This window comes from Tersicoccus sp. Bi-70 (assembly GCF_001968825.1).
In the GTDB taxonomy this organism is placed as follows: domain Bacteria; phylum Actinomycetota; class Actinomycetes; order Actinomycetales; family Micrococcaceae; genus Tersicoccus.
This window is the reverse complement of the sequence record NZ_MIEU01000002.1, coordinates 687,980-742,912: the sequence shown is the minus strand read 5'-3', so window position 1 is coordinate 742,912 and position 54,933 is coordinate 687,980. Positions and strand designations below refer to the sequence as shown.

The 54,933-nt window shown below is 71.3% G+C and carries 57 protein-coding genes (1 of these 57 running past the window's edge); 20 read left to right on the top strand and 37 right to left on the bottom strand.

All coding sequences use genetic code 11. From position 1 onward, the window contains the following. Positions 1-35 precede the first annotated feature (35 nt). The 6 genes from BGP79_RS03575 to BGP79_RS03550 all read right to left on the bottom strand — a co-directional run bounded on the left by BGP79_RS03575 (position 36) and on the right by BGP79_RS03550 (position 4,907). Positions 36-626, bottom strand: a complete 591-nt coding sequence (locus BGP79_RS03575) for a hypothetical protein (protein ID WP_076693214.1) — start codon at positions 624-626, stop codon at positions 36-38. A gap of 94 nt (positions 627-720) precedes the next feature. After that, a complete protein-coding gene (locus BGP79_RS03570) occupies positions 721-1,473 on the bottom strand; it encodes an SDR family NAD(P)-dependent oxidoreductase (RefSeq protein ID WP_076693213.1) in 753 nt (250 codons plus the stop codon). Between the two features lie 10 nt (positions 1,474-1,483). Then, positions 1,484-2,731, bottom strand: coding sequence for a serine hydrolase (locus BGP79_RS03565; RefSeq protein WP_083701517.1), 1,248 nt, complete (start codon positions 2,729-2,731; stop codon positions 1,484-1,486). Beyond that, positions 2,728-3,570 (bottom strand): SDR family NAD(P)-dependent oxidoreductase, encoded by an 843-nt coding sequence (locus tag BGP79_RS03560; RefSeq protein ID WP_076693212.1) that lies wholly within the window; start codon positions 3,568-3,570, stop codon positions 2,728-2,730. The genes BGP79_RS03565 and BGP79_RS03560 overlap by 4 nt, the downstream gene beginning before the upstream one ends. Before the next feature lie 49 nt (positions 3,571-3,619). Continuing rightward, positions 3,620-4,516 carry an NAD(P)-dependent oxidoreductase gene (locus tag BGP79_RS03555; protein WP_076693211.1) on the bottom strand — a complete coding sequence of 299 codons (897 nt, stop codon included), beginning with the start codon at positions 4,514-4,516 and terminating at the stop codon, positions 3,620-3,622. Next, the gene (locus BGP79_RS03550; RefSeq protein ID WP_076693210.1) at positions 4,509-4,907 is read right to left on the bottom strand and encodes a carboxymuconolactone decarboxylase family protein; all 399 of its coding nucleotides are present in this window, start codon (positions 4,905-4,907) and stop codon (positions 4,509-4,511) included. The genes BGP79_RS03555 and BGP79_RS03550 overlap by 8 nt, the downstream gene beginning before the upstream one ends. 161 nt (positions 4,908-5,068) lie before the next feature. Between BGP79_RS03550 and BGP79_RS03545 the strand changes: the two genes are divergently transcribed. Then, entirely contained in the window at positions 5,069-5,767 is a 699-nt protein-coding gene (locus BGP79_RS03545; RefSeq protein WP_076693209.1) for a GntR family transcriptional regulator, read from the top strand. 39 nt (positions 5,768-5,806) lie between these two features. Here the strand turns inward: BGP79_RS03545 and BGP79_RS03540 are convergent, their stop codons facing one another. The 4 genes from BGP79_RS03540 to BGP79_RS03525 all read right to left on the bottom strand — a co-directional run bounded on the left by BGP79_RS03540 (position 5,807) and on the right by BGP79_RS03525 (position 10,653). Next, entirely contained in the window at positions 5,807-6,607 is an 801-nt protein-coding gene (locus tag BGP79_RS03540; RefSeq protein ID WP_076693208.1) for an N-acyl homoserine lactonase family protein, read from the bottom strand. Between the two features lie 82 nt (positions 6,608-6,689). Further along, positions 6,690-8,087 carry an MFS transporter gene (locus BGP79_RS03535; RefSeq protein WP_076693207.1) on the bottom strand — a complete coding sequence of 466 codons (1,398 nt, stop codon included), beginning with the start codon at positions 8,085-8,087 and terminating at the stop codon, positions 6,690-6,692. Positions 8,088-8,147: 60 nt separating this feature from the next. Beyond that, positions 8,148-9,452, bottom strand: coding sequence for an MFS transporter (locus BGP79_RS03530; RefSeq protein WP_076693206.1), 1,305 nt, complete (start codon positions 9,450-9,452; stop codon positions 8,148-8,150). Between the two features lie 43 nt (positions 9,453-9,495). After that, on the bottom strand, positions 9,496-10,653 hold the full coding sequence (locus BGP79_RS03525) for a serine hydrolase (RefSeq protein WP_076693205.1): 1,158 nt from the start codon (positions 10,651-10,653) through the stop codon (positions 9,496-9,498). Positions 10,654-10,803: 150 nt separating this feature from the next. Here BGP79_RS03525 and BGP79_RS03520 point away from each other — a divergent pair, with 150 nt between their 5' ends. From BGP79_RS03520 to BGP79_RS03510, 3 genes are all read left to right on the top strand, one after another. Next, complete coding sequence (locus BGP79_RS03520) at positions 10,804-11,652, top strand: tryptophan 2,3-dioxygenase (RefSeq protein ID WP_076693204.1); 849 nt, start codon at positions 10,804-10,806, stop codon at positions 11,650-11,652. A 108-nt stretch (positions 11,653-11,760) separates the two neighbouring features. Further along, positions 11,761-13,284, top strand: coding sequence for an L-arabinose isomerase (araA, locus tag BGP79_RS03515; RefSeq protein ID WP_076693203.1), 1,524 nt, complete (start codon positions 11,761-11,763; stop codon positions 13,282-13,284). A gap of 46 nt (positions 13,285-13,330) precedes the next feature. After that, the gene (locus BGP79_RS03510; RefSeq protein WP_076693202.1) at positions 13,331-14,380 is read left to right on the top strand and encodes a LacI family DNA-binding transcriptional regulator; all 1,050 of its coding nucleotides are present in this window, start codon (positions 13,331-13,333) and stop codon (positions 14,378-14,380) included. 15 nt (positions 14,381-14,395) lie between these two features. Here the strand turns inward: BGP79_RS03510 and BGP79_RS03505 are convergent, their stop codons facing one another. Further along, on the bottom strand, positions 14,396-16,018 hold the full coding sequence (locus BGP79_RS03505) for a xylulokinase (RefSeq protein WP_076693201.1): 1,623 nt from the start codon (positions 16,016-16,018) through the stop codon (positions 14,396-14,398). A 155-nt stretch (positions 16,019-16,173) separates the two neighbouring features. On the opposite strand from BGP79_RS03505, the gene BGP79_RS03500 reads away from it, so the two are divergent. Continuing rightward, positions 16,174-16,851: an L-ribulose-5-phosphate 4-epimerase gene (locus BGP79_RS03500; protein WP_076693200.1), complete on the top strand. Its 678-nt coding sequence runs from the start codon at positions 16,174-16,176 to the stop codon at positions 16,849-16,851. 68 nt (positions 16,852-16,919) lie between these two features. Beyond that, the gene (locus tag BGP79_RS03495; RefSeq protein ID WP_233121038.1) at positions 16,920-17,516 is read left to right on the top strand and encodes a cation transporter; all 597 of its coding nucleotides are present in this window, start codon (positions 16,920-16,922) and stop codon (positions 17,514-17,516) included. Positions 17,517-17,549: 33 nt separating this feature from the next. Here BGP79_RS03495 and BGP79_RS03490 read toward each other — a convergent pair whose 3' ends face one another. The 5 genes from BGP79_RS03490 to BGP79_RS03470 form a co-directional block, all read right to left on the bottom strand. Beyond that, on the bottom strand, positions 17,550-18,302 hold the full coding sequence (locus BGP79_RS03490; protein ID WP_076693198.1) for an MOSC domain-containing protein: 753 nt from the start codon (positions 18,300-18,302) through the stop codon (positions 17,550-17,552). A 140-nt stretch (positions 18,303-18,442) separates the two neighbouring features. Continuing rightward, entirely contained in the window at positions 18,443-20,140 is a 1,698-nt protein-coding gene (locus tag BGP79_RS03485; protein WP_076693197.1) for a phospholipase C, read from the bottom strand. A gap of 202 nt (positions 20,141-20,342) precedes the next feature. Continuing rightward, positions 20,343-22,019, bottom strand: a complete 1,677-nt coding sequence (locus tag BGP79_RS03480; protein ID WP_076693344.1) for a phospholipase C — start codon at positions 22,017-22,019, stop codon at positions 20,343-20,345. 215 nt (positions 22,020-22,234) lie between these two features. Next, a complete protein-coding gene (locus tag BGP79_RS03475; RefSeq protein WP_076693196.1) occupies positions 22,235-23,125 on the bottom strand; it encodes a class I SAM-dependent methyltransferase in 891 nt (296 codons plus the stop codon). A gap of 109 nt (positions 23,126-23,234) precedes the next feature. Then, complete coding sequence (locus tag BGP79_RS03470) at positions 23,235-23,816, bottom strand: helix-turn-helix domain-containing protein (protein ID WP_076693343.1); 582 nt, start codon at positions 23,814-23,816, stop codon at positions 23,235-23,237. An 88-nt stretch (positions 23,817-23,904) separates the two neighbouring features. Between BGP79_RS03470 and BGP79_RS03465 the strand changes: the two genes are divergently transcribed. Continuing rightward, positions 23,905-24,969 (top strand): NAD(P)/FAD-dependent oxidoreductase, encoded by a 1,065-nt coding sequence (locus BGP79_RS03465; RefSeq protein ID WP_083701515.1) that lies wholly within the window; start codon positions 23,905-23,907, stop codon positions 24,967-24,969. 30 nt (positions 24,970-24,999) lie between these two features. Here BGP79_RS03465 and BGP79_RS03460 read toward each other — a convergent pair whose 3' ends face one another. Then, positions 25,000-25,737, bottom strand: coding sequence for an MBL fold metallo-hydrolase (locus BGP79_RS03460; RefSeq protein ID WP_076693341.1), 738 nt, complete (start codon positions 25,735-25,737; stop codon positions 25,000-25,002). A gap of 136 nt (positions 25,738-25,873) precedes the next feature. Here BGP79_RS03460 and BGP79_RS03455 point away from each other — a divergent pair, with 136 nt between their 5' ends. Continuing rightward, positions 25,874-26,149 (top strand): hypothetical protein, encoded by a 276-nt coding sequence (locus BGP79_RS03455; protein ID WP_076693195.1) that lies wholly within the window; start codon positions 25,874-25,876, stop codon positions 26,147-26,149. Positions 26,150-26,185: 36 nt separating this feature from the next. Here the strand turns inward: BGP79_RS03455 and BGP79_RS03450 are convergent, their stop codons facing one another. Further along, entirely contained in the window at positions 26,186-26,983 is a 798-nt protein-coding gene (locus BGP79_RS03450; protein ID WP_076693194.1) for an SDR family NAD(P)-dependent oxidoreductase, read from the bottom strand. A 120-nt stretch (positions 26,984-27,103) separates the two neighbouring features. Here BGP79_RS03450 and BGP79_RS03445 point away from each other — a divergent pair, with 120 nt between their 5' ends. Then, a complete protein-coding gene (locus tag BGP79_RS03445) occupies positions 27,104-27,670 on the top strand; it encodes a GNAT family N-acetyltransferase (RefSeq protein ID WP_076693193.1) in 567 nt (188 codons plus the stop codon). A gap of 30 nt (positions 27,671-27,700) precedes the next feature. Here BGP79_RS03445 and BGP79_RS03440 read toward each other — a convergent pair whose 3' ends face one another. Further along, positions 27,701-28,450 carry a PIG-L deacetylase family protein gene (locus tag BGP79_RS03440; protein ID WP_233121034.1) on the bottom strand — a complete coding sequence of 250 codons (750 nt, stop codon included), beginning with the start codon at positions 28,448-28,450 and terminating at the stop codon, positions 27,701-27,703. A 163-nt stretch (positions 28,451-28,613) separates the two neighbouring features. Here BGP79_RS03440 and BGP79_RS03435 point away from each other — a divergent pair, with 163 nt between their 5' ends. Continuing rightward, positions 28,614-29,444, top strand: coding sequence for an SDR family NAD(P)-dependent oxidoreductase (locus BGP79_RS03435; RefSeq protein WP_076693338.1), 831 nt, complete (start codon positions 28,614-28,616; stop codon positions 29,442-29,444). Positions 29,445-29,491: 47 nt separating this feature from the next. On the opposite strand, the gene BGP79_RS03430 is transcribed toward BGP79_RS03435, so the two are convergent. From BGP79_RS03430 to BGP79_RS03405, 6 genes are all read right to left on the bottom strand, one after another. Beyond that, positions 29,492-30,082 (bottom strand): TetR family transcriptional regulator, encoded by a 591-nt coding sequence (locus tag BGP79_RS03430; RefSeq protein ID WP_198928408.1) that lies wholly within the window; start codon positions 30,080-30,082, stop codon positions 29,492-29,494. Between the two features lie 31 nt (positions 30,083-30,113). Then, a complete protein-coding gene (locus tag BGP79_RS03425) occupies positions 30,114-30,497 on the bottom strand; it encodes an MmcQ/YjbR family DNA-binding protein (protein ID WP_076693192.1) in 384 nt (127 codons plus the stop codon). A gap of 6 nt (positions 30,498-30,503) precedes the next feature. Continuing rightward, the gene (locus BGP79_RS03420) at positions 30,504-31,616 is read right to left on the bottom strand and encodes a Gfo/Idh/MocA family protein (RefSeq protein ID WP_076693191.1); all 1,113 of its coding nucleotides are present in this window, start codon (positions 31,614-31,616) and stop codon (positions 30,504-30,506) included. Next, complete coding sequence (locus BGP79_RS03415) at positions 31,616-31,888, bottom strand: DUF2277 domain-containing protein (protein ID WP_076693337.1); 273 nt, start codon at positions 31,886-31,888, stop codon at positions 31,616-31,618. The genes BGP79_RS03420 and BGP79_RS03415 overlap by 1 nt, the downstream gene beginning before the upstream one ends. Positions 31,889-31,920: 32 nt before the next feature. Beyond that, a complete protein-coding gene (locus tag BGP79_RS03410) occupies positions 31,921-32,565 on the bottom strand; it encodes a dihydrofolate reductase family protein (protein ID WP_076693190.1) in 645 nt (214 codons plus the stop codon). Positions 32,566-32,725: 160 nt separating this feature from the next. Further along, on the bottom strand, positions 32,726-33,766 hold the full coding sequence (locus BGP79_RS03405) for a GNAT family N-acetyltransferase (protein ID WP_076693189.1): 1,041 nt from the start codon (positions 33,764-33,766) through the stop codon (positions 32,726-32,728). Positions 33,767-33,884: 118 nt separating this feature from the next. Here BGP79_RS03405 and BGP79_RS03400 point away from each other — a divergent pair, with 118 nt between their 5' ends. Both BGP79_RS03400 and BGP79_RS03395 read left to right on the top strand, forming a co-directional pair. After that, positions 33,885-34,442 (top strand): DUF3054 domain-containing protein, encoded by a 558-nt coding sequence (locus BGP79_RS03400; RefSeq protein ID WP_369800152.1) that lies wholly within the window; start codon positions 33,885-33,887, stop codon positions 34,440-34,442. Beyond that, complete coding sequence (locus tag BGP79_RS03395; protein WP_076693188.1) at positions 34,439-34,717, top strand: Lrp/AsnC family transcriptional regulator; 279 nt, start codon at positions 34,439-34,441, stop codon at positions 34,715-34,717. Before BGP79_RS03400 ends, BGP79_RS03395 begins: the two co-directional genes overlap by 4 nt. Before the next feature lie 4 nt (positions 34,718-34,721). Here BGP79_RS03395 and trpD read toward each other — a convergent pair whose 3' ends face one another. Beyond that, positions 34,722-35,819: an anthranilate phosphoribosyltransferase gene (gene trpD, locus BGP79_RS03390; RefSeq protein ID WP_233121032.1), complete on the bottom strand. Its 1,098-nt coding sequence runs from the start codon at positions 35,817-35,819 to the stop codon at positions 34,722-34,724. A 190-nt stretch (positions 35,820-36,009) separates the two neighbouring features. Here trpD and BGP79_RS03385 point away from each other — a divergent pair, with 190 nt between their 5' ends. The 4 genes from BGP79_RS03385 to BGP79_RS03370 all read left to right on the top strand — a co-directional run bounded on the left by BGP79_RS03385 (position 36,010) and on the right by BGP79_RS03370 (position 40,393). Next, positions 36,010-36,648, top strand: a complete 639-nt coding sequence (locus tag BGP79_RS03385) for a heme-copper oxidase subunit III (RefSeq protein WP_076693186.1) — start codon at positions 36,010-36,012, stop codon at positions 36,646-36,648. Between the two features lie 149 nt (positions 36,649-36,797). Further along, a complete protein-coding gene (locus tag BGP79_RS03380; protein WP_076693185.1) occupies positions 36,798-37,595 on the top strand; it encodes a c-type cytochrome in 798 nt (265 codons plus the stop codon). Between the two features lie 90 nt (positions 37,596-37,685). Then, positions 37,686-38,714, top strand: coding sequence for a ubiquinol-cytochrome c reductase iron-sulfur subunit (locus tag BGP79_RS03375; RefSeq protein WP_076693184.1), 1,029 nt, complete (start codon positions 37,686-37,688; stop codon positions 38,712-38,714). After that, complete coding sequence (locus BGP79_RS03370) at positions 38,714-40,393, top strand: cytochrome bc complex cytochrome b subunit (protein WP_076693183.1); 1,680 nt, start codon at positions 38,714-38,716, stop codon at positions 40,391-40,393. The genes BGP79_RS03375 and BGP79_RS03370 overlap by 1 nt, the downstream gene beginning before the upstream one ends. A gap of 131 nt (positions 40,394-40,524) precedes the next feature. Here the strand turns inward: BGP79_RS03370 and BGP79_RS03365 are convergent, their stop codons facing one another. After that, positions 40,525-40,986, bottom strand: coding sequence for a MarR family winged helix-turn-helix transcriptional regulator (locus BGP79_RS03365; protein ID WP_076693182.1), 462 nt, complete (start codon positions 40,984-40,986; stop codon positions 40,525-40,527). A 62-nt stretch (positions 40,987-41,048) separates the two neighbouring features. Here BGP79_RS03365 and BGP79_RS03360 point away from each other — a divergent pair, with 62 nt between their 5' ends. Continuing rightward, a complete protein-coding gene (locus BGP79_RS03360; protein WP_076693181.1) occupies positions 41,049-41,417 on the top strand; it encodes a VOC family protein in 369 nt (122 codons plus the stop codon). An 85-nt stretch (positions 41,418-41,502) separates the two neighbouring features. Here BGP79_RS03360 and BGP79_RS03355 read toward each other — a convergent pair whose 3' ends face one another. From BGP79_RS03355 to BGP79_RS03330, 6 genes are all read right to left on the bottom strand, one after another. Beyond that, the gene (locus BGP79_RS03355) at positions 41,503-42,237 is read right to left on the bottom strand and encodes a GntR family transcriptional regulator (protein ID WP_076693180.1); all 735 of its coding nucleotides are present in this window, start codon (positions 42,235-42,237) and stop codon (positions 41,503-41,505) included. Positions 42,238-42,367: 130 nt separating this feature from the next. Then, positions 42,368-42,769 carry a cytochrome c oxidase subunit 4 gene (locus BGP79_RS03350; protein ID WP_076693179.1) on the bottom strand — a complete coding sequence of 134 codons (402 nt, stop codon included), beginning with the start codon at positions 42,767-42,769 and terminating at the stop codon, positions 42,368-42,370. Positions 42,770-42,772: 3 nt separating this feature from the next. Next, a complete protein-coding gene (ctaD, locus tag BGP79_RS03345) occupies positions 42,773-44,494 on the bottom strand; it encodes a cytochrome c oxidase subunit I (protein ID WP_076693178.1) in 1,722 nt (573 codons plus the stop codon). 6 nt (positions 44,495-44,500) lie between these two features. Next, a complete protein-coding gene (gene coxB, locus BGP79_RS03340; protein ID WP_076693177.1) occupies positions 44,501-45,370 on the bottom strand; it encodes a cytochrome c oxidase subunit II in 870 nt (289 codons plus the stop codon). Between the two features lie 216 nt (positions 45,371-45,586). Further along, the gene (locus tag BGP79_RS03335) at positions 45,587-45,958 is read right to left on the bottom strand and encodes an iron-sulfur cluster assembly accessory protein (protein ID WP_076693176.1); all 372 of its coding nucleotides are present in this window, start codon (positions 45,956-45,958) and stop codon (positions 45,587-45,589) included. 167 nt (positions 45,959-46,125) lie between these two features. Next, on the bottom strand, positions 46,126-47,526 hold the full coding sequence (locus BGP79_RS03330; RefSeq protein WP_076693175.1) for a dipeptidase: 1,401 nt from the start codon (positions 47,524-47,526) through the stop codon (positions 46,126-46,128). Between the two features lie 130 nt (positions 47,527-47,656). Here BGP79_RS03330 and BGP79_RS03325 point away from each other — a divergent pair, with 130 nt between their 5' ends. Both BGP79_RS03325 and BGP79_RS03320 read left to right on the top strand, forming a co-directional pair. Then, positions 47,657-48,244: a DUF3043 domain-containing protein gene (locus BGP79_RS03325; RefSeq protein ID WP_076693174.1), complete on the top strand. Its 588-nt coding sequence runs from the start codon at positions 47,657-47,659 to the stop codon at positions 48,242-48,244. A gap of 65 nt (positions 48,245-48,309) precedes the next feature. Next, positions 48,310-49,314 carry an aldo/keto reductase family protein gene (locus BGP79_RS03320; protein ID WP_076693173.1) on the top strand — a complete coding sequence of 335 codons (1,005 nt, stop codon included), beginning with the start codon at positions 48,310-48,312 and terminating at the stop codon, positions 49,312-49,314. 201 nt (positions 49,315-49,515) lie between these two features. Here the strand turns inward: BGP79_RS03320 and BGP79_RS03315 are convergent, their stop codons facing one another. Beyond that, positions 49,516-50,598 (bottom strand): quinone-dependent dihydroorotate dehydrogenase, encoded by a 1,083-nt coding sequence (locus BGP79_RS03315; protein ID WP_076693172.1) that lies wholly within the window; start codon positions 50,596-50,598, stop codon positions 49,516-49,518. 163 nt (positions 50,599-50,761) lie between these two features. Here BGP79_RS03315 and BGP79_RS03310 point away from each other — a divergent pair, with 163 nt between their 5' ends. Beyond that, the gene (locus BGP79_RS03310) at positions 50,762-51,874 is read left to right on the top strand and encodes an alpha/beta hydrolase (RefSeq protein ID WP_233121030.1); all 1,113 of its coding nucleotides are present in this window, start codon (positions 50,762-50,764) and stop codon (positions 51,872-51,874) included. Positions 51,875-51,914: 40 nt separating this feature from the next. Here the strand turns inward: BGP79_RS03310 and BGP79_RS03305 are convergent, their stop codons facing one another. The 3 genes from BGP79_RS03305 to recO form a co-directional block, all read right to left on the bottom strand. Then, a complete protein-coding gene (locus BGP79_RS03305; RefSeq protein WP_076693170.1) occupies positions 51,915-53,552 on the bottom strand; it encodes an ABC-F family ATP-binding cassette domain-containing protein in 1,638 nt (545 codons plus the stop codon). A gap of 107 nt (positions 53,553-53,659) precedes the next feature. Further along, complete coding sequence (locus tag BGP79_RS03300; RefSeq protein ID WP_076693169.1) at positions 53,660-54,481, bottom strand: isoprenyl transferase; 822 nt, start codon at positions 54,479-54,481, stop codon at positions 53,660-53,662. A gap of 7 nt (positions 54,482-54,488) precedes the next feature. Further along, a protein-coding gene (recO, locus tag BGP79_RS03295) for a DNA repair protein RecO (protein WP_076693168.1) crosses the window boundary here: on the bottom strand, positions 54,489-54,933 show its 3' portion. The gene runs 311 nt beyond the window's last position; 445 of the gene's 756 nt are visible here — the last part of the coding sequence; its start codon lies off the right edge, out of view; the stop codon is at positions 54,489-54,491.

The window sequence follows — 54,933 nt, the reverse complement described above, 5'->3', positions numbered from 1 at the left end:
TCCCGTCGCCGCACTCCCCTGCGTCGTGATCCGTCTCAGCCGAAGACCAGGTACGTGCCGGTCTTCCCGGGTTCACGCAGTTCGAACCACACCGTCAGATCGGTGCGGAGCAGCAGCTCCGCCTGCTGCACGAACTGCTCGTTCGTCACGTACACGGTCGTGTCGAGTTCCCACTCGTCGAACCACGCCCGCAGCGCGGCCAGGAGGCGTCCGTCCATCCCGGTCGCCATCCGGGACGCGCGCACCCAGAAGTAGACCACCGCGTCCACGTCCGCCCAGGCCCGGTCCGCCACGGCCGTGACCGTGGACCGCGCGAGGAACGTCGCATCGGTCGGGAAGACGTAAACACAGCCCAGACACGAGGTGCCGGTCGGATCGAGCACGGTGTAGGTGAAGGCCCGGCGCGCGGCGTGCCGCTCCTCGATGTCGACGAGATCGGCGCGGTTCGCCTCCACGGTGAACCCGTCCTCCGGCCACGACGACTGCTCCCACAACCGGAGGTGCTCGCGCGTCTCCACCACGGCGGCGTGATCCATCTCCGCGTCCGCGGCCGTGATCGGCCGCAGCACGAATTCGTCGGTGGTCAGCCCGGCGGGCAGGGCCGCGTTCGCTGCGCCGAACGTCATGACTTCCTCCTGCTGCCCTCCCGCCGCGCAACCCGCCCGGCCATGCGTCCGACCGTACCGTGCCGGAGAGGACCGGCAGGCGCGACGGGCGCCGTCAGGAGACGATCAGTCCGCCGTCGATCGCCAGCAGCTGGCCGTTGACGAACGACGCGTCCGCGGAGGCCAGGAAGGAGACGGCGCCGGCGATGTCCTCGGGGGCGCCGAGCCTGCCGAGTGGGGTCTTCGATCGACGCAGCTCGTAGCCCTCCTCGTCCACCAGCTGTCGCGCGCCCTCCGTGGGCACGGCACCGGGCACGACGGCGTTGACCCGGATCCCGCTGCGACCCAGTTCGCTCGACATCTGCCACGTCAGGCTGGAGACCGCGCCCTTGACGGCCGCGTAGATGCCGGCGTCGCGGGTGGCCCTCACGGCGGCCGGCGAGGAGACGTTGATGATGCAGCCCGAGCCCTGGGCGATCATGGGGCCGGTCGCCGCCTGGATCATCCAGATGACGCCCTTGAGCCCGACGTCGAGCATGCGATCGATGTCCCCCTCGGCCATGTCCGCCAGTTCGCCGTACCTGATCCACATCGCGTTGTTCACGACGACGTCGAGGCGGCCGAGGCGGCCGGCGGTCTCCGCGACCACCTGCTGGACGGCCGCACGACTCGCGACGTCGAAGCAGGCCGGCTCGGCCGAGCCGCCATGCTGGGCGATCTCCTCGGCCACCGCCGCGGCCGTGTCCCCGTCGACGTCGGCGACGACGACGTGGAACCCGTCGCTCGCCAGCCGGCGTGCGACCGCCGCCCCGATCCCCCGGCCGGCACCGGTGACGACGGCGACCCTGGTCTGACCTTCTGCTGCCACGTCCTTCTCCTTACAGTGCCGCGTACACGGCGTCGATGAGTCGCTTCGCCCGGGGCCCGTTGGTGCCGACCTCGTGCATCCTGTTCACGGCGTACCCGAAGGAGAGGTGCTCGACCGGGTCGGCGAAGCCGGCGGACCCTCCGATGCCGTGGTGCCCGAACGCCTCCTCGTGCGGCCCCATGTAGACGGCGCCCGGGGAATTCAGCAGGACACCTAGGCCCTGCCGGTAGTGCCGCTCCTGGACGAGCTCGATCTGGTTGTGCTGCATCGTGCTGATCAGCCCGACCGACTCCGGGGACATCAGGCGCACGCCGTCGACCGCACCACCGTTCGCCATGGCCGCGTAGATCCGCGCCACCGACCGGCCGTTGCCGTGGCCGCCGGCGCTGGCGATCTCGGAGGTGCGCCATTCGGTCGAGTTGACCATGGTGCGCCACGGCCAGTCCGGATTCTGCGCCAGGGCGAGGACGCGCAGGGAGTCGGCGGCCTCGGCCTCGCGAGCGGCGATGAGCCGTGAGCGGCCGTTCGGCAGGAGGTCGGCGGTGCGGCCGAACTCCGACGCGGGCAGGCCCATCCAGTAGTCCGCGCCGAGCGGTCCGGTGATCTCGCGGTGCACGAACTGACCGATGGGCGTCCCGGTGACCCGCCGCACCAGTTCGCCGAGCAGGTAACCCTGCGTCTGTACGTGGTAGGCCGCCACCGTCCCCGGCTCCCAGAGAGGCGCGGCGCGCTCCAGCGCCCCGACCATCGCGTCACGGTCGAAGGTCGCCCCGGGCCAGAGCGGCTCGTCGACGAGGGCGGGCAGCCCGGCGCGATGGTCGAGGATCCAGCGCACCAGCAGCGACTCCTTGCCCTGCTGCGCGAATGCGGACCAGTACGTGGCGACCGGTTCGTCCGGATCGAGCAGGCCACGGTCGATCAGGATGCCGACCGCGATCGCGCTGACCCCCTTGGCGACCGACATCATGCACACGAGCGTGTCCTCGGCCCAGGGCGTCGTGCGCCCCTCGTCGACCCACCCACCCCACAGATCCACCACCGGGATGCCGTCGATCGTGACGTGCACGGACGAACCGAGTTCGTCCTCCTCCTGCCGGAAGTTCTCGAGGTAGGCCTCCAGGACGCCGCGGAAGCGATCGTCCACCCACCCCTGCACGGGCGGATTGCCGCTCCCCTGCGCCACCTGCATCACCTGCATCACCGTGGTGCCCTCTCCGTCGTGCTGCGTCGTGGTCCTGTCGTCGTCCGGCGGGGTCATCGCAGGACGCGGGGTAGCGGCTGACGGTCCTCGGTCATCCACGCCAGGCGCTGGGACACGGCGTCCAGGGCTGCCTCGCGATGCGTGAGGACGTAGAAACGACGCTCTCGGACCGCGTCGAGAACCAGGTCGGCGACGTCCAGCGGCTCCAGACCGTCACGGTCGGTGGCCGAGCGGATGCCCGCGACCACCTCGGCGCGGACAGGGTCCTCACTGAGTTCGACGCCGGCGGGCCGGTTGCGTTCCGAGTCGGTCATCCGGGTCTTGACCCCGCCGGGCAACAGCGCCGATACCCCGATCTGCGGGTCCGTCGCGGCAAGCTCGACGGCCAGGTTCTCGGTGAAGCCGAGGACGGCGAACTTGGAGGCGATGTACGGGGCCATGGTCCGCATGCCGGCGTTGACCGCGGCCATGGAGCCCGTGTTGACGATGTGCCCCTCCCCCGCCGCGCGGAGCGCCGGGAGGAACGCTTGGCACCCGTTGACCACACCGAAGAAGTTGACGTCCATCACCCAGCGCCAGGACGCTTCCGGAATCTGGTCGAAGGGACCGCCGGTGTCCACCCCGGCGTTGTTGCACAGCAGGTGCACCCCGCCGAAGCGGTCGACCGCCAGGGCCGCCAGGGCCTCCAGGTCGGCCGGCTCGCGCACGTCGACGCACAATCCGGCGGCCTCGGCGCCGCGGTTCTGAAGGTCGGCGACCGTCTGCTGCAGGGACACGTCCTCGACGTCGGCCAGCACCACCGCCATGCCCGCGTCGGCGCAGCGCTCGGCGATCGCGCGGCCGATGCCGCTCGCGGCCCCGGTGACCACGGCCACCCGTCCCGTCAGATCCTTCATCACGGCTCCGTTCTGCTCTGTCGCGTGGACTCCCGGCGCGGGTGAGGCGTCAGTCGGTCGCGCGGACCTCGCGCCCGAGGTCCTGTTCTACCGGGCGAATGATGGCGGTGTGGTCGGCTCCGGGTTCCAGCCGCGCCGTCAGCTCCGACCATCGCTGCCCGACGGCCTCACTCACCGGCGCCGGTACGCCCATCGCCTGTTCCACCCCGATCGCGATCCTCACGTCCTTGTCCAGCAGGGCGGCGGAGAAACCGGAATCGAAGCGGCCGGACAACACGAAGCGCGGAAGCTTCAACTCGCTGGACCCACTGCGGCCGCTGGAGGTGTTGACGACATCGAGGAACACGGCGGGGTCGATCCCGAAGGTCTGGGCGGCGAGCACCGCTTCGTTCGTCGCCAGAAGATGAGTGGCGGACAGCAGATTGTTCAGCGCCTTCGTCGCGTGTCCGGTCCCGACGGCACCCACGTGCACCACGCTGCCGCCGAGGACGTCCAGCACGTCCTGGACCCGGGCGACGTCCTGGTCCGATCCCCCGACCATGATGGTGAGGTCGCCCGTCCGGGCGCGGAGCACCCCACCGGACACCGGTGCGTCGACCACAGCGACACCGCTCGGCGCGCAGCGTTCGGCCAGGGCAACCGTCCGGTCCGGAATCGACGAGCTCATGTCCAGCAGCAGCGTCATGCACCGGTCCGGCGCGTCGAGCAGGTCCTGGGCGATGGCGTCGACGATGTCGCTCGACGGCAGCATCAGGATCACGATGTCGCAGGTGGCCGCCAGCTCCACCACGCTCGCGGCGATCGGGATACCCGCGTCCCCCGCGGCCTGCCGCGCCGACGGCGCGACGTCGAAGCCGACGACGTCGTGACCCGCGTCCACGAGCAGGGTCGCCATGGGGCGCCCCATGTTGCCGAGGCCGATCAGACCGATCCGCTGCTCACTCATCGATCTGGATCCCCATCTCGTCGAGCACGCGCTGGGCGGTGCGCGTGGCCTCGAGTGCTGCGGGCACACCGCAGTAGATCGCCGTCTGCACCAGGGCTTCGCGGATCTCCACCGGCGTCAGGCCGTTGTTGATGGCCCCCCGGACGTGCAGCGCGAGTTCGTCGAGCTTGCCCAGCGCGGCGATCATGCCGAGATTGATCAGGCTGCGCTCGCGCAGGCCGAGCTCGGGACGGTTCCACACGTACCCCCAGCAGTACTCGGTGACGAGTTCCTGCAGCGGTCGGCCGAACTCCGTCGCGTTCGTCAGCGAGCGGTCCACGTGCTCGTCCCCAAGAACGCGCCGCCGCATCGCCTCGCCGCTTCGTGCCAGGTCGGTCCGCTCGTCTTCCATCGTGCACTCCTTCACCGTCTCGATTGTCTGACAGCTACTATATGACGATCGTCTCAGTGACGTGCAACTCACCACGCCTGCGAACGGCTCCTGTCTGTTGTCTGCTAGGTTGAGCGCGTCGGCACCGGCAGTTCAGCGAGGGCGAGAGGAAGCGCGCGCGAATGAGCACGAACGAGATGCAGGTCCAGCGGCACGCTCCGATCCGCGAGCAGGTGGCTTCCATCCTGCGGAACGCCATCGTCGAGATGCGCCTGCTGCCCGGCCAGCTCCTGGTCGAACGCCAGCTGTGCGAGATGACGTCGGCGAGTCGCCCGTCCGTCCGGGAAGCCCTGCGTCAGCTCGAGGCCGAGGGCCTCGTCGAGTCGCAGAACGGTCGGGGTACCTACGTCAGCGTCGCCAGCCCCGAGCTCGCACGCCAGGTCTACGCCGTGCGCGCCGAGCTCGAAGGACTCGCTGCCGAATTGTTCACCCAGAACGCGGATGACGAGGAGCGCACGAGATTCTCGGCCGCCGTGGACGAACTGGACGTCGCCGTCCAGACGTTCTCCGGCGCCGAGCAGAGCATGGAGATCCTGCGCCGCAAGAACGACGTGTACGAGATCCTCTTCGCGGGCGCCCACAATCCGATCCTCCAGCAGCTCGTCGAGACCCTGCAGCGCCGGGTCAACCAGCTCCGCGCGCTCACCCTCGCCCAGCCCGGACGCCCCGAGTCCAGCCTGCACGAGATCCGGGATCTCCGCGACGCCATCGACGCGCGCGATGCCGCCCTGGCGCGAGCTCGCGCCACGTCGCACGTCACCCGGGCGGGTGAGATCGTGCTGGCCGTCCTCGACGACGCGCCCGCGCCGACCACGCACTGACCGGCACCGGAGCGGTCCGCCGGACACGCGGACGACCGCTCAGGCCAGACGCACCGCGTGGCCGGCGAGCGCGCCGCCCAGCCCGGGGAATCGCTGCAGCACCGTCGGCTCGTGACCGGGGATGACGAGGTCGCCGGACTGCTGCCAGTCCCTCAACCGCGCGAGCCCGCGATAGAGGCCGATCAGATCCGTGTTGTGCTTGAACGGCATGTCCTCCTCGAGTTCCTCGTCCAGGTGGCAGGCGTCCGACGCGAGCACGATCCGGCCGCGCGGCGTCTCCACCACGACGGCGAGCTGACCCGGCGTGTGCCCGGGGAGAGGGACGAGGCTCACGCCCGCAGCGATCTCCCGCTGCTCATCGATCCGCACCGCACGCCCACTCGCGACGACGCGCTCCAGCGCGGACAGATCCGCCTCATCGACGACACCGCGGAACTGGCGGTGCTGCGCATCCGGGCCGAGCCAGAACGCCGTCTCGGCCGCGTGCAGGTACACCGGCTGCGTGGGGAACAGATCCAGATTGCCGGCGTGGTCGTAGTGCGCGTGCGTGATCACCACCTGCACGTCCGTCCCGGCATCGATGCCGAGCGCCGCCAGCGCCGTCGCGGGTTCGAGGGTCACCTCGCGCCCCCGGCTCCGGGCGCCCCCGGCCGAGAAGCCGGTGTCGACGACGATGGTGTGGGTGCCGTTGCGGACGATCCAGAACCAGTAGCCCAGTTCCAGGGGCGCATCCGGCTGTCCGTACTCGCCGTAGTTCAGGAAGAAGTCGGCGCGGGTCGTCAGCAGCCGGCCGTGGCGGACGGCCAACACCTCCCACGGGTCGGCCCTGGTCTCGCTCATCCTGGTCGTCTCCTCACTCAGGTCTCATGATGACGGGCGGTGCCCGGGCCGCACCCGGACACCGCCGACCACGTTCTCACGGTCAGGGGCGTGGCAGAGACGTCGAACCGTCCGTCGCGTCGTCGCTGACGACGACGGCACCCTCGTCGGATCCGGGCGCACCGACCTCCGCGCCGGTCCCCCGCCGCCGCAGTCCGACCGCACCGACGGCGAGCGCGGCCACCGCTGCGGGGATCGCGAGCAGGGACAGGATGGTCACCGCCCCGAAGCTCGCGGCCATGAGGAGGCCGCCGACGAGCGGTCCGACGATCGAGCCCACCCGGCCGGCACCGAAGCCCCAGCCCAGCCCGGTGGCCCGGATACTGGTCGGGTACAGGCCGCCGACGAAGGCGGCCAGGCTCGCCTGCCCCGCCTGCACGAAGAACCCGGCCACGCAGAGCGCGACGAGCAGGAGCACCGGCATACCGCCGAACAACGGCAGGATCGCGAACACGACGAACGCACCAGCGAATGCAGCACTGACGAGGATGGCCGGACGGCGCAGCCGGTCCGCGGTGAGCCCGGACAGCAGTGCGCCGATCATCATCGCGATGTTGAAGATCGACGTGCCGATGAGGGCGTTCGTCGGGGTGAAGCCCGCTCCGGCGAGGATGGTGGGCAGCCAGTTGGCACCGAAGTAGAGCACGAGCAGGCTCATGAAGAACGTGAGCCAGATCAGGCCGGTGACGACGCCGCGGCCGTGCTGGAACAGGGCCCCGACCGAGGCACGCGCGGTCTTCTCCTCCAGGAGGGTGAAGGTGCCCTCCTGGGCCGGGCGGAGCGGGTCGATGCGTGCCATGATGCGGCCCACCGCCGCCTGTCGGCCGGCCATCGTGAGGAAGCGGACGGACTCGGGCACGCCGACCAGCATCGCGATGGCCACGATCAGCGTCAGGATGCCGCCGGCGACGAACACCCCACGCCAGTGGGTGGCCGGGATCAGCCACGCGGCGAGGAACCCGCCGATCACGCCTCCGAGCGAGAACCCGGAGATGGCGATGGCCACGGTGAACATGCGGCGGCGCTGCGGGGAGTACTCCGAGACCAGGGCGATGAGGTTGGGGGTCAACGCCCCCACGGCCACCGAGGTGAAGAAGCGCAGGACGATCAGCCACCCCATCGTGGTCACGCCGGCCGTGAGGAACATCGTCAGGACGATGACCCCGAGGCCGACGAGCGTGACCGGACGCCGGCCCCACCGATCGCTCAGGGCGCCGACGAGCAGGCTGCCGACCAGCAGACCGGCGACGCCGACGGTGGCGGCGGTCGTGAACGCGCTCGGGGACACCGTCCAGTCCTTCGACATCGACGGGATCGCGAAGCCGAGCGCCTGGGCGTCGAACCCGTCGACGATCAGGACCGCGGCGCAGATGGCCACGATCCGGATCTGGACGGCGGACATGCGAGATCGATCGATGATCTCGACCACGTTGACAGCCATGGGAGTTTCCCTTCTTCGGTGATGGCAGCGGGACCGGGGTGATTCGGGGGATGCGTCGGCTCAGTCGACCCGAACCCGGCGGCTGGCCAGGGCCGCGACGATGCCGATGACGGCGAGGACGCTGATGAACCCGGTCAGCAGCGCGGTGCCGCCGCCGGCGGAGGCGATCAGGGACGTCGCGATCAGCGGGGCGAACCCGGCTGCCACCGTGGCGGCGAGCTGGTAAGAGACACCGACGCCAGTGAAGCGATTGCGCACTGGGAAGAGTTCGGCCATGTAGGCGGCCAGCGGCGCGGCGACCATGGCGTTGCCGATGCCCAGCAGCAGGACGAAGGCCAGCAGCACCGCCCACACGCTGGTCACGCCGAGCAGCGCGAAGGCCACCCAGACGAGCACCGCAGAGGCGATGAAGCCGATGACCATGACCCGGACACGTCCGACACGGTCGGAGAGGCTCGCGAAGCCCAGGGTGGCGAAGATGGAGATGAAGTTGGCCAGCGAGAGCATCCACAGGGTGGCGGCCTGCGGGTTGCCGTTCTTGATCGCCAGCTGCAGGCCGAAGGTCGAGGTGACCGACTGGAGGAAGAACGGCGAGAGAGCAGTGAGCACGATGATGAGCACGCTCTTGCCGTTCTGCGCGAAGGTGCTGAACAGGGGCACGTCGGCCAGCCCTGCGGAGCGCTCCGCGGCGACGAACTCGGGTGATTCCTTGACGCCGAGGCGCACGACGATCGCGGCGATCACGACCAGCGCCGAGAGGAGGAACGGGAGCCGCCATCCCCAGGCCAGCAGCTGGTCGCGGGGCAGGAGGGAGACCAACCCGAACGCGAGGGTCGCCAGCACACTGCCGCTGGGGCCGCCGCTCTGCACCAGCGCCCCGGCGAAACCGCGTCGCCCCTCGCGGGCGTGCTCGATGGACATCAGGCTGGCACCGGCCCACTCGCCACCGACGGCGATGCCCTGGAGCAACCGCAGGGCGACGAGGATGACGGCGGCCGCGGCCCCGATGGACGACGACCCGGGAATGATGCCGATCCCGACGGAGGCGACCCCCATCAGGATCATCGTGATCACCAGCATGCGCTTGCGGCCGATCCGGTCGCCGAAATGGCCGAAGATGATCGCGCCGAGCGGTCGGACGACGTAGCCCCCGGCGAGGGTGGCGTACGAGAGCGCGGCGCCGAGGGCCGGATCGATCCCGCTGAAGAAGACGGCCGGGAAGATCAGCGCCGCCGCGGTCGAGTAGAGGATGAAGTCGTACCACTCGAGCGTGGCGCCCAGGTAGCTCCCGAGCGACGCCCGGCGGGCATCCCTCGGGGTCTTCTCCGTGCCCGGCGCCGTCGTGGTCGAGGGGGTGGGGGTCATCGCGCAATCCTTACTGTCTACGTGTCGGTGGTGTGGGCCGCGGTCACAGCGCCGCGGCGGCGACGACGTCCGAGATGCGCTGGAAGCGCGCGATGTTCTCGGACTGGGAGAGCAGGCCGGCGGTCAGGCAGACGAACGAGAGGTCGAGTTCGGGGTCGACCCACATCAGCGCGCTGCCGGCGCCGTAGTTGCCGAAGGTGGACGGACTCGTCAGGGTGCCCAGCTGGGTCACGACGATGCCGTCGCCGCGGATGTTGAACCCGAGCCCGAGCGCGGCGGGTGGCACGGCGTAGCCCGACCGCAGGGCGACGGTGCGGTAGAGCTCGTTCGGCAGGTCGCCGGTCCACACCGTGGTGGCGAGCCGGACCGTGCGCGGGGAGAGGATGCGGGCTCCGTCGAGGGTCCCGCCCTGTCGCAGCATCTCCATGAAGCGCTGCAGGTCCGACGTCGTGGAGGCAGCGCCCGCCCACGTCGCGCCGTTGCGCTCCGCCGTGTACATGCCCTGGTCCCCGGGGCTCGTCCGCGAGGGGGCCTTGATGGGAATGATGCCCCGCATGTCGGGCACCACGTGGCGTTCGCGCATGTGCGCACGGATTCCCAGCGAGGTGTCCGGCATCCGGAGGGGCTCGGCGAGGTCCTCGAGCAGGATCTCCTGGATGGCTCGGTGCTCCGGGTCGGTGCGCACGAGCGCCTCCGCCAGGAGGACGTGGTTGGCCATCGGGGCGTAGTCGCAGCGCGTGCCGGGCTCGACGACCCCGTGCACGTGCTCGACCACCGCCGCGACCGCGTCCGAGAGGTCCTCCATCACGATGCCGGGCGTGGGCTCCCAGACACCGGGCATGCCCGTGGTGTGCGTGAGGAAGTGGAAGACGGTGGCACGGTCCCGCGGCGCGCCGGTGAATTCCGGGATCAGCTCGGACATCCTCGTCGTGAGGCCGAACCGCCCGAGTTCGACGGCGCGCAGCACGAGCACGTTGATGAAGGCCTTGGTGATCGAGAAGACGCTGAACACGCTGTCCGTGGCGATGGCCCGCGTCCTGGCGGTGTCGGCGTGCCCGATGGCCAGGTCGAGGACCGGCTCGCCGTGCCTGGCCACCTTGATGGCAGCGCCGTGATAGAGCCCCCGCTCCGTGTCCGCCCGGATCATCTCCGCCAGGGCGGTCAGCCGGTCATCCGCCATCGTGGCGCCAGGGGTCGACATGGATCGGGCTCCTCTCGAGATCGATTGCGGTCCACGTCACATCGGACCGTTCAGAGAGAAGCTATCAGACAGCAGACAGCAGCGGAACATGCGACGCGATGCGAGCCGGAGGATACGATCGATCGACGCTCGTCCCGCCAGGAGGCACCCATGACCGAGGGCACGCGCCCCCTCGAGGACTCGATCCGGACCGACTTCCACGACGCGATGTCCTACGGGCGGTATCTCGACCTCGACCGCATCCTCGGCGCCCAGCACCCGCAGAGCGATCCCGAGCACCACGACGAGCTGCTGTTCATCATCCAGCACCAGACCAGCGAGCTCTGGCTCAAGCTGATCCTCCACGAGCTGCGCGAATCCCGCCGGCTGCTCGACGTCGACGACCTCGGCAAGGCGCTCAAGGGCCTCGCCCGCGTCAAGACGGCGCTGCGCACGCTGATCGAGCAGTGGTCGGTGCTCAGCACGCTCACGCCCCGGGAGTACGCCGAGTTCCGCGGGTCGCTGGGCAGCTCCTCGGGCTTCCAGTCCTTCCAGTACCGGGCCGTCGAGTTCATCCTCGGCAACAAGAACGCCCGCCTGCTCGACGTGTTCACCTCGGAGCCGGCGGCTCACGCCATGCTCACCGACCTGCTAGCGGAGCCCACGCTCTACGACGCCTTCCTGCACGCCCTCGCCCGCGCCGGTTACGCCATCCCGGACGACGTCCTCGAGCGGGACGTCGCCACCCCGTGGGTGTTCCGGCAGGACCTCGTACCGGTGTTCACCCGGATCTACGAGTCGCCGGATACGCCGTGGGTCCTCTATCAGGCCTGCGAGGACCTCGTGGATGTCGAGGACAGCGTGCAGATGTGGCGCTTCCGCCACCTGCGCACCGTGCAGCGCACCATCGGCTTCAAGACCGGCACCGGCGGCTCCTCCGGCGTCGGCTTCCTGCAGCGCGCCCTGGACCTGACGTTCTTTCCCGAGCTGTACGCGGTGCGCACCGAGATCGGCCGCTGACGCCGGCGACACTCCGATCCGCTCCACCCTTGGTCCAGCGTGCGTGTTACCGGTAACATCGGCGACGGAAAGCTGAGACGTGCGCCACATGCGAAGGAGTGGTCAACGATGACCGAGAACAGCATCGTCCCCGATCTGTCCCGCTACCAGGTCTGGTTCCTGGTGGGAAGCCAGAGCCTCTACGGCGAGGAGGTGCTGCGTCAGGTCGTGGACCAGTCGCAGCAGGTCGCCGAGCTGCTCGCCGGCGCGGAGGACATCCCCGTCGAGGTGGTGCTGAAGCCGGTGCTGACCACCCCGGACGACATCGTCACGACCATCCGTGAGGCGAACGCCGACCCGGCCGTCGCCGGCGTCATCACCTGGATGCACACCTTCTCCCCCGCCAAGATGTGGATCCGCGGGCTCGAGGCGCTGCAGAAGCCGCTCCTGCACCTGCACACGCAGGCGAACCGGGAACTGCCGTACGGCAGCATCGATTTCGACTTCATGAACCTGAACCAGTCCGCCCACGGCGACCGGGAGTTCGGCTACATCCTCACCCGGCTGGGCGTGCGCCGGAAGTCCGTGATCGGGCACGCGAGCGACCCGCGGGTGCAGCGCGAGGTGGGTGTGTGGACCCGTGCCGCCGCCGGCTGGGCCTCCCTGCAGGGGGCGCGCGTCGCCCGCTTCGGGGACAACATGCGCCAGGTCGCCGTCACCGAGGGCGACAAGACCGAGGCCGAGAAGGTCTTCGGCGTCTCCGTCAACACGTGGGGTGTCAACGACCTGGTGGAGCGCGTGGACGCCGTCGACGACGCCCGCGTGGAAGAACTCGCCGCCGAGTACGACGCCACCTACGACGTCGCCGAGGAGTTGCGGCCCGGGGGTGCCCGGCGTGCGTCCCTGCTGGACGCGGCGCGCCAGGAGCTCGGCCTGCGGGACATCCTCACCGAACTCGGCGCGGTCGCCTTCACGGACACCTTCGAGGACCTCGGCGGGCTGCGGCAGCTGCCGGGCATCGCCGTGCAGCGGCTGATGGCCGACGGTTACGGGTTCGGTGCCGAGGGCGACTGGAAGACCGCCGTCCTCGTCCGCCTCGCCAGTGTCCTCGGCGCCGGCCTGCCGGGCGGGGCCACCCTGATGGAGGACTACACCTACGAGCTGACCCCGGGGCAGGAACTCATCCTCGGGGCCCACATGCTCGAGGTCTCCCCCACCATCGCGACCGAGCGCGCGCGGCTGGAGATCCACCCGCTCGGCATCGGCGGCAAGGAGGACCCGTGCCGCCTCGTCTTCACCGCCGCGGCCGGTCCCGCCGTCGTCGTCGCGATGGCCGACGTGCAGAACCGGTTCCGTCTGGTCGCCAACGCGGTGGACGTCGTCGAGCCCCGCGAGCCGCTGCCGAACCTGCCGGTGGGCCGCGCCCTGTGGCGGCCGCAGCCGGACCTCGTCACCAGCGCGCAGTCCTGGCTGGCCGCCGGCGCGGCGCACCACACCGTGATGAGCACCGCGGTTGGGACCGACGTCTTCGTAGACTTTGCTCGGATCACCGGTGTCGAACTGGCGCTGATCGACGAGCACACGACCGTGCGGGATTTCGAACGGGACCTGCTGCTGCAGACGGTGCTGCGCGGGGGGCCCGCGGCCGGGTGATCCTCGTGCGACGCAGGGTCCACGGATCCCGAACCGGAGGGCAGGAATGGTGACGCGCGGTGAGGCTCCGAGCCTGCGGGAGGTCGCGACCCACGCGGGCGTCTCGCACCAGACCGTCTCCCGGGTGATCAACGGCAGCAGCAAGGTCACCGAGGCGACCCGTGGCCGGGTGCGCGCGGCCATCGACGAGCTCGGGTACCGCCCCAACTCCCTGGCCCGGGCGCTGGCCCACGGCCGATCCCAGCGGATCGGCGTGCTGGTCGGCAACTCCGACCAGCACGGCCCGGTGAGCACCATGCAGGGTCTGGAGCGCGCGGCGCGGCACCACGGCTACGCGCCGACGACGTACAGCTTCCGCACCCTGGAGGAACTGCGCTCCGGCGTCGACTTCATGCTCGGGCAGCGGGTGGACGGCCTCGCGGTCATCACCCCGCACGACGCCGCGCTGGCCGCTCTCGACGGCGCCGACCTGCCGGAGGCAACCCTGCTCGTCGGCGCCGGCCCGCGGGCGGCGTCGCGGCTGCACCGGCCGAGCATCCAGATCGACCAGGCCGGGGGTGCCCGCGTCGCCGTCGAGCACCTGATCGATCTCGGCCACGAGCGCATCGCCCACCTGGCCGGTCCGGACGACTGGTACGACGGTCACGAACGACGCCGCCAGTGGGAACAGACCCTGACCGCCGCCGGACTGGCCGTGCCCCCGCTGATCGAGGGCGACTGGCGGCCCGACTCCGGTCACGCCGCTGCTGACGCCGTGCTGAGCTCCGGGGCGACCGCCGTCTTCGTCGCGAACGATCAGATGGCGCTGGGACTCGTTCACGGCCTGGCCGAGCGCGGCGCCTCCGTGCCCGCGGACATCAGCGTCGTCGGCTTCGACGACCTGCCCGAGAGCGCCCACTTCCTGCCGCCGCTGACCACGGTGCACCAGGACTTCAGCACGCTCGGCGAGGAGGCGGTGCGCCTCCTCCTGGGCGAGACGGACGATGACCCCGATGGCAGGAAGCTCGAAGAAGCCGGTGAGGGCGGTGGGGTGCGCCTGCGCCCGTGGCTGGTCCACCGCGAGTCGACCCGCCCACTCACCGCCGCCGCCGGCTGAGGGACTCCGCACCGCTCAGCTGTGCTCGACCGCCGCCTTCTCGATCGCGAGGCCGCGCACGAAGCGCTCCAGCCAGGCGTCGAAGCCGGCGACGTCGTCCGGGTCCGGCTGGACGGTGACCAGCTCGAGGTCGCGGAACACGGTGTCCGCCAGGTGCTCGGCGAGCGACGTGCCGGCCGTGTCCGTGGCGGCGAAGGCGGCGAGCACCGCCATCCCCCACGCTCCGCCCTCGGCCGCCGTGTCCCCGACGCTGACCGGCACCTTCAAGGCACCGGCGAGGAGGCGCTGCGCCACCTGCTTCGTCTGGAAAAGGCCGCCCTGGGCGAGCAGCGTCGTGATCTCGACGTGCTCCTCGGCGAGGGAGTCCATGCCCATCCGCAGGGCGCCGAAGACGGCGTACAGCTCGGCCCGGATGAGGTTGGCGAGGGTGAGCTCGCTGTCGGGGCCGCGCACGACCATCGGCCGGCCCTCGTCGAGACCGAGATTGTGCTCGCCCGAGAGGAAGTTGTAGGCGAGCAGGCCGCCCGCGTCGGCGGCACCGCGGCCGGCCGCCTCGAACAGCAGCTCGTACACGCGGGAGCTGTCCAGCCCGGGCCCGGCGAGCGTCGCGAACTCGCCGAAGAGGCTCGCCCACGTGGAGAGCTCGCTCGCGCCGTTGTTGCAGTGCACCATCGCCACCGGCTCCCCCGCGGGGGTGGTGACGACGTCGATGTCGTCGTGGACGCGGGACAGCGGCTCGTTCAGCACGATCATCGCGAAGATCGACGTGCCCGCGCTGACGTGGCCGGTCCCGGGGGCGACGGCGTTGGTGGCGACCATCCCGGTGCCCGCGTCGCCCTCCGGGGGCGCCATCGGCGCACCGGCCTCGAGGGTGCCGCTGGAGTCGAGCAGGGCGGCGCCGTGAGCGGTGAGCACGCCGGCCCGGTGTCCGGCCGGCAGCACGGTCGGGAGGAGGCCGCGCAGCGACCAGGGCGTCGCCCGCGACGCGATGTGCTGCTCGTAGCGGTCCATCCGGGCCTCGTCCCAGGTGCCCGTCGCCGCATCGATCGGGAACATGCCGCTCGCGTCGCCGACCCCGAGCACGAACTCCCCGGACAGGCGCCAGTGGACGTACCCGGCCAGGGTGGTCAGCCGGGCGATCCGCCCGACGTGCGGCTCGTCGTCCAGCAGGGCCTGGTGCAGGTGGGCGATGCTCCAGCGCACCGGCAGGTGGACGCCGAAGAGTTCGCTCAACTCGTCGGCGGCGCGGCCGGTGGAGGTGTTCCGCCAGGTGCGGAACGGCACGAGCAGCTCGTCGTCGGCGCCGAACGGGAGGTAGCCGTGCATCATGGCGGAGACGCCGAGGGAGCCGACGCCGGTGAGCTGGACGCCGTGGCGGCGGCGGACGTCGGCGGCCAGGGACGAGAAGCAGTCCTGCAGGCCGGACCAGATCGCGTCCTCGGAGTAGGTCCAGACCCGGTCGACGTACTCGTTCTCCCAGTCGTGCACGCCCGTGGCGAGGGTCGCGTGATCGGGGCCGATCAGCACGGCCTTGATCCGGGTGGAGCCGAGCTCGATGCCGAGCGAGGTCCGGCGCGCACGGATGGTCTCCGCCGCGCTCGCCGGTTGGGCCGAGGGCTGCTGGGGATGAGTGGACATGGCGGCTCCTGTTCCGATCCGACGGGTCTGGCAGTGGTCCGTCGTCGATGTTACCGGTAACATAGTGATCCGCACCACGTCGAATCGCCAGTCCGGACCGCGCGAGCGCCGCACGACGGCATCGAGCGGAACGGGAACAAGGAGGTCCCCCGACCATGTCCGGCATCCCCTCATCGCTGCACCGCACGGTGGACGAGCTCAAGGAGAGCGTCGCCGCCCTGCATGCCGAACTCCCCCGCAACAACCTCGTCGTCTGGACCGCCGGCAACGTGTCGGCCCGGGTTCCCGGTGCCGACCTGCTGGTGATCAAGCCTTCCGGAGTGTCCTACGACGACATCACCCCCGCCTCGATGGTCGTCTGCGACCTGGACGGCAACCTCGTGGAGGGCGACCGCAAACCGTCCTCGGACACCGCCGCCCATGCCTACGTGTATCGGCACATGCCCGAGGTGGGCGGCGTCGTTCACACCCACTCGGACTACGCGACGGCCTGGGCCGCGTGCCGCGAACCCATCCCCTGCGCGCTGACGATGATCGCCGACGAGTTCGGCGGCGAGATCCCGATCGGCCCTTTCGCGCTCATCGGCGACGACTCGATCGGCCGCGGCATCGTCGAGACGCTGCGCGAGTCCCGCTCGCGCGCGGTGCTGATGGCCAATCACGGACCGTTCACCATCGGCACGGACGCGCGCGACGCCGTCAAGGCCGCCGTGATGGTCGAGGACATCGCCCGCACGATGCACCTGGCCCGGCAGCTCGGCACCCCGGTGCCCATCGACGCGGCCGACGTCGACTCCCTGTTCGCCCGCTACCAGCACGTGTACGGCCAGTGAGCGCGGAGGTCGAGGCGCGGCACCGCCGCTGACGGCGGCACCGGTGCGCATCCGGCACCATGGTGAGCATGCAGCGTGCGACGCGGTTCTCCTCCGACCTGCGGGCCGGCTTCGTCCTCGAGTGGATCACGCTCGCCTGGAACGTCGTCGGCGTCGCGGTGCTCGCGGTCCTGGCGTTTCGCTCCTCCTCCACCGCCCTGGCCGGGTTCGGCCTGGACTCGCTGATCGAGATCGGGGCGAGTGCGGTGGTGCTGTGGGAGCTCTCCGGGTCCGGTGAGGCACGGAGAGAGCGCGCCCTCAAGCTCATCGGCGGGGCCTTCGTCGCGCTGGCCGCCTGGTTGCTGGTCCAGTCGGTGATCGCCCTCGTGACGGCGCACCGGCCCGAACCGAGCCCCGGCGGCATCGCCTGGACCGCGGTGACGGCGGTGTCCATGGTCGTGCTCGCCTCGCTGAAGGGCCGGGTCGGCCGGGCCCTGGACAACCCCGTCCTGCGCACCGAGGCACGGGTCACCCTGATCGACGCGTTGCTCGCCGTCGCCGTCCTGATCGGGGTGACCGCCGACGCGGTGCTCGGGTGGTGGTGGGCGGACCCGGTCGCGGGCCTCGTCATCGTCTACTACGCGCTGCGGGAGGCCCGGGAGATCTTCCGGCCGCACCCGGGGTGAGGCCGCTCTCCGACTGATCGAGCCGAGGCCCGGTCAGCCGGTGGGCTGCTCGACGACCACGTCGGTGTCGGCGGGAGCGGCGGCGTGCCCGGTATCGGCCCGGACGGTCACGTCATCGCCCACCCGCAGCCCGCCCGGCTCCAGCACCTCGGCATAGACGCCCATGCACAGGTCTCGGGTCGTCCCGAGCGGTTTGAGCCACCGGTGTCGGGCGTCCGCGCCGTCCTGGGCGACGTCGATGGTGCGGCACCGTTCGATCCGGGCGACCACCCGGAGGGTCGTGGCACCGACGCGCAGCGTGCGGCCCACCCAGCTCTCCTCGACGAACGGCTCGTCCGTTTCGAGGACGAGGTTCACCCGGAGCCGGCGCGGGTCGGCGTCGACACCCAGCTCCGTCTCGCACCAGTGCAGCGTGGCCGAGCCGATCAGGGAGACGGCGCCGTCGTCGGCGTGCGGGACGGTCGACTCCCCCTCGACCCGCACAAGTTCACCGAAGGCCGCGGTCAGGTGGTCGTCCAGCGCCGGATCGCCGGCGAGCCAGGACGACCCGTCCTCGTGGGTCACCGCCACGCCGTCGGCCGTGGTGGTCGCGCGATAGGCGAACACCTCGTCGTGACGCCGGAACCGCCGGGTGTTCTTGCCCGAGGCGAAGTGACCGGCACCGTCCTCGACGGCGTACCAGCGGTCACCGGTCAGGCCCCGCGCGTCGAGCTCGACCGCGTCGAGGTACTCCCCCGCCATGGACTTGACCGGGTAGCGGCGGATCTGCGCGACGGTGACGGGCATACCGGCATCGTAAGGCCGCCGCAGCGGCCCGAGACTCTCACCCCGGCCGCAGCACGCGCGAGGGGCTGCAGCGGGATGATTCCCGCTGCAGCCCCTCGCGCTGGTGCTGCTGTCGAACCGGTGCTGCTGTCGAATCGGGGTCAGCGGTGGTGGTGACCGCCGTGCCCGTTGTCGCCGTGCCCGTGGTTGCCGTGCAGGACGGCGGCGACGGAGCCGTTCTCCTCGTCGAGCAGCACCTGGTCGCGCCGCTCGTGGTGGAAGTTGAATATGGCGGACAGCGATCCGGCGGTCGCGTCGGCCGAGGCGTCACCGATCTGCCCGGTGCTCCAGTTGTCCTCGATGAAGCGCAGGATCGAGGCCTGGTCGGTCTCGGTGTGGTCCACGAAGTTCTGCTTCGCGAACGGCGAGACGACGATCAGCGGCTGGCGCGGGCCGGGACCGCAGCGGTCCTGGTAGCCCCCGGCGATCGGGGTGCCCCTGGTGGCGGCCTGCTGGCACCACGCGGCGTCGTCGGGAGAGTTCGACGCGTTCTTGACCTGCGCCGCGACGTGGTCGTACCAGCCGTCCGAGTCGTCGTACGCGACGACGACCGCGGTGTCCTTCCAGTTCGGCGACTTCTCGATCGTGTTGATCGTCTTCGTGACGAAGCGCTGCTCGTCGACCGGATCGGAGTAGGCGGCGTGCCCGTCCTGGAACTCGCCGGCCTTGAGGAATGAGACGGCGGGCAGGTTGCCGGTGTTGACCACGGAGTCGAACGACGTCAGGTCGTACTGGTGGTTCGCCCGTCCGTTGTGGCCGATCTCCGCGGTGCTGGCCGGGGCCAGGTGGTGCGGATTGGCGGTCGACGCGTAGTACTGGAACGGCTGGTGGTGCGGCGAGTAGTCGACCACCGAAGCGCCCGCGGCGTTGGTGTGGCTGGCCAGGCACGCGGCCGGGGTGGTCCCGGAGGCCGGCGTCGTCGGGGCGAAGCCGCCCTGGAACCAGCCCCACGAGACGCCCCGGGCGTTGAGCAGGTCGCCGACGTTCCGGCCCGTCATGCCCGCGAGGGTGTTCGTCTTGGTGTGGCTCGAGTTCGAGCAGTCGTCGTAGACCGGGTCCGGGTCGTTGATGACCGTGCCGGTGCCGGTGGCGTCGGGCTGACGGACGGTGTAGTCGCTCGCCGTCGGCGTGACGGGCTGGCCGGTGGCGGTGAACTCCTTGACGCCGTGGGTCTGCCCGGACACCAGGTTGAGGGCGCCCGGGGTGGACGGGCCGAACGTGGTGCTGAAGTGGTTGTCGCTCATCGCGTAGTGCTGGGCGTAGTTCCACAGACCGGTGACGGTGTTGCCGTCGTAGTAGTCCATCGTCAGACCGGGGCGCCCGAACTGATTCGTGCCGCACGCGTCGCGGCTCGTGTACTGGACGAACTGGTCCATCAGGCCCCCGTGGTAGGCCTCCTGCTCGGCCGTGTAGCCGTGGTCCTGGTCGCACGTGACGGCCTGGGACGGCGAGAGCCGGGCCGGCTGCACGGTGTTGGGGTTGTTGGGGGCGAGCAGCCCAGCGCTGGCCAGCGTGTTGATGTTCTTCGGGGTGTCGGGTGCGGCCGTGAACGTCGCCGCCGGGGTACCGGAACCCTGGAGGGTCTCACCGGGCGTGTTGGCCGCGTTCGGGTACGTGCCGAAGTAGTGGTCGAAGGAGACGTTCTCCCCGAAGATCACGACGACGTGCTTGATCGGCGTGGCGGTGGAGGGCTGGCTGGCCGCGGCGGCCGGGACCCCGACGCCGAGGACGCCACCGGCGGCGGTCGCGCCGGCGACCACGACGGCCGACGCGGCGGCGGCGAGCCGTCTCGGGTTCATGCGGTGAGCGAGTTGCTTCATGGTGACCCCATGGTTCGTGTCCGGTCCGGTATCGGGATACCGGGACTCGTCGCCGATCCGGGTGCTCCCGGTCCGGTGGCGCGAGGCGACGACCTGCGCTCCGACACCGTAGGACGCCGACGTGACGCGAGGGTGAACGATAGGTTGCCTAACCATTCGGCGCCGTCCTCGCCGGCACCGCCTAGCGACGGATCGCGGCCACCGTGCCGTTCTGCTCGTTCAACAGCACCTGTTCCTGACGCGGGTGCGCGAAGTCGAACATGGCCCGGAGGGAGCCGGCGCGGGCATCCGCCGAGGCGTCACCGACCCGGCCGGTGATCCAGTTGTCCTCGATGAAGCGCAGGATCGAGGCCTGGTCGGTCGGGGTGTGGTCGACGACGTTCTGCTTCGCGAAGCGCGAGACGACGATCAGCGGCAGCCGCGGCCCGGGACCGCAGCGATCCTGGTAGCCGCCCGCGATCGGCGTCCCCTTCGCGGCGGCCTGGCGGCACCAGGCGGCGTCGTCGGACGTGTTCGAGGCGTTCTTCACGGCGGCCGCGACGTGGTCGTACCAGCCGTCGGAGTCGTCGTAGGCGACGACGACGGCGGTGTCCTTCCAGTTCCTCGACTGCTGCACCGTGTTGATGGTCTTCGTGATGAACCGCTGCTCGTCCACCGGGTCGGAGTACGCGGCGTGACCGTCCTGGTAGGCCGACGCCTTCAGGAACGAGACCGCCGGGAGCTGGCCGGTGTTCACGACGCGGGTGAAGACGCTCAGGTCGTACTGGTGGTTGGCGCGACCGTTGTGGCCGATCTCGGCGGCGGTGGCCGGCGCCAGGTGGTGCGGGTTGGCGGTCGAGGCGTAGTACTGGAACGGCTCGTGGTGGGGCGAGTAGTCGACCACCGAGGCGCCCGCGGCGTTGCGGTGGCTGGCCTGGCACGCGGCCGGCGTCGTGCCCCGAGCCGCGGTGGTGGGAGCGAAGCCGCCCTGGAACCAGCCCCAGGAGACGCCACGGGCGTTGAGCAGGTCGCCGACGTTCTTCCCGGTCATGGCGGCCAGGTTCGCCGTCTTCGTGTGGCTGGCGTTGGAGCAGTCGTCGTACAGCGGGTCGGGGTCGTTGATCATGGTGCCGACGCCGGACGCATTGGGCTGCCGGACCGTGTAGTCGCTCGCGGTCGGCGTCACCGGCCGGCCGGCGGCGGTGAACTCCCGCACCCCGTGCGTCTGGCCGGAGACGAGGTTGAGGGCGCCCGGGGTGGAGGGACCGAAGGTGGTGCCGAAGTGGTTGTCGCTCATCGCGTAGTGCTGCGCGTAGTTCCACAGACCGGTCACGGTGTTGCCGTCGTAGTAGTCCATGGTCAGCCCGGGCCGCCCGTACTGGTTCGGCCCGCACGCGTCGCGACTGGTGTTCTCGACGAACTTGTTCATCAGGCCGCCGTTGTAGGCCTTCTGCTCCGCCGTGTACTCGTGGTCCTGGTCGCACGTGACGGCCTGGGACGGCGCGAGGCGAGCCGGCTGGACGGCGTTGGGATTGGTCGGGGCCAGCAGGCGGTCGCGCGCCAGGGTGGCGATGCCGGTGGGGGTGGTGCGCGCCGCGGTGAAACGGGGCGCCGCGACGGCCGTGCCCTGCAGCTTCTCCCCCGGTGTGTTCGCGGCCTTCGGGTAGGTGGCGAAGTAGTGGTCGAAGGAGACGTTCTCCCCGAAGATCACCACGAGGTGCTTGATCGGCGTGGTGGTGGGCGACGCCGCCCCGCCGGCGACCGCGCTGCTCACGCCGACACCGAGGACACCGGTCAGGACGGTGGAGGCGGCGACGGCGGTGGCCGCGGACGCGGCGGCGACGCGTCGTGCCACGGAGCGGTGAGTTCGTTGCTTCATGATGACCCCAGCAATCATGTCGGTCCCGGCGCCGATCGGCCGGGACCCGTCACCGGTTCCGGTGAGCCCGGCCCGGGCGCGAGGCGAGAACCTGCGCACCGCCACCATAAGCCCCGGCCGGTGACGTACGTCTCACCCGGCCGGTCGGTGACGTCCGCTCCGTGTCGGCCGGGGAGGCGGGCGGAGGGTGCGTCGAGGAGCCGGGTCGGGAGTCGTCAGGCCGGCACGGGAGTCGACGCCACCCACACCTGCCGCTCGGTGCGCACCACGACGTCGTCCCGGCGCAGGATGCTTCCTGGCCCGTCGGCGTCGATCAGCCGGTCCAGCGCCGCCAGGTCCTCGGCCGCCAGCTGGTCCCCGGCGGTCTGCCTGATCCGCCGGAGGGTGCCGAGCGCGTACCGGCCCACCGAGGGACTCTCCGCCCAGGCGACGCTCATGGCGACGTCCCGGTGTGCCGCCACGGTGAAGCCGGCGGCGGTCAGCGCGGACTGCCAGTCCAACCCGAGATGCGGCACGTGCGCGGCGTTGACCCGGGCGATCGCCTCGTGGCACCGCTCCTCCAGACCGGGCCGCTCCGCGGGCGCGTCCGCCGGCAGGAACCGCGGGAAGTCGGTGAGCTCGACGAGGGTGAACAGGCCGCCGGGGGCGAGCAGGTCCCGGATCCGGCCCAGCGCGACGGCGGGGTCGGCCAGGTGGTGAAGGGACGCGGACGCCCACACCAGGTCCGGCGCCCCGGAGGCGGCCAGATCCGGCCAGTCCGCGTCCAGGTCCGCCTCAACGGTGTGCACCCGGTCCCCCAGGCCGCGAGCCCGGGCGTTCTCCTGCAGTCGGCGCAGGTTCTCGGCGGAGACGTCGACGGCCGTCACGTGGGCGTCCGGGAATCGGGTGAGGAGGGCGAAGGTACCGACGCCGGTCCCGGTGCCGAGGTCCACGATGCGCTCGGGAGACCGCGGGACGGGCAGCTCCGCGACGAGGGCAGCAAAGGCGCCGGCGAGGACGTCGGCGTCCAGGTCGAGGAGCTCACCCCACTGCTCCTCGGTCATCTCGTCGTGGTGGGCGTGGTGGTCGCCAGAGTGCTGGTGCTGGTGCTGATGCGTGGGGGTCACGGGTCCACGGTAGGCCGGACGCGGCGGAGCACCCGGGTCGATCCCCGGATCGGCAAGACGGGAGCCATCCACCCGGCCCGATGCGCAAGAGCGCGCAGCCCTCCGGGGATCAGGCCTCCGGCGGTGCCCCCGTCGTGCGCTGATGGCTGCGCCGGGCGTCGCGGTCGAAGATGCCGAGCACCTCGCACGGACCGCCCACGGCGCCGAGGGCGTGGGGCAGCATCGTGGGGAACTCCGCCGCCTGGTTGGTCTCGATCCGCAGCCGGCGGTGCCCGAGCATGAGCATCGCGGTGCCCGAGAGCACGACCATCCACTCCCGTCCAGGGTGGGCGCGCATGCGGGCGGGGTCCTCCGGCGGCGGTCCGGTGAGCCGCTGGCGGATGACGGTGATGCCGGGTTCGGCGCGGACGGGCCAGCGCATCTGGCCGTGGGCGGCGTCGATGACGGGGCTGATGACGACGTCGTCCGCGTCGTTCTCGACGAGCTGGTCGAGGGTGGTGTCGAGCGCCCGGGCCAGCGTGACCAGACTGTCCAGCGCCAGTCGCCGCTGACCGTTCTCGATCCGGCTGAGCGTCGACTGGCTGAGCCGGGCGCGGCCGGCCAGTTCCTCCAGCGACCAGCCCTGCGCGAGCCGGAGCGCACGGATGCGCTTGCGCACGAGGCCGTCCAGATCATCGGTGTCTTGCTGCATGAGCATGACTGTATGCCATCTACGCAGTACGCGGATACCGTCGACGACGAGCGGTCCGATCGGCCGCCCCGACCGGAAGGACCCCACCATGACCACCCCCGCTCCCATCCCGGATCCCAGCGACCCGTCGCCGCATGACGCCTCGCCTGCACGGACCGACGCGGCGACCGACGCGCTGCCCGACGCCCTGCCTGACGGCACCGTCGACGCGGTGATCATCGGGGGCGGCGCCGCCGGGCTGAACGCGGCGCTGATGCTGGCCCGCTCGCGCCGTTCGGTCGTCGTCGTCGACGGCGGGTCCCCGCGCAACGCCCCGGCCGAGGGGGTGCACGGGCTGCTCGGCCGGGAGGGCACGCCGCCCGGCGAGCTGCTGGCCCGGGGCCGGGACGAGGTGCGCGGGTACGGGGGACGCATCGTCGCCGGCGAGGTCGCGGCGGCGGCGCCGGTGGCCCCGGTCGACGGTGACCTGCGCTTCACCGTCGCCCTCACGGACGGGCGGAGCGTCACCGCGCGCCGCCTCGTCGTCGCGACCGGCGTGACGGACGTGCTGCCCGACGTTCCCGGGCTGGCGGCGCACTGGGGTCGCGGCGTCGTGCACTGCCCCTACTGTCACGGCTGGGAGGTGCGGGACGAGCCCATCGGCGTCCTCGTCACCGGCGCAGCCTCGATCCACCAGGCGCTGCTGTTCCGTCAGCTGACGGAGGACCTCGTCGTCCTCACCAACGGCGTCGAGCTCGAGGAGCAGGCGCGTGCACGGCTCGAGGCGCGGGACGTCCGGATCGTCGACGAGCCGGTGGTCGAGGTGCTGACCGGGGAGGACGGCGGGATCGCCGGTGTCCGGCTGGATGACGGCACCGTCGTCTCCCGCCGGGTGCTCGCGGTGGCGACCACGATGCAGCCCCGGCTCGACGGCCTGGACGGGCTGGGGCTGCCGGTGGAGGACCTGCCGCAGGGCTACGGCCGCCGGGTCGTCTCCGGCATGGCCGGGACGACGGACGTGCCGGGGGTGTGGGTCGCCGGCAACGTCACCGACCCGACGGCCCAGGTCGGGGCGTCGGCCGCGGCGGGTGCCCTCGCCGGCGCCCACCTGAACGCCGACCTCGTCACCGCGGACACCGACGCGGCGCTGCGAGCGCGCACGCGGGTGGGCTGAGCCGGTCGGCATGCCCCGAATCCGTCTGCCTCAGCGTCCGGACAGGTCCGCGGTCAGCACCGGACCGTGGCCGGGCAGCACGGTGACGGTCCCGAGCCCGGCGAGGGTCTGCCGGGAGGACGCGGCCCCCGCGCCGTCGTGGTCGAACACCGGATGGATCGGCTGCACGTGAGGGGGCCCGCCGCCGTTCAACGCGTGCGCGGTGATCAGGGCGTCGCCGGTCGCGACCGCGTCGCCGGCCAGACGGTAGGCGGTGTGGCCGGGTGTGTGGCCCGGCGTCGGGAGCGCCCGGGGATGCCCCGGCAGCTCCGCCAGGCGCGCGTCCGCCGCCTCGCCGTCGCTGGTGATGGCGTTCGGGGTCAGACCGCCAGCCCGGACGGCGTGCACGGCCCACGCCAGCACCCGCGGCCTCCACAGCAGGGGTACCAGTTGCGGCAGCGTCACCTGGTACTGCTCCTGCCCGCGCACGGCGGGCCGTTCCGCCGCGGCCGCCAGGACGGGGACGCCGTGCTCGGCGGAGAGGTGCCGGGCCGCGCCGGTGTGGTCGACGTGCGCGTGCGTGAGCACGACGGCGGCCGTGCGCGACGGCTCCAGGCCCAGCGCCTTCAGTGAGGCGAGCACGGCCGGCGTGTCCCCCGGGTAGCCGCTGTCCACGAGCGTGAACTCCCGGTCGTCCCGCAGCACGATCCAGTTCGACGCCGGGCCCTGGACGAAGAAGACGCCGTCGGCGACCTCGAGCGGAGCGGGGGCGGTGGGGCGTGCGGTCATGGCGTCCTTCGGTTCGGCGGTGGGCGTACCCACGCTCTCACGGCCTGCCATCCGGCCGGCTCCTGGACGGGAGCGCCCGGGGCGCGCACGCTGGTCGAGACGGACCACATCGGTCACCGGCGAGGCAGGAGCATCCATGAGCGGCGCGAGCAGTCGGACCCGGCGCGTGCAGTACATCAACGCCAACTGGTCGGGAACGGACGAGTTCGCCCTGCTCGTGGTGACCGACGACGGGGAGCGGCACGTCCTGCCCGCGAGCGCGGCCGCATTCGGCGCCCTGGTCGCCACGATGAAGGACGGCGTCACCTTCCTCTTCGACCCCGAGGAGCAGACGCTGATCGTCGCCAACCTGGTCGGTCGGTGGATCACCGACGACGAGACACCCGCGGCTGCCGGCACGCCGGCGACCTGATCCGTCCCGGAACCGCCCGCACGCGGCCGAGCCGCCTCAGCTGCGCAGGTAGGACGCCCCGTTCAGATCCAGGATGGTGCCCGACGCCCAGGCTGACGCCGGGTCCGCCAGCTGCGCGATCGCGTGGGCGATCTCCTCGGCGCGGGCGACCCGGCCGAACGGGCTCTGACCCGCGATCGCATCCCCTGCCGCACCGGCGAGCCGGTCCGCGGTCCGCTCCGTGGCCGTGAACCCCGGTGCCACGGACGTCACGCTGATGCGGTGCGGGGCCAGGGCCACCGCGAGGGACTGGCCGAGGGCGTGCAGCGCCGCCTTGGTCGCCGCGTACGCCGGGTGCTCCGGCTCGCCGCGGAAGGCGCCGCGCGAGCCGACGTTGACGACGCTCGCGGCATGCCCGCCGTCGATCGCGGATCGGGCGAACCAGTAGCTGACGTCCGCGGCGGCCCGCAGGTTGACGTCTATCATCCCGGCGAAGGCGGCCGACCAGGCGGAGAAGTCGCTCTCAGCCGGGTGGTGGCGGTTCTCGGGGCCCGTGGCGATGGCGGCGTTGTTGACCAGCACGCCGAGCGGGCCGAGGGCGGCGATCGCCTCGCTCACGATTCGCTCGGCCGCGCCGGGCTCGGTGAGGTCGCCGCGCACGAGGACATGGCCCGCCCCCGCCAGCGAGGCAAGGGTCTGCCGGGCACCGGCGTCGTTGACGGCCCAGTGCACCGCGATCCGATGGCCGCGCTCGGCGAGGGCCACGCACGTCGCGCGTCCGATCCCCCCGGACGCCCCGGTGACGAGGGCCGTGAGGGGCTGGGCGGCGAACTGGGGCTGCTGGGTGACGTCCACCAGCTCACCCTACGGGCGGGCCGGAGCACGAGGTCCTGCGCGGCGCGCGCAGTATCCTCGACGCACCGCAGCGAGCCGCAGCGAGCCGGCCGCCCCGCCGGCGTCGAGAGAGGTGACCTCATGGCCTGGACGATCCGCGAGCTGGACGCCTCCACGTGGGACGGCTTCGCCGACCTGGTCGAACGCAACCACGGCATCTTCGGCGGCTGCTGGTGCATCGGCTTCCACCTGGACAGCAAGCAGCGCGGCCTCGACCACCGGGCAGCGAAGGAGGAACGGGTCCGGAACGGTGACGCCCACGCCGCCCTCGTGCTCGACGACGACGGCGTCGTGCAGGGCTGGGCTCAGTACGGCAGCCCGCGGGAACTGCCCGGCATCAAGCATCGCCGGGAGTACCTCAAGGACGCTCCCCCGGCACCGGACTGGCGGATCACCTGCGTCTACGTCGACCCGAAGCATCGCGGCCTCGGCGTCGCCCGCGCCGGCGTCGAGGGGGCGCTCGCCGCCATCGCCGGTCACGGCGGCGGCCGGGTCGAGGCGATCCCGGAAGTCACCGCCGGGCGGGAGGCGCAGGGTCGCTTCCTGTTCAGCGGCACGGTGGAACTGTTCGAGAGCCTCGGCTTCGCCCGCGTGCGCCAGGTCGGCAAGCACGCGTGGATCGTCGCCCGCAACCTCGAGGCCGTCTGAGCCCCGCCGACGCCGCGGTGGTCCGGCCCCTCAGTCCTCGTTCTGCCCGCCGATGCCCCCGAGGTCGTGCACCCGGAACAGCACCGCGTGGTCACTGCCGAATGCCTCCCCGCCCTGGCGCAGCATCGCCGGGATGAACTCTTCCGGCGCGGGATGGCCGGTGACGTGGGCGAGGTACGCCTCGTGGCTGCGCAGCGACGCGACACTGGCCTGCACCGCCTCCTCGTCGACGGCCAGCCCGTGGGTCGGCGTCTCGTGTCCGGAGATGAGCAGCGCCGTCGCGTGCCAGGGGGCGAGGCCCTCCTCCTCGGCGAGCTCGCGGAACACCCAGGGGTTGTCCGCGTCCCGCACGGCGTCGACGGTCGCCAGCCCGGCCGCCCGGTGATCGGCCTGGTTGAGCATCCCCCACGCCTCGACGTCGAACACCCCACCGATGACGGCGTCGGGCCGCACCTGCCGGACCACACGGGCGATGTCACGCCGCAGGGCCAGCCCGTACTCGAGCATGCCGTCCCGGTGGTCGAGGATCCGCAGATCGCTGACGCCGACGGTCTCGCACGCCCGGCGCTGCTCCTTCGCCCGCAGCGGCGCGATCACCTCCGGCGGCTCCGCCATCCCGGCCTCGCCCACGGTGAGCAGCAGGTACACGACCTCGACGCCGCGGCGCGTCCAGGTGGCGACGGCGGCGGACGTGCCGTACTCCATGTCGTCCGGATGAGCGACGACGCACAGCACCCGCGACCACCCGTCGTCGGGCAGGGGCTTCAGCGGATCGGGCACGGCGCCTCCATCGTCGGGTCCAGCGGTGGACACCACGGTAACCCTGCGCCGTCTCCTCCGGTGTCAACTTAGTTGACACCGGAGGAGTCGACTCGCAGACTCGTTCTCACGGCGTCCACGGATGCCGCCCGACGTGTCGTTCACCGAACCCGAGAGGACCACCATGACCGCGTCCGAGACCCCGCAGGCCGACCCCTCCCAGATTCCCGCGCCTGCGGCGGCGGCCCCGCAGCCGTCCACCGAGAGGATCACGCCCGACCGGTTCGCCGGGCAGACGGTCATCGTCACCGGCGCCGGCTCCGGCATCGGCCGGGCGACCGCGTCCCGCATCGCCCGGGAGGGCGGCCGGGTGATCGCCGTCGACATCGCCGCCGACCGGCTCGAGGCGTTCGCCGCCGATATGGCCGACGCCGACGTCGTCACGGTGGTCGCGGACATCACGAAGGCGGAGGACGTCGAGGGCGTCGTGGAGGCAGCGGGTGAGCGGATCGACGGGCTCGCGAACGTCGCTGGGATCATGGACGACATGACGCCGCTGCACGAGGTCAGCGACGCCGTGTGGGAGCGGGTGTTCGCGGTCAACGTGGACGGTCTGTTCCGCCTGAGCCGGGCCGTGCTGCCCCTCATGCTGGCCGCCGGCCGCGGATCCGTCGTCAACGTCGCCTCCGAGGCGGGCCTGCGCGGTTCGGCCGCCGGCCTGGCCTACACGGCCTCGAAGCACGCCGTCGTCGGCATCACGAAGAGCTCGGCCTTCCTCTACGGCACCAGCGGGATCCGGGTCAACGCCGTCGCGCCCGGCCCCGTCGCCACGAACATCCAGGCCACCTTCGCCTCGCCGCTCGGGCAGCAGCGGATCGGGGCGGCGATGGCCACCCTGCCGCCGGTGGCCCAGCCCGAGCAGCTGGCCGCCTCGATCACGTTCCTGCTCAGCGACGACGGCACCAACGTCTCGGGCGCGATCCTGCCCTCGGACGGCGGCTGGTCCGCCCAGTAGCGGCGGCGTCCGGCGGCTCGCGAGTCGGGCGTGATCGGACGAGGCCGTCAGGTCGGGGTGATCAGGTCCTGGAGCACCCGGCCGTAGTGGCGGGCGAGGTCGGCGTGGTCGGTGGCGAGCAGTCGTTCGTCGCCGACCACCCACAGCGCGTAGAGCAGACCGCCGACCAGGGCCCCGGCCAGGCTGGCGCGCAGGTCCCGGTCGGGACCGGTCAGCCGGCGGCGCAGCGGCTCGACGAAGCCCGCGTCGTGGACCTCGCGCAGCCGGGTGCCCACGTCGTCGGTGTCGCTGGCGCGGAGGAGCGCCAGGAACACCCCGCGGGTGTGCTCGTCCGCGTCGAGCAGGTAGGCGATCAGCCGCGGACCGAGGGACTCGACCGGGCCGTCGAGGACGGCCTCGAGTTCGAGGTCGAGCTGCATCGTGGCGAGGAACAGCGGCTCCTTGCCGGTGAAGTGACGGATGACCAGCGCCGGGTCGACGGCGGCCGCGGCCGCGATGTCACGGACCGACGTCGCGGCGTAGCCCCGTTCGGCGAACAGTCGCTCGGCCGCCGTGCGGATCGCGGTGCGACTGTCGCCGCGCCGGCCGCTGTCCGTGCCGGAGCCACCGTCCGGGGCCGCGTCTGACGTGGTGCTCACCCGGTGAAGCGTAGCGGCGATCGGCCGTCGGTCACGGCTCGTGAAGGCGGCGGACGTAGGCGCAGGCATCGTCGACCGCGGCGCGCCAGCGACGCTCGACCCCGGTGCCGGCGCCCGGTCCTTCGGCCGCAGCGCCGTCGGGCGCACCGTCGCCGGAGGCCGCCCCGCACAGGCCGACCCACTCCCGCATCCGGCGGCCTCCCAGCTCCACCAGGTCGCCCTCCCCCTCGGCGAGCACCTGCTGCACCCGCTCGGGCGGGAGCTTGACGATCAGCCGCCCGTCGCGGCCGACGAAGGCGAACACCTTGCCGTGCACCCGCAGGTCCGGAGCGTGGAACATGCGCCCACGCGTCACGCCCGGACCGGTCGCGACGTCACCGGCGATCCGCTCGAAGAGCTCAGCCCCCGATCCCACGGCCGGTCACGGATTCTGCGTGATGACCGAGGTGAGCTCGTCGTCGTCCGGCTTGGGCGGCGGGGCGATCGCCCGCACCTGGTCACCGCTCAGGCGACGGGACCGCTCCCGCGCGGGCAGGTCCACCGGACGCCCCGTCCGCAGTGACTCCTCGATCGCCTCGAGGGCCAGCACGTCGAGCAGTCCCTCCTCCCCGGAGGGCTCGGGCTCGGTTCCGCTGCGGACGCAGTCGACGAAGTAGTCGATCTGGCCGGCAAACTGGTCGACCGCATCGTGGCGATGCTCCTCGGTCTCGCCGTCCGCGTCGGTCACGGTCCACGTGATCGCGATATCGTCGCCCCACTCGTAGCAGACCGGGGACGTGATCGAGCCCTCGCTGCCCGCCAGGGTGAAGTTCTGGGTGGAGGCGGTGGCGTAGGAGACCGTGAACTGGGCGACGCGCTCCCCCGGGAACGTGAGGGACACCGCCACCGTGTCCTCGAAGTCGAACGACCGGCCCGGCGTGCGCACGCCGTGGGCGCTGACGCGGATCGGCTCGGCGCCGAACAGGGTGCGCACCTGGTTGAGCGGGTACGTGCCCATGTCCGCGACCGGGCCGCCCCAGAACCCGTTGCTGCCGCGGTGGTTGCGCTCGTCGATGTCCTGGGAGAAGGCGCTCGTGAAGTAGCGCGGATCGCCGACGACGCCGTCGCGCACGGCCTCCATCAGGGCGACCGTGCCCGGTTCCTGGTGCAGCCGGTAGGCGACCATGAGCGTCGCGCCACCGCGGTGCGCGGCGTCGATCACGGCCTGCGCGTGCTCACCGCTGACCTCGAACGGCTTCTCGACCAGCGCGTGGACACCGGCCTCCAGGGCCGGGACGGCGAACTCGCGGTGCCGGAACACGGGCGTGGCGACGTACACCGCGTCGATGGTGCCCGACGCCAGCAGCTCGCCGTACTGGCTGTAGTCCCAGGCCGTGACCCCGTGCTCACGGGCGAGCTGGTCCCGTTTCTCCGGGTCCCCCGAGACCAGGGCGGTGAACACGGCCTTGTCGGTGCGGCCGATGGCCGGCAGGAAGGCCTGCTGCGAGATCTGGCCGCCGCCGACGACGGCGAAACGCAGCGGCGCGTCCGCCATCAGGCCGCTCCGTAACGCTGAGCGCTGCGGGCGCGGGCCTTGGCGGCCTCGATCTCGCGGTTCTTCGGCGGTGCACTCGTGGTGAGGTGCTCGAGCAGGTGGGCCGTGATGTGCGCGATCTCCTCGACCGCGTCGTCGAACGCGGCCTGGTTGGCCTGCGACGGCTTCGTGCTGCCGCTGACCTTGCGCACGTACTGGAGGGCAGCGGCACGGATCTCGTCGCTCGTCGCCGCCGGGTCGAAGTTGTGAAGTTGCCGGATGTTCCTGCACATGGGGTCAGCGTAGGCGCGGGGCACGAACGGTGTCACGGGTCGACCACCGGACGCCCCTCCGCTTCGATCTCGCCGCATGGTCGGACCGGCGATGCCGGTCGGCGGACGTCGTAGGCCAGGTAGGCGAACGTCCCGTCGGTGTGGACGCCGGTCAGAGTCAGACGCTGGTCCAGCCGCCGCGGGAGCAGCGGCTTGCCGGCGCCGAGCGTGACCGGGGCGATGCTCACGCGGATCTCGTCGAGAGCGCCGGCGTCGTCGACCTGGCCGACGAGCTCGCCGCCGCCCAGCAGCCAGACGTCGCGCTCACCGGCCGCGGCGCGGATCGCGGGCAGCGCGTCGGCGACGGGCCCGTGGCCGGCACGGATGTCCGCGCCGTCGACGGGCGCCAGGCCCTGGGAACTGAAGACCCAGCACGGCGTCGCCCCGTAGACGTCCGTCCAGCGTTCCGGGTGCGCCGCCAGATCCTCGTGCCGGTGCACCCACCGGTAGGTGTTGCCTCCCATCACCATGGCGCCGACGCCGGCGAAGAACGTCGCGAAGTCGAAGGCGGGCGGGGTGCGCGCGGGGTCCGGCGCCAGGCGCAGGAGCCAGCCGAGGTCGTGATCGTCGTCCGCGAGGAAACCGTCGAGGGTCGCGGCCGTGTAGTAGATGACGCGTGGCGGTCGAGAGGGAGCCATGATCCGAGCGTGGCACACGCCTCCGACAGAACCCGGGGCTGCGACGGTGGGCGGAGGCACCATCGCCCAGAAGACCGGAACCAACGCCCGGAACCACCGCCCGATGCCGACGTCCGGGACGACGGCGTCGCCGGCGACGGGGACACGGTGAGTGATGCGGTCAGGAGCCCAGCGCAGGCACCTCGCGGGTGAAGGTCGCGAACGTCTTCGCCACGGCGAATCCGGCCGCCTCGTAGAGCCGGGTGGCGCCGGTGGGGCTGTCGGCGTCGACGTGGAGCGTGGCCCCGCTGAAACGCGGACGACCGTCCGCTCCCTGCTCGCGGGCGGCGGCATCCAGTGAGGCGCCGATGCACGCCCGGGCCAGGCCGAGGCCGCGGGCGGCCGGCGTCGTCCCGATCAGGGCCAGATAGAGCGGGCCGTCCTGCCAGTCCTGCGCCAGGCAGAAGGACAGCACGTCGCCTGCCTCGTCCACGGCGAGGAAGGAGCAGTCGGGGACGAAGCTGCGGGCCTCGATCAGTGCCGCCCACTCGGCGTCCGCGACCGTCGTCGATCCCCAGTGGTCCGCGAAGGCGGCATTGCGGGCGCGGAGGGTGCCCGCGGACAGCTCCGCCCGGAAGGGCACGATGCCGGCGGGGGTGACCCCGGAGGGCACGATCCCGGGCGGCGCGACGCGGGAAGCCGCGGACGGGACCGTCGCACCCTCCCCCTCGCCGACGTCGGGCAGCGCGCGCTGCATCTGGGCGAAGTACCGGCTCAGTCGGTAGCCGCGGTGCAGCAGCAGCGGGCGCACGGGATCGGCCGGCAGCCCGCCGGGGTTGCGCAGGGTGACGGGTGCGCCCGGGTGGCGCTCGGCGGCCAGCTCCCGGGCGCGCCGCTCCATCCGGTCCATCAGCGCCCGGCCGATCCCCCGGCCGCGACGGTCCGGGTGGACGCCGCCACCGAGCAGGGCGACGGCCCGACCGTCCAGCAGATCGGTCCGGACCCGCACCTGGCCGGCGGCCACGATCCGCTCGCCGGTCCCGTCCTTCTCCCAGCACGCCCACGTGTCCCGGGCAGGGTCGACGCCGTCCTCCGCCAGTTCCTCGGCGAGGTCCTCGGCGCTGTAGAACTCCTCGGTGCCGTCGACCTGCGCCAGCACCGTGGTCAGCGCCGCCCAGGCCGGCGTGTCCGCAGCGGTCAGGGGCGTGAAGTCCGCGTCCATGGGGGCGAGTCTACGAGCGGGACGACGACGCACGGGGCGGTTCCTGGTGCTCCCGGTCGGGTGGCCGCGGGGCGGGAGGCCGGCGGCTCGGCGACCGACCGGCTCGTAGACTGGCCGGGTGTCCACCCGCTCCCGTTCCGTCACCCCCGACCCGACGTCCTCCCCGGCATCGGACACGGCATCCACGACCTCATCCGCCATGGCGTCCGGGTCTCGTCCGTCCTCCGCACCGGCGTCGCCCCGCGATGCATGGACGCCGGTCGGCGACCGTGGTGTCGCCGCTGCCGCTGTCGCCGTCGGCGCTGTCGTCGACGCCGTCCTGATCGTCGTCTTCGCCGCGATCGGCCGCGCCAGTCACCGGGAGGGCGATGCCGTTCTCGGCGTCCTGGGCACGGCCTGGCCGTTCCTCGTCGGCGCGCTCGCCGGGTGGCTCGTGACCCGGGCCTGGCATCGCCCCACGTCCGTGCGGCCCACCGGTCTCGTCGTGTGGGTTACCGCGGTCGCGGTCGGCATGGCGCTGCGTGCGGCCACCGGCGAGGGGATCGCGCCGGCGTTCATCGTCGTCGCGACCATCACCCTGGCCGTCTTCCTGCTGGGCTGGCGCGTCGTCGTCGCCCTCGTCACGCGGCGTTCCCGCAGGGCCGCCGTCCCGCATCCGAAGGAGAACCTGCTGTGATCACCGCGTTCACCCACGTGTCCGTCGAACCGGACCGCATTCCCGAGACGGCGGAGGAGATCTCCGCGATCGAGGGCATCAGCGAGGTCTACTCCGTCACCGGGGACTGGGACCTCATCGTCGTCGCGCGGGTGCGCCGGCACGAGGACCTGGAACGGGTCATCGCGGACCGGCTCTCCAAGGTCGCGTCCATCCGGGACACGACGACGCAGATCGCCTTCCGCGCCTACTCCCAGCACGATCTCGACGCCGCCTTCGCTCTCGGCGGCGACTGAACCGTCAGCGTCCGCGTTCGTCGCTGAAGCGCACCCAGCGCTCCAGCACGCGAGCCGCGTCGCCGTCGTCCAGGGAGGCGCGGGCCCGGTCCAGGCCGGCCGCCAGGCGCTCGACCAGCGGGCCGTCGGCGGTGCGCGAGGCCGCGGTCAGGCCGGCCGCCGCGTTGAGCACGACGGCGTCACGCACCGGTCCCTGCTCGCCGGCCAGGACCGCACGCACGACGTCCGCGTTGTGAGCGGGCTCGCCACCGCGCAGGTCGTCCAGCGTCGCGCGGGGGATGCCGAGCTGGTCCTGCGGATCCAGCACCTGCTCCGTGACGTCGCCGTCGCGCACCTCCCAGACGGTCGAGGGCGCAGTGGTCGTCAGTTCGTCGAGTCCGTCGTGCCCGTGGAAGACCAGGGCCCGGTTGCCGCGGCGCGCCAGCACGCCCGCGATCAGCGGGCCGATCCGCGGGTCGGCGACACCGATCGCCGACGCCTCGACCCGGGCCGGGTTCGTCATCGGACCGAGGAAGTTGAAGACCGTCGGGACGCCGAGCGCCTTGCGGGCACCGGCGGCGAAGCGCATCGACGGATGGAAGACCTGCGCGAAGCAGAACGTGACGCCGACGGCGCGCGCGGCCTCGGCCACGTCCCTGACCGACAGGTCCAGGTTCACCCCGAGTGCCTCGAGGACGTCGGCCGTGCCCGTCGAGGACGACGCGGCCCGGTTGCCGTGCTTGACGACGGGCGTGCCGGCCCCCGCGCAGACGAGCGCGGCCATCGTGGAGATGTTGACGGTGTTCTGCCGGTCCCCGCCGGTACCGACGATGTCGAGGGCGTCCGGGCCGACCGGCAGCGGGTTGGCGTGCGCGAGCATGGCCTCGACCAGGCCGGCGAGTTCCTCGACCGTCTCCCCCTTGGCCTTCAGCGCGACGAGGAAACCGGCGACGGCGGCGTCGGGCAGCTCCCCGGACATCACCCGGTCCATCGCCCACGCGGTCTCCCCCGCGGACAGATCGCGTCCGGACAGCAGGGCGGTCAGCAACTCCGGCCACGACCGCACGGCGCCACCCTCCCGGGCGGACGAACGGGCGGTCGGAACAACGGGCTGGGGATTCACGCGTCGATCCTATCGTCGGGCCGCGAGAGGCCCCGTCCGCGGGCCGCTGGACGGACGCTGGGAGCGCATCGTAGCGCGAGCCCCTTTTCTATCCTTCGTAGACAAGATTTTCACGACATCGTCCCACGTCAAAGCGGTGTTCGGGCGAGTTGCGTTGGTGGCTCAGGGATTTACCAGCCATAATGGCAAGGTGACCAGTGCAACCCACGCTCCGAGCCCTCAGGCGCACCCCGCTCTCAACCGCCCGAACATGGTGTCGGTGGGGACGATCGTGTGGCTCTCCAGCGAGATCATGTTCTTCGCGGCCCTGTTCGCGATGTACTTCACCCTCCGCTCCACATCGCCGCAGATGTGGGCCGAGGAGACCGCCAAGCTCAACGTCCCGTTCGCGCTGGCCAACACCATCGTGCTGGTGCTCAGCTCGGTGACGTGCCAGTTCGGCGTGTTCGCCGCCGAGCGGCTGCAGCCCCGGCGCACCGGCGGCCTGCTGAACGTCGCCCGCTGGGGCATGGTCGAGTGGTTCATCCTCACCTTCATCATGGGCGCGATCTTCGTGTCCGTGCAGGCGTACGAGTACACGATGCTCGTCTCCGAGCACGTCTCGCTCTCCTCGGACGCCTACGGCTCGTCCTTCTACCTGACGACCGGCTTCCACGGCCTGCACGTGACCGGCGGTCTGATCGCATTCCTCTTCATCATCGGCCGCGCCTTCATCGCCAAGCGCTTCGGTCACTTCGAGGCCACCTCCGCCGTCGTCGTCTCCTACTACTGGCACTTCGTCGACGTCGTCTGGATCGCCCTCTTCTTCATCATCTACTTCCTCAAGTAGCCCGGGCTTGACGGCGGCCGGAGGCGGACGAGAATGAGACCACAGACTTCTCGAAAATCGAGATACATCGGATCCCCGAGATCAGTGCGGATGGCGCCGGACCCGGCCACTCCGACGACGCAGAACCACGACGGAAGAGGTATGGACAGGTGAAGTCACTCGCACAACGGCGTAGGCACCCGCTCGCGGCGGTGGCGCTGATCCTGCTGGCGCTGCTGATCACCGGCACGGTGTACGCGGCCGCAAGCTCCGCGAACACCGCCCAGGCCTCGCAGTCCAAGGAGACCTACACCGCCGAGGACGCCACCAGCGGCCAGAAGCTGTTCATCTCGAACTGCGCCACCTGCCATGGCATGGGCGCCAAGGGCAGCCCCGCGGGCCCGTCCCTCGTGGGCGTCGGCGCCGCGAGCGTCGACTTCCAGGTCGGTACCGGCCGCATGCCGATGGCCGCGAACGGTCCGCAGGCCGAGCAGAAGCCCGCGCAGTTCAACGACGAGCAGACCCGTCAGCTCGCCGCTTACGTCGCCTCCCTCGGCGCCGGCCCCGCCGTCCCCTCGGAGGAGCAGCTGGACACCAGCAAGGGCGACGCAGCCAAGGGTGGCGAGGTCTTCCGCGTCAACTGCGCGATGTGCCACAACGCTGCCGCCGCCGGTGGCGCGCTGACCCGGGGCAAGTACGCCCCGGCGCTGAAGGACGTCTCGGAGAAGCACATCTACGAGGCGATGGTCACGGGCCCGCAGAACATGCCGGTGTTCAACAACTCGAACATCACGCCGGACGAGAAGCGGAATCTGATCACCTTCCTCAAGACCATCGAGGCGCAGGGATCGCCGGGCGGAGCCGACCTCGGCTCGCTCGGCCCCGTCTCCGAGGGTCTGTTCGCGTGGGTCGCCGGTCTCGGCGTCATCATCGCCTTCACGATCTGGCTGACCTCACGGTCCTCCTGAGCACTGCCCCGGTACGCGGGCGGCGGGAGACCCGCCGGCGCACCGGGAACCCGACACACATCAGCACCACGACGAAGAATGAGGGGGCTCATGAGCGACCGTAGCAACGGCACCCCGGGCAACTCCGGCGCAGTCGCCACGGCAGACGGCCGAACCAACGACATGGCGCACGCGGACCCGGGACTCCCGCCGCACCGCCCGCGGCTATCGGACACCCAGCCGCGCGCCGCCAAGCGCAACGAACGGCAGGTCTCCCTGCTGTTCCTCGTGTCCATCATCGGGACCCTGCTGTTCTTCTTCGGGTACTTCTTCATCCGGCTCGACGACACCGTCGCCACACTCCGGCTGCAGAACCTGCTCCTCGGGCTCGGCACCGCATTCGCGATGTTCGGCATCGGCATCGGCGTCGTCCACTGGGCGAAGACGCTCATGCCGGACCACGAGTGGGTCGAGGAGCGGCACACCATCCGTCCCGAGGCCGACCGCAAGGACGCCGAGGGCATCATCAGGGGCATCCTGGAGGAGTCCGGCATCGCTCGCCGGCCGCTCATCCGCAACACCCTGATCGGCGCCGGTGCGCTGGCCGTGCTCCCCGCGATCGCGATCTTCCGCGACCTCGGCCCGCTGCCCGGCGACGCCCTGCGCCACACGATGTGGAACAAGGGGGTACGCCTGACCCGCGACCCCGACGGCACGCCCATCCGCGCGGCGGACGTGCAGATCGGCTCCGTCTTCCATGTCATCCCCGAAGGCCTCAACGAGGCCGAGGACAAGCTGGAACAGAAGGCCAAGGCCGTCGTGCTCCTCATGCGCCTGAACCCGGAGGACCTCAACCCCTCCGCCGGGCGCGAGAACTGGGGCTACGAGGGCATCGTGGCCTATTCGAAGATCTGCACCCACGTCGGTTGCCCGGTCGCCCTGTACGAGCAGCACACGCACCACCTGCTCTGCCCGTGCCACCAGTCGACCTTCGACCTGACGCAGGAGTGTAAGGTCATTTTCGGGCCAGCGTCCCATCCGCTGCCCCAACTGCCCATCATGGTCGACGACCAGGGCTACCTCGTTGCACAAAGTGACTTCCACGAGCCTGTGGGTCCGAGTTTCTGGGAGCGTGGCTGATGTCCACCACCACCACTGATCAGCGCAACACCTACGTGGCGCCGACCGCCGTGGGCAAGATGGCCGACTTCGTCGACCAGCGCGTCGGCGGATCCGCCATGGTCAAGGAGTTCGGCCGGAAGATCTTCCCCGACCACTGGTCGTTCATGTTCGGCGAGGTGGCGCTCTACTCGTTCGTCATCCTGCTGCTGTCGGGCACCTTCCTGACCTTCTGGTTCAACCCGTCGATGGCGGAGACGCACTACGCCGGCTCGTACGTCCCGATGAAGGGCGTCGAGATGTCGGTGGCGTACCAGTCATCGCTCGACATCTCCTTCGACATCCGGGGCGGCCTGTTCATGCGCCAGGTGCACCACTGGGCGGCGCTGCTGTTCGTGGCGTCCAACGCGGTGCACATGCTGCGCGTGTTCTTCACCGGCGCGTTCCGCAAGCCGCGTGAGCTCAACTGGGTCGTCGGCTGCGTGCTGCTGATCCTGGGCCTCGCCGCCGGCTTCACCGGCTACTCGCTGCCGGACGACCTGCTCTCCGGCAACGGTCTGCGGATCATCGACGGCGTGATCAAGGCGATCCCGCTCGTTGGCACGTACATCTCGTTCTTCCTGTTCGGCGGGGAGTTCCCCGGGACGCACATCATCAGCCGGCTGTTCACGCTGCACATCCTGCTGATCCCGGCGATCATCCTGTTGATGATCGCGGTGCACCTGTTCATGGTGGTGTTGCACAAACACACCCAGTACCCGGGTCCCGGCCGCAAGGAGACCAACGTCGTCGGGTACCCCGTCGGCCCGATCTACGCGGCGAAGGCCGGTGGATTCTTCTTCATCGTCTTCGGCGTGATCGCCCTGATGGCGGCGGCGTTCACGATCAACCCGATCTGGAACTACGGTCCCTACGACCCCTCCCCCGTCTCGGCCGGCACCCAGCCGGACTGGTACATCGGGTGGGTCGACGGCGCGCTCCGCCTGATGCCCGGCACCTGGCCGTGGCACTGGGAGTTCGTGCTGTTCGGGAACTGGACGCTGACGCTGAACGTGCTGCTGCCGGCCCTCGGCCCCGCGCTCGTCCTGTTCACGGTCATGTTCCTCTACCCGTGGATCGAGCGCTGGGTGACGAAGGACGACCGGGAGCACCACATCCTGGACCGCCCGCGCAACGCGCCGACCCGGACGGCGATCGGCGTCGCCGGCGTCGTGTACTACTGCGTGCTGTGGGCCGCGGCGAGTTCCGACCTCATCGCCACCCACTTCCACGTGTCGCTGAACGATGTCACCTACTGGCTGCGGGCGCTGTTCTTCATCGGCCCGATCCTCGGGTTCATCGTGGCCCGCCGCATCGCCCTGGCGCTGCAGCGCAAGGACCGCGAGATCGCCCTGCACGGCCGGGAGACCGGACGCGTGGTGCGGCTGCCGCACGGTGAGTTCATCGAGGTGCACGAGCCGGTCGACCGCTACCGGCTGTACCGCATGGTCAACTTCGACTCCCCCCAGGTGCTCGAGGCTCGACCGGGCCGCAACGGCAAGGTCTCCGGCGCCGAGCGCGTGCGGGGCCGGGTGTCGCGGTTCTTCTTCGAGGACCGCGTGGCCCCGGTCACGCCGGCCGAGCTCGAGGCAGCGCACTCCCACCACGGTCACGACGAGATCGAGACCGCGGAGGCGGAGCGGGCCAGCATCGGCCGCTGACACACGGTTCACCCGTCACGGGGCCGGCAGGATCTTCCCTGCCGGCCCCGTGGCATGTCCGGATCCGGTGACAGCGGCCGGTATCAGCAGGCGGAAGATCAGCAGGCAGTGACAGCGGCCGGTATCAGCTGTCAGCGGTCGGCGTCGCCGGGACCGCGCAGGGAACGGACCATGCTGCGCAGGACCACGAGAGCGTGGGCCTGGTCGCGCACGGAGAGCCCGGACAGCATGCGTACCTCCACGGAGCGCACCGCAGCCGTCGCCTGCTCGAGGCTCCGCCGGCCCCGCGAGGTGAGCTGGGCAGGGAGCACCTTCCCCACGGTCGCCTCGGCCGGACGACTCACGATGCCCTCGCGCTCCAGGTGCTGCAGCAGCACGTTCATGGACTGCCGGGTCACGAAGGCGCCACGCGCGAGCTCGGAGTTCGAGAGGCCGGGCCGCTGCGCCAGCAGTTCGAGGCAGGAGTAGTGGGTCACGGTCATCCCGAGCGGCCGGAGCACCTCCTCCATGGCCACCCGGAGAGCGCTGGACGCCTCCTTCAGCAGGTACCCCAGGGACGTGTCCAGCTCGATGCCGGCATCCTCTTGCGTCATGTCAGTATTCTGACATACCGTGATCCGTGTCAGTGACTGACATCATGAGAAGGAGCAATTCCATGCCCGCCACCGGTCCCGACTTCATCTCCCTCCAGGCCACCGATCTCGCCGCGTCGCAGGCGTTCTACGAGCGCTACCTCGGCCTCGTCCGTTCACCGGCCGGTCCGCCTCACGCCGTCGTGTTCACGACGACGCCGATCGCCTTCGCCCTCCGCGACCTCGTCCCGGGCACGGACCTCGCGTCCGCCCGGCAGCCGGGCATCGGCGCCGCGATCTGGCTCCACGACACCGATGTCCAGTCCATCCACGATGCTCTCGTCGAGGACGGCCACACCATCGTCTCCGCACCCGTCGACGGACCGTTCGGCCGGACCTTCACGTTCGCCGACCTCGACGGGTACCACGTCACCCTCCACGACCGCGCCTGAACGGCCGAGGTGACCCCGGGCGGTCACGAGCCGTCAGGAGCGTCCGGAGGCCGCGAGCAGGGCCGCTGACGGCCGCTGACGGCTTTCAGTGGCCCCGGAACACCGGACGGTGCTGCGGGGCCCGTCGCGGCCGCTGCAGGGGCACGGAGAGCCGGTAGCGGTCCGCCCGGTAGTAGGACACCGAGAAGTCGACGATGACCCGCCCGACGTACGCGCGCCGTTCGATCTTCAGCAGCGGGTCGCGGGCGTCGATCCGCAGGAGCCGCGCCAGCGAGGGCGTCGCCGACGTCGCCTCGATGGTGTCCTCCCCCCAGTCGATCACCAGGCCGTACTCCTCGCTCAGGTACCGGTAGAGCGACGGCGGCGGAGCCGCCTTGGCCATGCCCGGTACGTGCTGCGGCACGAGGAAGTTCTCGTCCACGCTCATCGGCTCCCCGTCGGCGTAGAAGAGACGCCGGTACCGCAGCACCGGGTCGCCGGGCTCGAGGCGCAGCTGCCGCGCGACGTGGTCGGACGCGGCCACCGCACCGAAGTCGAGCACGGTGGCCGTCGGGATCATACCGCGGCGCGTCATCTCCTCGGTGTAGGAGGTCAGCTGCACGTGGATGGACCGCTTGGGGTAGGCGACGAAGGTCCCAACCCCCACGAGGCGGTCGATCAGGCCCTCGGTGGCGAGCTCGTCCAGTGCCCGTCGCACCGTCATCCGGGCCACCCCGAACCGCACCGCGAGCTCCCGCTCGGGCGGCAGACCATCCCCCGGCTCCAGGACGCCCAGCACGTCCTCGCGCAGGTGCGCCAGCACCCGGCGATAGCCGGTCATCCCTTCCTCCACGTCGCCCCCTCCGGGCTCGTTCACCGGGCGCCCGGCTCGACGTCGACGCCCCTGCGGATACGCGAGAGGCCCGGTGCGGTCGCCCGCCCGGGCCTCTCGTCAGGTCGTGCCTGGCTGGTCAGTGTGCGTGATCGCCACGGCTGTACTCGAACACCCAGCCGACCAGGCCGATCACGGCGAGGAAGACGCCGATGAAGACGATCCACCAGCCGACGGCCATCCCGAGCATCGCGGCGGCACAGGCCAGCGCCAGGGTCACGGGCCACCAGCTCCACGGGCTGAAGAAGCCCTGTTCGCCGGCGCCCTCGTGGATCTCGCCGTCCGTGCGGTCCTCGGGGCGGAAGCCCACCCGGCGACCGGTGTACCAGAGGTACAGGCCGATCATCGCGGCGAGGGCCGCCACCAGCCAGATGCCGAGGAAGCCGACGGGCTCCTGCCAGTGCACCATGAAGCCGTAGACGGTGCCGACGACGATGAAGAACGGCACCATGAACAGGAACAGTTTGGTCTCGACGCGCATGGGTCAGCCTTCTCCTCGATCGGCCGGACCGAAGACGGCGGCGGTGGCGTTCGGCGGGGCGGAGTGCGCCGCCAGCTCGGGGTGGTGCAGATCCAGCGCGGGGCGCTCCGAGCGGATGCGCGGCAGCGACGTGAAGTTGTGCCGCGGCGGCGGGCAGGACGTCGCCCACTCGAGCGATCCACCGAAGCCCCAGGGGTCGTCGACCATGACCTTCTCCTTGCGGCGCCAGGTCACGTAGACGTTCCAGAAGAACGGCAGCAGCGAGGCACCGAGGACGAACGAGGAGACCGTGGAGATCTGGTTCATCCAGGTGAAGTTGTCCTCGGGCAGGTAGTCCGCGTACCGCCGCGGCATACCCACCACGCCCAGCCAGTGCTGGATGAGGAAGGTGCCGTGGAAGCCGAGGAACAGCATCCAGAAGTGGATCTTGCCGAGGCGCTCGTTGAGCATCGACCCGGTGAATTTCGGCCACCAGAAGTAGAAGCCGGCGAACATCGCGAACACCACGGTGCCGAAGACCACGTAGTGGAAGTGGGCGACGACGAAGTACGTGTCGGAAACGTGGAAGTCAAGCGGCGGGGCGGCCAGGATGATGCCGGTCAGGCCACCGAACAGGAAAGTGATCAGGAACCCGATCGACCACAGCATCGGCGTCTCGAACGTCACCGAGCCCCGGAACAGCGTGCCGATCCAGTTGAAGAACTTCACGCCGGTCGGCACCGCGATCAGCATCGTCATGAAGGCGAAGAACGGCAGCATGACCGAACCGGTCACGTACATGTGGTGCGCCCACACCGTCACCGACAGGGCGGCGATGGCGATGGTCGCGAACACCAGGCCCTTGTAGCCGAAGATCGGCTTGCGGGAGAACACCGGGAAGATCTCGGTCACGATGCCGAAGAACGGCAGCGCGATGATGTACACCTCGGGGTGGCCGAAGAACCAGAACAGGTGCTGCCAGAGGATCGCTCCCCCGTTCTCCGGATCGAAGATGTGCGCACCGAACTTGCGGTCGGCACCGAGCGCGAACAGCGCGGCGGCCAGCGGCGGGAACGCCATCAGCACGAGCATCGACGTCACCAGGGCGTTCCAGGTGAAGATCGGCATCCGCCACATGGTCATGCCGGGGGCACGCATGCAGATGATCGTGGTGATGAAGTTGACGGCGCCCAGGATGGTGCCGAAGCCGGAGAGCGCGAGGCCGAAGACCCACAGGTCACCACCGATACCGGGCGAGAACGTCGTGTTCGACAGCGGCGCATAGGCAAACCAGCCGAACGACGCGGCACCCTGGGGGGTGATGTAGCCGGCCACGGCGATGGTCGAACCGAAGAGGTAGAACCAGAACGCGAGGGCGTTCAGCCGGGGGAACGCGACGTCGGGCGCGCCGATCTGCAGGGGCATGATCACGTTGGTGAAGCCGGCGAACAGCGGCGTCGCGAACATCAGCAGCATGATCGTGCCGTGCATCGTGAACAGCTGGTTGTACTGATCCTTCGTCTGCAGGATCTGCATGCCGGGCTCGAAGAGCTCCGAGCGGATCAGCAGCGCCATCACGCCGCCGATGCAGAAGAAGATGAAGGAACCGATCAGGTACATGTACCCGATGGTCTTGTGGTCGGTGCTGGTCAGCCAGCTGACCACGAGCCGCCCCTTGGAGCGGGGCACCACGCGCGGCGCGGTCGCGACGGACGAGTCCTCAGCGGTGTAGTCGTATGTCGACACGATTGATCAGCCTTCCGACGCCGAGTTGGGGGTCAGGTCCGCGTTGCGGTCGTACTCCTGGCCGATCTGTCCACTGTGGCCGGCGTCGCGCAGCTGCTGCATGTGCTGGTCGAACTCGGCCTGGCTGACGACCTTGACGTTGAACAGCATCTCCGAGTGGTACTCGCCGCACAGCTCGGTGCACTTGCCGTCGAACTGCCCCTCCTTCTGAGGGGTGATCGTCATGTAGTTGGTCTTGCCCGGGATCATGTCCATCTTCTGCAGGAACGCGGGAACCCAGAAGGAGTGGATGACGTCACGGGCGTTCAGCTGCAGCTCGACCGTGCGGTCGACCGGCAGGTACAGGGTGGGCAGGCGGTCCTTGGCTCCGGGCTTGCCGTCCAGGTGCGCCTGGGTGCCGGAGTCGTAGGTGTTCTGCTGCACGTAGTTGAAGTCCCAGGACCACTGCTTGGCACGGACGTCGACGACGAGGTCCGGGTGGTCGCTGCGCTGCAGCAGGTTGGTCTGCGCGACATCGGTGAAGTAGAAGAGGACGAACACCATGGCCAGCGGCACGAAGGTGTAGAAGATCTCGATCGGCAGGTTGTAGCTCAGCTGCCGGGGGTAGCCCTTGTCGGTCTTGCGGCGACGGTAGGCGATGATGCACCACAGGATCAGACCCCAGACCAGCACGCCGACGGCGAGAGCCGCGATCCACGAGTTGATCCAGAGATCCCAGATGTAGTGCGAGCGGTCCGTGATGTCCCGCTCGGACGGGAGCCAGCCCTTGCTGGCTTCACTGGTGCATCCTGACAGCAGCACGGTTGCCGCTGCTCCGATGGCCACCGCCCCGGCGAGACGGAACCGGTGCCCGCCGTTGGGTTTCCGCGAAGTCACGAAACGGCCCTTCCTCTTCGGTACGAGATGCGGTGCCTGCCGTTCCGTCTCCGTCTTGCGACGGTGCCCCGGGAACGTCACCGCTTTACTACTCCGTGTAGAGCCTACCGCCAGATCCGGCTCCCCGCCCCCACCCCGGGCCCGCGTGGCGGGCGCCCGGGATGCGGCTGATCTGCGGCGGAGCCCGGCGGGTGACCGCCGGGCTCCGGAGTGCTCCTAGTGGAACGAGTCGCCGCAGGCGCAGGAGCCCGCAGCGTTCGGGTTGTCGATGGTGAAGCCCTGCTTCGCGATCGTGTCCTCGAAGTCGATGCTCGCGCCCGACAGGTACGGCACGCTCATCTTGTCGACGACGACCTCGACACCGTCGTAGTCGCGGACGGCGTCGCCGTCCAGGATCCGCTCGTCGAAGTAGAGCTGGTAGATCAGCCCGGAGCAGCCGCCCGGCTGGACGGCGATCCGCAGCCGCAGGTCGGTGCGTCCTTCCTGGTCCAGCAGGCTGGCGACCTTCTGCGCGGCGACGTCGCTGAGGTTGACGTCATGGGTGGGCAGGTCGGCGGTGTCCACGGTCTCGGTGGTCGATGCGCTCACGGTGAGTCCTCTCTGTGCTGACCGGGGCCGTCACGCGTGTTCTCGCGCCCGGCGCCCGACGGCGTGCTTCCATCGTACGTCGTCACCGCGGCCGTCCGGCAGCGTTGCGGGCGGCTGTCGGACGGGGTCGCGGGGACGTCGGGAGGACCGATCCCCCCGGGGTGGTCTCAGCGGCGCAGCCGGTGCAGCAGCAGGGCCTCGGCCACGATCGCGTTGCGGAAGTCGGCCCGGTCCATCGACTCGTCGGCCCCGTGGGCGCGCGTATCGGGGTCGATGACGCCGGTGAGCAGGATCTGCGCCTCCGGGTAGACCTCGGTCAGGTCGGCGACGAAGGGGATGGAACCGCCCATGCCCGCGGTGACGGCAGGGGTGCCCCACGCATCGCTCAGGGATCGCAGCGCCAGCTCGGAGGCGGTGGAGGTGACGTCGGCGTCGAACGCCTGGCCGCTCTCCCCCACGGTGAACTCGACCTGCGCACCGAAGGGGGCGTGGCCGGTCAGGTGGCGCTCGAGGGCCTCCATGGCGGCGGTCGGGTCCTGCCCCGGGGCCAGCCGCAGGCTCAGCTTCGCCCGCGCGGCGGGGGTGATGGTGTTGGAGGCGACGTCGACGGCGGGCGCGTCCAGCCCGATCACGGACAAGGCCGGCCGGTTCCACAGGCGCGTGGTCAGCGAGCCGGTCCCGGCCAGCTGGGTGCCCGGCAGCATCGACGCGTCCGCCCGGAAGGCGTCCTCGTCGTAGTCCAGACCCTCGGCGGTGCCCTGCACCAGGCCCTCGACGGCGACGTCGCCGTTCTCGTCGTGCAGGGTGGCGATCAGCCGGCTGAGCAGGGTGACCGCGTCGAGCACCGGGCCGCCGAACATGCCCGAGTGCACCCCGTGGTCCAGCACCTTGACCGTGACGGTCCCGTCGACCAGGCCGCGCAGGCTCGTGGTCAGCGCGGGCACGCCGGCCTTCCAGTTCCCGGCGTCCGCGACGACGATGACGTCGGCGCGCAGCAGGTCCCGGTGGGCGTCGAGGAAGGCCCGGAACGTCGGGGAGCCGGCCTCCTCCTCCCCCTCGACGAAGACGGTGACGCCCACGCCGGTCTCGCCGACGGCCTTCGCCAGGGCGCCGAGCGCGGCGACGTGGACCATGACGCCGCCCTTGTCGTCGGCGGCACCGCGGCCGAAGAGGCGACCGCCGCGCTCGACCAGGGTGAACGGCTCGCTCTCCCAGGCGTCCGGGTCGCCCGGGGGCTGGACGTCGTGGTGCGCGTACAGCAGCACGGTCGGCTGACCCTCGGCCGCGGGCCGGGTCGCCACGACCGCGGGTCCGCCGGCACGGTCGCCGGCGTCCACGCTGAGCACCTGCGCCTCGAGGCCCAGGCCGGAGAACAGGTCGGCGACCGTGCGGGCGCTGCGCTGCAGGTTCTCGGGATCGAAGGAGGCCCAGGCGATTCCGGGGATGCTCACCAGGTGCGCGAGGGACTCGAGTGTGCCGGGCAGGCTCTCGTCGACGGCGGCGGCGATCGCTGCCTCGGTGGGGTCGGACGGCGTGGCGGGCTGCGGACGGGAGGTCGGTGCGCTCATGCCGGCCAGCCTAGCCGGGGGCGTGCGCGGTTCGTCGGGCCGGCGGCGCGGGGGGGGGGCCGGGCGGACGGCACACGGAACGACCGCGTCCCGGGCGCGCGGAGCGACGGCTGCCCGGTATCCTTGACGGGTGTTCGGACGCAACAGAGGATCAACCGCCGTGACCGCCGCTGACGTGGAGGAGCCGGCCGACGCCGCGCGCCGCCCCGCGGGCAAGGGTGCCCCCACGCCGAAGCGGCGTGACCAGGAGGCGGCCCGGCGTCGCCCGCTGGTCCCCGATGACCGCAAGGCCGCCCGGGAGGCGAGCCGTGACGCCAGCCGGGAGGCGCGGATGCGCACCCGCCGCGCCATGGACACCGGTGAGGACAAGTACCTGCCGCTGCGCGACAAGGGTCCCCAGAAGCGCTTCGTGCGCGACTGGGTGGACGCCCGCTTCAGCATCGGGGAGATCCTGCTGCCGCTGGCCCTGGTGTTCGTGCTGCTGACCTTCATCCCGGTCACCAGCGTGCAGTCGATCGTGCTCGTCTTCTTCTACGCCTTCGTCGCCGTCGTCGCCATCGACGGCCTGTGGCTGCGACGCGCCCTCAAGCGGCACCTGACCGCGAAGTTCGGCGAGGTCGAGCGCGGCGTCTACTGGTACGGCTTCATGCGCACCCTGCAGTTCCGCCGCATCCGCCTGCCCAAGCCGATGGTCAAGCGCGGACAATACCCCTCCTGAGCTCCGCGGCACAGTCCGTGACTGCGCTGCACTGTCCTCTTGACCAGCGGGCATAGTCTGGCGAGATGGATTACCGATACCTCGGCAACAGTGGTCTCAAGGTCTCCGAGATCACCTACGGCAACTGGCTCACCCACGGCTCTCAGGTCGAGAACGACGTCGCCACGCAGTGCGTGCGCGCGGCGCTCGACGCCGGCATCACCACCTTCGACACCGCGGACGCCTACGCGAACGGCGCGGCGGAGAAGGTCCTCGGCGACGCGCTCAAGAACGAGCGCCGCGAGTCCCTCGAGATCTTCACCAAGGTGTACTGGCCGGTCGGCCCCAAGGGCGTCAACGACGTCGGGCTGAGCCGCAAGCACATCATGGAGGGCATCGACAACTCCCTCTCCCGGCTGCAGATGGACTACGTGGACCTCTACCAGGCCCATCGGTACGACCACGAGACCCCGCTCGAGGAGACCATCCAGGCCTTCGCGGACGTCGTGCGCTCCGGCAAGGCGCTCTACATCGGTGTCTCCGAGTGGGACGCCGACCAGCTGCGGCGCGGCCAGGAGCTCGCCCGTCAGGCCGGTTTCTCGATCGTCTCCAACCAGCCGCAGTACTCGGCCCTGTGGCGCGTGATCGAGGAGAAGGTCGTGCCCACGTCCCGTGAGCTCGGCATCTCCCAGATCGTCTGGTCCCCGATGGCCCAGGGCGTGCTCTCGGGCAAGTACGAGCCCGGCAAGGACGCCCCGGCCGGCTCGCGCGCCACGGACAGCAAGGGCGGCCAGGACACGATCTCCCGGTTCATGAACGAGCAGACCCTGACCGCGGTGCAGAAGCTGCGCCCGATCGCCGACGGCGCCGGCCTGAAGATGTCGCAGCTGGCCGTCGCGTGGGTGCTGCAGAACGACAATGTCGCTGCCGCCCTCGTCGGCGCCTCGCGGCCCGAGCAGGTGGCCGAGAACGTCGCGGCCGCCGGCGTGAAGCTCGACGCGGACGCGATGAAGGCCATCGACGACGCCCTCGCGGGTGTCATCGAGTCCGACGCCTCCAAGACGGTCTCCCCGGAGAAGCGCCCGGCCTGACCGGACGCGGCCGACGCCGCACCCGCGCGAAAGGGCCCGGGTCACCGAACGGTGACCCGGGCCCTGCGTCGTTCCGTCGGCCTGTTGCCCGCGCCGTTCACCTCATCCGGCCGGCCTGTTGCCCGCGTCGAGTGTGCGGACGATGTCGTCATTCGGCCAGGATGAGTGCGTCAGCCGCACACTCGACGGCCGGCGTCGCCGTTAGGAACGTCGACCGGTACCGAGCCGGCGCGCGAGGCCGGCGTTGATCCTCGCGGCCCAGAACGGTCCCTCGTAGAGGAACGCGGTGTAGCCCTGTACCAGGTCCGCGCCGGCGACGAGCCGCTCCGCGACGTCGTCGGCGGTCGTCACCCCGCCCACCGAGACCAGCGCGAGCCGGTCCCCCACGGCGGCCTTCAGCCGGCGGAGCACGGCGAGGGACCGGTCGGCCAGCGGTGTTCCCGACAGTCCCCCGGCCCCTGCGGCCGTGACCGTGGCGGCGTCGGTGGCCAGCCCGTCCCGGCGCAGCGTGGTGTTGGTGGCGATGATGCCGTCGAGTCCCAGCTCGAGGGCGAGAGCGGCCACGGCGTCGACGTCCTCGTCGGCCAGGTCCGGGGCGATCTTCACCAGCAGCGGGACGTCGGGCCGCCCCGCGGCCGTCGCCGAGGACCGGACGGCGCGCAGCAGCGGGGCCAGCGCGTCGATCTCCTGCAGTTGCCGAAGCCCCGGCGTGTTGGGGCTGGAGACGTTGACGACGAGGTAGTCGGCGTGCGGCGCGAGGGTGCGGGCCGAGTGCTCGTAGTCGGCGGCGGCGTCGGCCAGCTCGGCCGCCTTCGTCTTGCCGATGTTGACCCCGATGAGGGGCCGCTCCCGCCCGTACCGCCGCTCCAGGTCCGCCCGGACCGCGGCCAGACGCGGCGCGAGCACGGCGGCGCCGTCGTTGTTGAACCCCATCCGATTGATCACGGCGCGGTCGGCGATGAGCCGGAACAGCCGGGGCCGCGGGTTGCCGGGCTGGGCCGTGCCGGTGATGGTGCCGACCTCGATGTGCCCGAAGCCGAGATCGGTCAGCGCGACGGTGTGCCGGCCGTGCTTGTCGAACCCGGCGGCGAGACCGAACGGCGACGGGAAGTCCAGACCCATCACGGTGGTGCGCAGCGCCGGATCCGGCGCGCCGATCCGATGCAGGACGCGTCCGGCGCCGACGCGGTGAGCGAGGCCGATCATGCCCGCACCGATCCCGTGCGCCCGTTCGGCGTCCATCCAGGAGAAGGCGGCACGGAAGACCACGGGGTACAGGCGCATGCACAAACCGTGCCACACCGGCGCCGCGGCAGCCAATCCGGGCCGGGCGGTACCCGACACCCTCCGCGCTCGTGTCGGTGCTCGTTTCCCCACGGGTTGCCCGCGTCGTTCGGCGGTCCTGCCGCGGGCGGCACGTCAGACCGCCGGTGATAGCTTTCACGATGTGGTGCAGACATGGGCGCCCGACCTCCTCGGGCCCGGCTTCACGAGCCGCAGCCTTCCTCTGAGCGAGGACGACGAGGGTCCGGTCACGGCCACCCTGATCCGCTACCGGGACCCGGGGCGGCGACGACCGTCGTCACGACGGACGGCACGGCGTCGGGACCCGGAGCAACCGGTCGTCCTCTACGTGCACGGGTGGACCGACTACTTCCATCAGCGCGACCTGGCACGGTTCTGGTCCGATCGCGGGTGCGCCTTCCACGCCCTGTACCTGCGCAAGTACGGCCGCAGCCTGCGTGACGGGCAGACCCCGGGGTACGTGGACGACCTGCGCGCCTACGACGAGGACATCGACGCCGCGCTGGCGGCCATCGCGGCGGACGGCGGCGCAGCACCGAGCGGGCCGCTCGTGCTGATGGGCCACTCCACCGGCGGCCTGGTGGCGAGCCTGTGGGCCGCACGGCATCCCGGCCGAGTGCGCGCCCTGGTGCTGAACAGCCCGTGGCTGGAGGCGCACGGCAGCGCGCTGGTGCGCACGACGACCACCCCGGTGCTCGAGCAGCTCGCCCGGCGCCGGCCACGGACGGCCCTGCGGCTGCCGGCGGTCGACCACTACTGGCGCACGCTGAGCGACCAGGCGGACGGCGAGTGGGAGCTGGACCCGCGCTGGCGTCCCCGGTTCTCGTTCCCGGTCCGCGCCGGCTGGCTGCGCGCCGTCGTCGCCGGCCAGCAGACGGTGGCCCGCGGTCTGGATCTGGACTGCCCGGCACTGGTGCTGACCAGCGCTCGCTCCGTCATCTCCCCGCGCTGGAACGAGCGCATGCGGAGCGCCGACTGCGTGCTGGACGTGACGACGATGGCGCAGCGCGCCCTCGACCTCGGCCCGCGGGTGACGGTGAACCGCTTCGAGGGGGCCCTGCACGACGTGCTGCTCTCCCCCGCCCGCATCCGCGCCGCGGTGTACTCCGCGATGGACCAGTGGGCGCAGGCGTACGTGTTCGGGTCCGCGGCCGTCGCGGTGCCAGTCCTGGATCCCCCGGGCGCGGACCCGTCGCCCGGAGAAGCCACGACACCAGCCGCAGCGCCGCCGTACCGCCGGTCCCGGCGGGCGTAGTCGCGATGTCCCTCCCACCTTTCCCGGAGGGGACGCGCCGTCAGCGCACCCTGACCTGTCCCGCGTCGACTTCCCACCGCTGGTCCAGCCGGACGTTGGCGAGGAGCCGGCGGTCGTGTGAGACGAGCAGCAGGGTGCCGTCGTACGAGTCGAGGGCCTGTTCGAGCTGCTCGATCGCGGGCAGGTCGAGGTGGTTGGTCGGTTCGTCGAGGACGAGCAGGTTGACGCCACGGGCCTGGAGGAGCGCCATCGCGGCGCGGGTGCGCTCGCCCGGCGACAGGCGCCCGACCTCGCTGGCGACCTGGTCGGCCTTCAGCCCGAACTTGGCCAGCAGGGTGCGGACCTCGGACGATGCCATGGTGGGGACGGCGGCCTCGAAGGCGTCACCGAGCGGCAGACCCTCGTCCAGTGCGGTGCGGGACTGGTCGATCTCCCCGATCGCGACGCTGGCGCCGAGGGAGGCCCGTCCGTCGTCGGGCGTGGTGCGCCCGAGCAGCAGCCGCAGCAGGGTGGTCTTGCCGGCGCCGTTGGGCCCGGTGATGGCGATCCGGTCCCCGGCGGCGACCTGGAGGGACACCGGTCCGAGGACGAAATCACCGAGCCGTTTCGTGGCCCCGTCGAGCGTGGCGACGACGCTGCTCGATCGCGGGGCGGCAGCGATGTCGAACTGGAGCACCCACTCCTTGCGGGGCTCCTCGACCACCTCGAGGCGCGCGATCCGCGACTCCATCTGGCGCACCTTCTGCGCCTGCTTCTCCGACGACTCGGTCTGCGCACGACGCCGGACCTTGTCGTTGTCGGGCGACTTCTTCATGGCGTTGCGCACGCCCTGGGAGCTCCACTCGCGCTGCGTGCGGGCGCGGCCGACCAGGTCCGCCTTCCGGTCGGCGAACTCCTCGTAGGCCTCGCGTGCGTGCCGGCGCGCGATGGCGCGCTCCTCGAGGAACGCGTCGTAGCCGCCGTCGTACACCGCGACCTGGTTCTGCGCGAGATCGAGCTCGACGATCCGCGTGACACAGCGGGCCAGGAACTCGCGATCGTGCGAGACGAGCACGACGCCCGCGCGCAGCCCACGGACGAAGCGTTCGAGGCGCTCGAGCCCGTCGAGGTCGAGGTCGTTGGTGGGCTCGTCGAGGAGCACCACGTCGAAGCGGCTGAGCAGCAGCGCGGCGAGGGCGACCCGGGCCGCCTGCCCGCCGGACAGGCCGGTCATCAGCGCGTCGATGCCGACGTCCAGGCCGAGCTCGGCGAGCGTCGCGGGCGCACGGTCCTCCAGGTCCGGCGCGCCCGTGGCGAGCCAGTGCTCGAGGGCGTCGGCATAGGTATCGCCGGCGTCGGGATCGTCGGACTCGAGCGCGGCTGCCGCCGCCTCCATGGCCTCGGTCGCAGCGGTGGCGCCGGTCCGCCTCCCGAGGTAACCGGCCACGGTCTCCCCCACGACCCGCTCGTGCTCCTGCGGCAGCCAGCCCACGAAGGCGTTGGCCGGTGCCGTCGAGACCGTTCCCGCCATCGGTGTCGCCTCACCACCGAGCAGGCGCAGGAGGGTGGACTTCCCGGCGCCGTTGGCCCCCACGACGCCGACGACGTCGCCGGGAGCGACCGTGAGGTCGAGGGATTCGAAGAGGGTGCGGTGACCGTGGCCGCCGGCCAGGTCCTTCGCGACGAGGGTGCCAGTCACGCCTGCCAGCTTAGGGCGGGTCGGCGGGATCGACCGCACCGCGATCGACCGCCCTCCGACCGGATCGGTCCGATCGGTCCGTGCGCGTGGACGGACCTCGGAGGCGTCTACTCCCCGGACGCCTCCGCCGAGCCGACGGCCCGGTCCACGGCTGCGCCGTACCGGCGGTCCCGCCGCGCGTAGATCTCGATGGCGTCCCACAGGGTGCGCCGGTCCACGTCGGGCCACAGCGTGTCGAGGAAGACGAACTCCGCGTAGGCGGACTGCCAGAGCAGGAAGTTGCTCATCCGCTGTTCGCCGGAGGTCCGCAGGAACAGGTCGACGTCGGGCAGGTCCGGTTCGTCCAGGTAGCGCTGGATCGTCTTCTCCGTGACGGCACCGGGGCGCAGCCGCCCGGCGGCGACGTCCTCGGCGATCCCGGCGACCGCGTCGGCGATCTCGGCCCGGCCGCCGTAGTTGACGCACATGGTGAGGGTGCAGGTGGTGTTGCCGCGGGTGCGTTCCTCGGCGACCTCGAGCTCGTTGACGACGGAGCGCCACAGCCGCGGCCGCCGGCCGGACCAGCGCACCCGCACGCCCCAGGCGTCCAGCTGGTCGCGCTGGCGGCGCAGCACGTCCCGGCTGAAGCCCATCAGGAAGCGCACCTCCTCCGGGGACCGCTTCCAGTTCTCGGTCGAGAAGGCGTAGACGCTGACGTACTCGACGCCGATCTCGATGGCGCCGGCCACGACGTCGAGCAGCGCCGCCTCACCGCGCCGGTGCCCCTCGTTGCGCGGCAGTCCGCGCTGGTTGGCCCAGCGGCCGTTGCCGTCCATCACGATCGCCACGTGCCGGGGCACCAGGGCGGGCGGCACGGCGGGGGGCCGTGCGCCGCTGGGGTGCGGTTCCGGAGCGGCGGGACGGCGCAGGCCGTCGGGGCGGTCGGACATCGCGGCGTCAGACCCTCTCGATGTGTCGGAGGGAGCGCACGGAGCGCTCCAGGTGGTACTGCGCGTACGCGGCGACCAGACCGGAGGCCTCGTTGCGCTGCGTCTGGTCCGCGTCGCCCGTCCCGGCCCAGTCACCCGCGAGCAGGGCCGCCAGCAGGGTCAGGGTGGCCGGGTCCGGTGACGCCGACCCCGGGGGCCGGCACGCCGGGCAGACGACGCCGCCGACCGGCACCGAGAACGCCCGGTGCGGGCCCGGCGCGCCGCAGCGCGCGCAGTCGGTGAAGCTCGGCGCCCACCCGGCCTCGGCGAGGGCTCGCAGCAGGTACGAGTCGAGCACCGTCTGGGGCGAGTGGGAGCCGGCGGCGAGGGCGTGCAGGGCCCCGAGCAGCAGGCCGTACTGGCTGCTGGCCGCCTCCGTGTCGATGTCGCTGAGCCGTTCGGCGGTCTCGCAG

What these genes read in the sequence shown, in the direction of transcription:
- BGP79_RS03490 (WP_076693198.1), bottom strand. Translation starts at nt 18,302, where the DNA reads ATGCCCGTCACCGTCGCGCAGATCCGCCGCTACCCGGTCAAGTCCATG.
- BGP79_RS03455 (WP_076693195.1), top strand. Translation starts at nt 25,874, where the DNA reads ATGAGCGGCGCGAGCAGTCGGACCCGGCGCGTGCAGTACATCAACGCC.
- BGP79_RS03315 (WP_076693172.1), bottom strand. Translation starts at nt 50,598, where the DNA reads ATGCGCCTGTACCCCGTGGTCTTCCGTGCCGCCTTCTCCTGGATGGAC.
- BGP79_RS03575 (WP_076693214.1), bottom strand. Translation starts at nt 626, where the DNA reads ATGACGTTCGGCGCAGCGAACGCGGCCCTGCCCGCCGGGCTGACCACC.
- BGP79_RS03530 (WP_076693206.1), bottom strand. Translation starts at nt 9,452, where the DNA reads ATGACCCCCACCCCCTCGACCACGACGGCGCCGGGCACGGAGAAGACC.
- BGP79_RS03525 (WP_076693205.1), bottom strand. Translation starts at nt 10,653, where the DNA reads ATGTCGACCCCTGGCGCCACGATGGCGGATGACCGGCTGACCGCCCTG.
- BGP79_RS03420 (WP_076693191.1), bottom strand. Translation starts at nt 31,616, where the DNA reads ATGGCGGACGCGCCGCTGCGTTTCGCCGTCGTCGGCGGCGGCCAGATC.
- BGP79_RS03555 (WP_076693211.1), bottom strand. Translation starts at nt 4,516, where the DNA reads ATGAGTGAGCAGCGGATCGGTCTGATCGGCCTCGGCAACATGGGGCGC.
- BGP79_RS03520 (WP_076693204.1), top strand. Translation starts at nt 10,804, where the DNA reads ATGACCGAGGGCACGCGCCCCCTCGAGGACTCGATCCGGACCGACTTC.
- BGP79_RS03370 (WP_076693183.1), top strand. Translation starts at nt 38,714, where the DNA reads ATGTCCACCACCACCACTGATCAGCGCAACACCTACGTGGCGCCGACC.
- BGP79_RS03350 (WP_076693179.1), bottom strand. Translation starts at nt 42,769, where the DNA reads ATGCGCGTCGAGACCAAACTGTTCCTGTTCATGGTGCCGTTCTTCATC.
- BGP79_RS03330 (WP_076693175.1), bottom strand. Translation starts at nt 47,526, where the DNA reads ATGAGCGCACCGACCTCCCGTCCGCAGCCCGCCACGCCGTCCGACCCC.
- BGP79_RS03470 (WP_076693343.1), bottom strand. Translation starts at nt 23,816, where the DNA reads ATGCAGCAAGACACCGATGATCTGGACGGCCTCGTGCGCAAGCGCATC.
- BGP79_RS03405 (WP_076693189.1), bottom strand. Translation starts at nt 33,766, where the DNA reads ATGGACGCGGACTTCACGCCCCTGACCGCTGCGGACACGCCGGCCTGG.
- BGP79_RS03365 (WP_076693182.1), bottom strand. Translation starts at nt 40,986, where the DNA reads ATGACGCAAGAGGATGCCGGCATCGAGCTGGACACGTCCCTGGGGTAC.
- BGP79_RS03545 (WP_076693209.1), top strand. Translation starts at nt 5,069, where the DNA reads ATGAGCACGAACGAGATGCAGGTCCAGCGGCACGCTCCGATCCGCGAG.
- BGP79_RS03415 (WP_076693337.1), bottom strand. Translation starts at nt 31,888, where the DNA reads ATGTGCAGGAACATCCGGCAACTTCACAACTTCGACCCGGCGGCGACG.
- BGP79_RS03565 (WP_083701517.1), bottom strand. Translation starts at nt 2,731, where the DNA reads ATGACCCCGCCGGACGACGACAGGACCACGACGCAGCACGACGGAGAG.
- BGP79_RS03410 (WP_076693190.1), bottom strand. Translation starts at nt 32,565, where the DNA reads ATGGCTCCCTCTCGACCGCCACGCGTCATCTACTACACGGCCGCGACC.
- BGP79_RS03535 (WP_076693207.1), bottom strand. Translation starts at nt 8,087, where the DNA reads ATGGCTGTCAACGTGGTCGAGATCATCGATCGATCTCGCATGTCCGCC.
- BGP79_RS03375 (WP_076693184.1), top strand. Translation starts at nt 37,686, where the DNA reads ATGAGCGACCGTAGCAACGGCACCCCGGGCAACTCCGGCGCAGTCGCC.
- BGP79_RS03480 (WP_076693344.1), bottom strand. Translation starts at nt 22,019, where the DNA reads ATGAAGCAACGAACTCACCGCTCCGTGGCACGACGCGTCGCCGCCGCG.
- BGP79_RS03550 (WP_076693210.1), bottom strand. Translation starts at nt 4,907, where the DNA reads ATGGAAGACGAGCGGACCGACCTGGCACGAAGCGGCGAGGCGATGCGG.
- BGP79_RS03435 (WP_076693338.1), top strand. Translation starts at nt 28,614, where the DNA reads ATGACCGCGTCCGAGACCCCGCAGGCCGACCCCTCCCAGATTCCCGCG.
- BGP79_RS03540 (WP_076693208.1), bottom strand. Translation starts at nt 6,607, where the DNA reads ATGAGCGAGACCAGGGCCGACCCGTGGGAGGTGTTGGCCGTCCGCCAC.
- BGP79_RS03465 (WP_083701515.1), top strand. Translation starts at nt 23,905, where the DNA reads ATGACCACCCCCGCTCCCATCCCGGATCCCAGCGACCCGTCGCCGCAT.
- BGP79_RS03510 (WP_076693202.1), top strand. Translation starts at nt 13,331, where the DNA reads ATGGTGACGCGCGGTGAGGCTCCGAGCCTGCGGGAGGTCGCGACCCAC.
- araA (WP_076693203.1), top strand. Translation starts at nt 11,761, where the DNA reads ATGACCGAGAACAGCATCGTCCCCGATCTGTCCCGCTACCAGGTCTGG.
- BGP79_RS03355 (WP_076693180.1), bottom strand. Translation starts at nt 42,237, where the DNA reads ATGACCGGCTATCGCCGGGTGCTGGCGCACCTGCGCGAGGACGTGCTG.
- BGP79_RS03485 (WP_076693197.1), bottom strand. Translation starts at nt 20,140, where the DNA reads ATGAACCCGAGACGGCTCGCCGCCGCCGCGTCGGCCGTCGTGGTCGCC.
- BGP79_RS03360 (WP_076693181.1), top strand. Translation starts at nt 41,049, where the DNA reads ATGCCCGCCACCGGTCCCGACTTCATCTCCCTCCAGGCCACCGATCTC.
- BGP79_RS03445 (WP_076693193.1), top strand. Translation starts at nt 27,104, where the DNA reads ATGGCCTGGACGATCCGCGAGCTGGACGCCTCCACGTGGGACGGCTTC.
- BGP79_RS03460 (WP_076693341.1), bottom strand. Translation starts at nt 25,737, where the DNA reads ATGACCGCACGCCCCACCGCCCCCGCTCCGCTCGAGGTCGCCGACGGC.
- BGP79_RS03500 (WP_076693200.1), top strand. Translation starts at nt 16,174, where the DNA reads ATGTCCGGCATCCCCTCATCGCTGCACCGCACGGTGGACGAGCTCAAG.
- BGP79_RS03300 (WP_076693169.1), bottom strand. Translation starts at nt 54,481, where the DNA reads ATGTCCGACCGCCCCGACGGCCTGCGCCGTCCCGCCGCTCCGGAACCG.
- BGP79_RS03560 (WP_076693212.1), bottom strand. Translation starts at nt 3,570, where the DNA reads ATGAAGGATCTGACGGGACGGGTGGCCGTGGTCACCGGGGCCGCGAGC.
- BGP79_RS03320 (WP_076693173.1), top strand. Translation starts at nt 48,310, where the DNA reads ATGGATTACCGATACCTCGGCAACAGTGGTCTCAAGGTCTCCGAGATC.
- BGP79_RS03505 (WP_076693201.1), bottom strand. Translation starts at nt 16,018, where the DNA reads ATGTCCACTCATCCCCAGCAGCCCTCGGCCCAACCGGCGAGCGCGGCG.
- BGP79_RS03495 (WP_233121038.1), top strand. Translation starts at nt 16,920, where the DNA reads ATGCAGCGTGCGACGCGGTTCTCCTCCGACCTGCGGGCCGGCTTCGTC.